This window comes from Bradyrhizobium sp. AS23.2 (assembly GCF_001908185.1).
Taxonomy (GTDB): domain Bacteria; phylum Pseudomonadota; class Alphaproteobacteria; order Rhizobiales; family Xanthobacteraceae; genus Bradyrhizobium.
Genome location: NZ_LGHM01000114.1, coordinates 1 through 47,706 on the forward strand (window position 1 = coordinate 1; position 47,706 = coordinate 47,706).

Annotated in this window: 47 protein-coding genes and 1 pseudogene; 24 read left to right on the forward strand and 24 right to left on the reverse strand. The window is 64.9% G+C overall.

All coding sequences use genetic code 11. The annotated features are described in order from the left end of the window. The 7 genes from mltG to AC630_RS23765 form a co-directional block, all read right to left on the reverse strand. The coding region (mltG, locus tag AC630_RS23735) for an endolytic transglycosylase MltG (protein ID WP_074120865.1) at window positions 1–1,157 on the reverse strand (1,157 nt) is incomplete at its 3' end. 127 nt (window positions 1,158–1,284) lie between these two features. Next, window positions 1,285–2,550, reverse strand: a complete 1,266-nt coding sequence (gene fabF / locus AC630_RS23740; protein WP_074120866.1) for a beta-ketoacyl-ACP synthase II — start codon at window positions 2,548–2,550, stop codon at window positions 1,285–1,287. A 108-nt stretch (window positions 2,551–2,658) separates the two neighbouring features. Continuing rightward, window positions 2,659–2,898, reverse strand: a complete 240-nt coding sequence (locus tag AC630_RS23745) for an acyl carrier protein (protein WP_008130699.1) — start codon at window positions 2,896–2,898, stop codon at window positions 2,659–2,661. Window positions 2,899–3,209: 311 nt separating this feature from the next. Continuing rightward, a complete protein-coding gene (gene fabG / locus AC630_RS23750; protein WP_074120867.1) occupies window positions 3,210–3,947 on the reverse strand; it encodes a 3-oxoacyl-[acyl-carrier-protein] reductase in 738 nt (245 codons plus the stop codon). Window positions 3,948–4,049: 102 nt separating this feature from the next. Then, complete coding sequence (gene fabD / locus AC630_RS23755) at window positions 4,050–5,009, reverse strand: ACP S-malonyltransferase (protein WP_074120868.1); 960 nt, start codon at window positions 5,007–5,009, stop codon at window positions 4,050–4,052. Window positions 5,010–5,183: 174 nt separating this feature from the next. After that, window positions 5,184–6,209, reverse strand: a complete 1,026-nt coding sequence (locus AC630_RS23760) for a fatty acid desaturase family protein (protein ID WP_074120869.1) — start codon at window positions 6,207–6,209, stop codon at window positions 5,184–5,186. Window positions 6,210–6,211: 2 nt separating this feature from the next. Then, window positions 6,212–6,919, reverse strand: a complete 708-nt coding sequence (locus tag AC630_RS23765; protein ID WP_074120870.1) for a TetR/AcrR family transcriptional regulator C-terminal domain-containing protein — start codon at window positions 6,917–6,919, stop codon at window positions 6,212–6,214. A 340-nt stretch (window positions 6,920–7,259) separates the two neighbouring features. On the opposite strand from AC630_RS23765, the gene rpsF reads away from it, so the two are divergent. The 4 genes from rpsF (at window position 7,260) to rplI (ending at window position 9,755) form a co-directional block, all read left to right on the forward strand. Next, entirely contained in the window at window positions 7,260–7,757 is a 498-nt protein-coding gene (gene rpsF / locus AC630_RS23770; protein WP_074120871.1) for a 30S ribosomal protein S6, read from the forward strand. A gap of 5 nt (window positions 7,758–7,762) precedes the next feature. Continuing rightward, window positions 7,763–8,002: a 30S ribosomal protein S18 gene (gene rpsR, locus AC630_RS23775; RefSeq protein WP_007592020.1), complete on the forward strand. Its 240-nt coding sequence runs from the start codon at window positions 7,763–7,765 to the stop codon at window positions 8,000–8,002. 127 nt (window positions 8,003–8,129) lie between these two features. After that, the gene (locus tag AC630_RS23780) at window positions 8,130–9,107 is read left to right on the forward strand and encodes a YybS family protein (RefSeq protein ID WP_074120872.1); all 978 of its coding nucleotides are present in this window, start codon (window positions 8,130–8,132) and stop codon (window positions 9,105–9,107) included. Window positions 9,108–9,155: 48 nt separating this feature from the next. Next, complete coding sequence (gene rplI, locus AC630_RS23785) at window positions 9,156–9,755, forward strand: 50S ribosomal protein L9 (protein WP_074120873.1); 600 nt, start codon at window positions 9,156–9,158, stop codon at window positions 9,753–9,755. 35 nt (window positions 9,756–9,790) lie between these two features. Here the strand turns inward: rplI and AC630_RS23790 are convergent, their stop codons facing one another. The 3 genes from AC630_RS23790 to AC630_RS23800 all read right to left on the reverse strand — a co-directional run bounded on the left by AC630_RS23790 (window position 9,791) and on the right by AC630_RS23800 (window position 12,028). Further along, window positions 9,791–10,258 (reverse strand): PaaI family thioesterase, encoded by a 468-nt coding sequence (locus AC630_RS23790; RefSeq protein ID WP_074120874.1) that lies wholly within the window; start codon window positions 10,256–10,258, stop codon window positions 9,791–9,793. Between the two features lie 11 nt (window positions 10,259–10,269). Beyond that, window positions 10,270–10,866, reverse strand: coding sequence for a TetR/AcrR family transcriptional regulator (locus tag AC630_RS23795; protein WP_074120875.1), 597 nt, complete (start codon window positions 10,864–10,866; stop codon window positions 10,270–10,272). Window positions 10,867–10,978: 112 nt separating this feature from the next. Next, window positions 10,979–12,028, reverse strand: a complete 1,050-nt coding sequence (locus AC630_RS23800; protein ID WP_074120907.1) for a hypothetical protein — start codon at window positions 12,026–12,028, stop codon at window positions 10,979–10,981. A gap of 278 nt (window positions 12,029–12,306) precedes the next feature. Here AC630_RS23800 and AC630_RS23805 point away from each other — a divergent pair, with 278 nt between their 5' ends. Beyond that, the gene (locus AC630_RS23805) at window positions 12,307–13,557 is read left to right on the forward strand and encodes a cyclopropane fatty acid synthase (RefSeq protein WP_074120876.1); all 1,251 of its coding nucleotides are present in this window, start codon (window positions 12,307–12,309) and stop codon (window positions 13,555–13,557) included. A gap of 3 nt (window positions 13,558–13,560) precedes the next feature. On the opposite strand, the gene AC630_RS23810 is transcribed toward AC630_RS23805, so the two are convergent. Further along, on the reverse strand, window positions 13,561–13,767 hold the full coding sequence (locus AC630_RS23810) for a transcriptional regulator (protein WP_074120877.1): 207 nt from the start codon (window positions 13,765–13,767) through the stop codon (window positions 13,561–13,563). A gap of 540 nt (window positions 13,768–14,307) precedes the next feature. Between AC630_RS23810 and AC630_RS23815 the strand changes: the two genes are divergently transcribed. Together AC630_RS23815 and alr are read left to right on the forward strand one after the other, a co-directional pair. After that, window positions 14,308–15,819 carry a replicative DNA helicase gene (locus AC630_RS23815; protein ID WP_074120878.1) on the forward strand — a complete coding sequence of 504 codons (1,512 nt, stop codon included), beginning with the start codon at window positions 14,308–14,310 and terminating at the stop codon, window positions 15,817–15,819. Window positions 15,820–15,865: 46 nt separating this feature from the next. Then, window positions 15,866–17,143 carry an alanine racemase gene (gene alr, locus AC630_RS23820; RefSeq protein WP_074120908.1) on the forward strand — a complete coding sequence of 426 codons (1,278 nt, stop codon included), beginning with the start codon at window positions 15,866–15,868 and terminating at the stop codon, window positions 17,141–17,143. Between the two features lie 194 nt (window positions 17,144–17,337). Here the strand turns inward: alr and AC630_RS23825 are convergent, their stop codons facing one another. After that, window positions 17,338–17,556 carry a cysteine rich repeat-containing protein gene (locus tag AC630_RS23825; RefSeq protein WP_074120879.1) on the reverse strand — a complete coding sequence of 73 codons (219 nt, stop codon included), beginning with the start codon at window positions 17,554–17,556 and terminating at the stop codon, window positions 17,338–17,340. Window positions 17,557–17,596: 40 nt separating this feature from the next. On the opposite strand from AC630_RS23825, the gene AC630_RS23830 reads away from it, so the two are divergent. From AC630_RS23830 to AC630_RS23880, 10 genes and pseudogenes are all read left to right on the forward strand, one after another. Next, window positions 17,597–18,373, forward strand: coding sequence for an exodeoxyribonuclease III (locus tag AC630_RS23830; protein ID WP_074120880.1), 777 nt, complete (start codon window positions 17,597–17,599; stop codon window positions 18,371–18,373). Between the two features lie 375 nt (window positions 18,374–18,748). After that, entirely contained in the window at window positions 18,749–19,489 is a 741-nt protein-coding gene (locus AC630_RS23840) for a FadR/GntR family transcriptional regulator (protein WP_074120882.1), read from the forward strand. A gap of 33 nt (window positions 19,490–19,522) precedes the next feature. Further along, window positions 19,523–20,428: pseudogene (locus AC630_RS23845) on the forward strand (NAD(P)-dependent oxidoreductase); the annotation flags it as partial. A gap of 10 nt (window positions 20,429–20,438) precedes the next feature. Beyond that, window positions 20,439–21,122, forward strand: coding sequence for an amino acid ABC transporter permease (locus tag AC630_RS23850; protein WP_074120884.1), 684 nt, complete (start codon window positions 20,439–20,441; stop codon window positions 21,120–21,122). Between the two features lie 7 nt (window positions 21,123–21,129). Then, entirely contained in the window at window positions 21,130–21,798 is a 669-nt protein-coding gene (locus tag AC630_RS23855; protein ID WP_074120909.1) for an amino acid ABC transporter permease, read from the forward strand. Window position 21,799: 1 nt separating this feature from the next. Next, window positions 21,800–22,558: an amino acid ABC transporter ATP-binding protein gene (locus AC630_RS23860; protein ID WP_074120885.1), complete on the forward strand. Its 759-nt coding sequence runs from the start codon at window positions 21,800–21,802 to the stop codon at window positions 22,556–22,558. 19 nt (window positions 22,559–22,577) lie between these two features. Then, window positions 22,578–23,372 carry a transporter substrate-binding domain-containing protein gene (locus tag AC630_RS23865; RefSeq protein ID WP_074120886.1) on the forward strand — a complete coding sequence of 265 codons (795 nt, stop codon included), beginning with the start codon at window positions 22,578–22,580 and terminating at the stop codon, window positions 23,370–23,372. A gap of 70 nt (window positions 23,373–23,442) precedes the next feature. Further along, window positions 23,443–23,889 (forward strand): ribose 5-phosphate isomerase B, encoded by a 447-nt coding sequence (gene rpiB, locus AC630_RS23870; protein ID WP_074120887.1) that lies wholly within the window; start codon window positions 23,443–23,445, stop codon window positions 23,887–23,889. Window positions 23,890–23,902: 13 nt separating this feature from the next. After that, window positions 23,903–24,817: a ribokinase gene (locus AC630_RS23875; RefSeq protein ID WP_074120888.1), complete on the forward strand. Its 915-nt coding sequence runs from the start codon at window positions 23,903–23,905 to the stop codon at window positions 24,815–24,817. 57 nt (window positions 24,818–24,874) lie between these two features. Next, window positions 24,875–25,600 carry a sulfite exporter TauE/SafE family protein gene (locus AC630_RS23880; protein ID WP_074120889.1) on the forward strand — a complete coding sequence of 242 codons (726 nt, stop codon included), beginning with the start codon at window positions 24,875–24,877 and terminating at the stop codon, window positions 25,598–25,600. 11 nt (window positions 25,601–25,611) lie between these two features. Here AC630_RS23880 and AC630_RS23885 read toward each other — a convergent pair whose 3' ends face one another. Continuing rightward, complete coding sequence (locus tag AC630_RS23885; RefSeq protein ID WP_074120890.1) at window positions 25,612–27,675, reverse strand: putative bifunctional diguanylate cyclase/phosphodiesterase; 2,064 nt, start codon at window positions 27,673–27,675, stop codon at window positions 25,612–25,614. Continuing rightward, complete coding sequence (locus tag AC630_RS23890; RefSeq protein ID WP_074120891.1) at window positions 27,675–28,832, reverse strand: ABC transporter substrate-binding protein; 1,158 nt, start codon at window positions 28,830–28,832, stop codon at window positions 27,675–27,677. The genes AC630_RS23885 and AC630_RS23890 overlap by 1 nt, the downstream gene beginning before the upstream one ends. Before the next feature lie 201 nt (window positions 28,833–29,033). Between AC630_RS23890 and radA the strand changes: the two genes are divergently transcribed. From radA to AC630_RS23920, 6 genes are all read left to right on the forward strand, one after another. Next, window positions 29,034–30,479 carry a DNA repair protein RadA gene (radA, locus tag AC630_RS23895; RefSeq protein ID WP_074120892.1) on the forward strand — a complete coding sequence of 482 codons (1,446 nt, stop codon included), beginning with the start codon at window positions 29,034–29,036 and terminating at the stop codon, window positions 30,477–30,479. Window positions 30,480–30,646: 167 nt separating this feature from the next. After that, window positions 30,647–31,276, forward strand: coding sequence for a CvpA family protein (locus tag AC630_RS23900; protein WP_074120893.1), 630 nt, complete (start codon window positions 30,647–30,649; stop codon window positions 31,274–31,276). A gap of 28 nt (window positions 31,277–31,304) precedes the next feature. After that, on the forward strand, window positions 31,305–32,828 hold the full coding sequence (gene purF / locus AC630_RS23905; protein ID WP_074120894.1) for an amidophosphoribosyltransferase: 1,524 nt from the start codon (window positions 31,305–31,307) through the stop codon (window positions 32,826–32,828). 177 nt (window positions 32,829–33,005) lie between these two features. After that, window positions 33,006–33,746 carry an SDR family NAD(P)-dependent oxidoreductase gene (locus AC630_RS23910; RefSeq protein WP_074120910.1) on the forward strand — a complete coding sequence of 247 codons (741 nt, stop codon included), beginning with the start codon at window positions 33,006–33,008 and terminating at the stop codon, window positions 33,744–33,746. A 75-nt stretch (window positions 33,747–33,821) separates the two neighbouring features. After that, window positions 33,822–34,928: an NHL repeat-containing protein gene (locus tag AC630_RS23915; RefSeq protein ID WP_502691532.1), complete on the forward strand. Its 1,107-nt coding sequence runs from the start codon at window positions 33,822–33,824 to the stop codon at window positions 34,926–34,928. Window positions 34,929–35,026: 98 nt separating this feature from the next. Then, on the forward strand, window positions 35,027–36,253 hold the full coding sequence (locus tag AC630_RS23920) for an ABC transporter substrate-binding protein (protein WP_074120895.1): 1,227 nt from the start codon (window positions 35,027–35,029) through the stop codon (window positions 36,251–36,253). Between the two features lie 98 nt (window positions 36,254–36,351). Here the strand turns inward: AC630_RS23920 and AC630_RS23925 are convergent, their stop codons facing one another. From AC630_RS23925 to AC630_RS23960, 8 genes are all read right to left on the reverse strand, one after another. Then, window positions 36,352–37,608, reverse strand: coding sequence for a TCR/Tet family MFS transporter (locus AC630_RS23925; RefSeq protein ID WP_083636359.1), 1,257 nt, complete (start codon window positions 37,606–37,608; stop codon window positions 36,352–36,354). Beyond that, a complete protein-coding gene (gene der, locus AC630_RS23930; RefSeq protein ID WP_074120897.1) occupies window positions 37,605–38,987 on the reverse strand; it encodes a ribosome biogenesis GTPase Der in 1,383 nt (460 codons plus the stop codon). The genes AC630_RS23925 and der overlap by 4 nt, the downstream gene beginning before the upstream one ends. A 49-nt stretch (window positions 38,988–39,036) precedes the next feature. Next, entirely contained in the window at window positions 39,037–39,600 is a 564-nt protein-coding gene (locus AC630_RS23935; RefSeq protein WP_074120898.1) for a hypothetical protein, read from the reverse strand. Window positions 39,601–39,633: 33 nt separating this feature from the next. After that, complete coding sequence (locus AC630_RS23940) at window positions 39,634–40,287, reverse strand: tetratricopeptide repeat protein (RefSeq protein WP_074120899.1); 654 nt, start codon at window positions 40,285–40,287, stop codon at window positions 39,634–39,636. Window positions 40,288–40,453: 166 nt separating this feature from the next. After that, entirely contained in the window at window positions 40,454–42,046 is a 1,593-nt protein-coding gene (locus AC630_RS23945) for a class I adenylate-forming enzyme family protein (protein WP_074120900.1), read from the reverse strand. A gap of 134 nt (window positions 42,047–42,180) precedes the next feature. Continuing rightward, window positions 42,181–42,765 (reverse strand): NnrU family protein, encoded by a 585-nt coding sequence (locus AC630_RS23950; RefSeq protein ID WP_074120901.1) that lies wholly within the window; start codon window positions 42,763–42,765, stop codon window positions 42,181–42,183. Window positions 42,766–42,839: 74 nt separating this feature from the next. Next, window positions 42,840–43,418, reverse strand: a complete 579-nt coding sequence (locus AC630_RS23955) for a UCP034077 family protein (RefSeq protein WP_074120902.1) — start codon at window positions 43,416–43,418, stop codon at window positions 42,840–42,842. A 219-nt stretch (window positions 43,419–43,637) separates the two neighbouring features. Beyond that, the gene (locus tag AC630_RS23960; RefSeq protein WP_074120903.1) at window positions 43,638–45,257 is read right to left on the reverse strand and encodes a peptide chain release factor 3; all 1,620 of its coding nucleotides are present in this window, start codon (window positions 45,255–45,257) and stop codon (window positions 43,638–43,640) included. A 157-nt stretch (window positions 45,258–45,414) separates the two neighbouring features. Between AC630_RS23960 and sugE the strand changes: the two genes are divergently transcribed. After that, a complete protein-coding gene (gene sugE, locus AC630_RS23965) occupies window positions 45,415–45,729 on the forward strand; it encodes a quaternary ammonium compound efflux SMR transporter SugE (RefSeq protein WP_074120904.1) in 315 nt (104 codons plus the stop codon). Here sugE and AC630_RS23970 read toward each other — a convergent pair. After that, window positions 45,722–46,726, reverse strand: coding sequence for an inorganic phosphate transporter (locus tag AC630_RS23970; RefSeq protein ID WP_074120905.1), 1,005 nt, complete (start codon window positions 46,724–46,726; stop codon window positions 45,722–45,724). The two genes, sugE and AC630_RS23970, sit on opposite strands and share 8 nt — an antisense overlap. Before the next feature lie 96 nt (window positions 46,727–46,822). Then, window positions 46,823–47,467: a DUF47 domain-containing protein gene (locus AC630_RS23975; protein ID WP_074120906.1), complete on the reverse strand. Its 645-nt coding sequence runs from the start codon at window positions 47,465–47,467 to the stop codon at window positions 46,823–46,825. Between the last annotated feature and the right edge of the window lie 239 nt (window positions 47,468–47,706).

The window sequence follows — 47,706 nt, forward strand, 5'->3', positions numbered from 1 at the left end:
GTCGGCGTATCGGCAGCGGCGGGCGCGGCGGAGGCCGGCGGCTGCGCATCCTCGGCCGGCTCGACCGTGTCGTTCTGGATCTGCTTCTCCATCGCACGGAGTTTGGCGACGTTCTTCTGGTGCGCGTCGTAGGTCTCGGTGAAGGCGTGCCCACCGGTGCCGTCGGCGACGAAATAGAGGTCGCGGGTGCGGGCTGGATTGGCCGCGGCCTCGAGCGAGGCGCGGCCCGGATTGGAGATCGGCCCCGGCGGCAGCCCTTCGATCACATAGGTGTTGTAGGGCGACGGCTGCGTGATTTCGCTGCGCTTGATCGGGCGGCCCAGCGTGCCCTTGCCGCCGACGAGGCCATAGATGATCGTCGGATCGGACTGGAGCTTGATCTTCTGCTTAAGGCGGTTGGCGAACACGGCGGCGACACGGCTGCGCTCGTCGGGCTTGCCGGTTTCCTTCTCGACGATCGAGGCCAACGTCACCAGCTGCTCCGGCGTCTTGACCGGGACGTCCTGGCTGCGGCGCTCCCAGATCTCGGCCAGCACGCGCTTGTGCGCCTGCTGCAAGCGCTGGATCACCTGCTCGCGCGTGGTGCCGCGCGGGAACTTGTAGGTCTCGGGCAACAGCGTGCCTTCGCGCGGCAACTCGCGGACGCTGCCGGTGAAGATGTCGTTATCGGAAAGCCGCGCCACGATCTGCTCGGAGGTCAGGCCTTCCGGAATCGTGACGGCGTGCTGCACCACCTTGCCCTCGACGATGGTGGCGATGACGTCGCGCAACGATGCGTTCTTCTGGAACGAATACTCACCAGGCTTGAGGTCCGAGCTCGCCTTCAGCGCAGCCACGGCGGCGATGAACACCCACGGATTGACGTCCGACACGCCTTCCCTGTTCAGGGTCTCGGCGATGTCACGCTTGCCCGCGCGCTGCGGGATGTTGACGATCTTGTCTTCCTTGAGGGGACCGGCGGCCTCAAGCACCTGGCGGCCGTAATAATAGACGGCGCCGGCGCCGATCATGGCGATCAGCAGCAGCGTAATGATGGCGTTGCCGACGATCACGAACGGATTGCGTGCGCGGTCCGATCGTTTCGGCGGCGGCGGCAGCTGCTCGGGCTCGAGCGCAGCGCGCGGACTCCGGGGCGAAATGGGCGGCCTTTCACTCATCGAAGCAAACCTGAATCCTGCCGGTTCAAACGCGGCCCGACAATCGCTTGCCGAGCCAAATGCATGCGCCCACTTCCATGACTATCGCCGAATACCGGCAAAACGGTGGATTCGTCGCAACCACAAATTAATTGACCAGGCGCCGGACGATCACCGACGCATTGGTACCGCCAAAACCAAAAGAATTCGACAACGCGACGTTGACCTCACGCTTCTTCGCAACATGCGGCACGAGATCGATCGCAGTCTCGACCGACGGATTGTCCAGGTTGATGGTCGGCGGCACGACATTATCGCGAATCGCGAGAATGGCGAAGATCGCCTCGATCGCGCCGGCCGCGCCAAGCAGATGGCCGGTCGACGACTTGGTCGAGGACATCGCGACCCTGGAGGCGGCGATGCCGAGCAGGCGCTCCACCGCGCCGAGCTCGATCTCGTCGCCGAGCGGCGTCGAGGTGCCGTGTGCGTTGATGTAGTCGAGATCGGATGCCGTGAGGCCGGCGCGCTTGAGCGCCGCCGACATGCTGCGGAAGCCGCCATCGCCGTCCGGCGACGGCGAGGTGATGTGATAGGCATCGCCGGAAAGACCATAGCCGATCACCTCGGCATAAATCTTCGCGCCGCGGCGCTTGGCATGCTCGAGCTCTTCCAGGACGAGAACGCCCGCGCCCTCGCCCATCACGAAGCCATCGCGATCCTTGTCATAGGGACGCGAGGCCTTCTCGGGCGTCTCGTTGAAACCGGTCGAGAGCGCACGCGCTGCGTTGAAGCCGGCAATGCCGATGCGGCTGATCGGCGATTCCGCGCCGCCGGCGACCATGACGTCGGCGTCGCCGAGCGCGATGAGGCGGGCGGCATCACCGACCGCATGCGCGCCGGTCGAGCAGGCCGTGACCACCGAATGGTTCGGCCCCTTCAGCCCGTGCGCGATCGAGACGTAACCGGAGGCGAGATTGATCAGGCGGCCCGGGATGAAGAACGGCGACACCCGGCGCGGACCGCGCTCCTTCAGGAGGATCGCGGTGTCGGCGATGCCGTTGAGGCCGCCGATGCCGGACCCGATCATGGTGCCGGTCGCGCACTTGTCCTCTTCGGTCTCGGGATGCCAGTTGGCATCGTCGAGGGCCTGGCCGGCCGCGGCCATGCCGAAGATGATGAAGTCGTCGACCTTGCGCTGGTCCTTCGGCTCCATCCATTTGTCGGGATTGAAGGTGTCGTTGGTGCCGTCGCCGCGCACGACCGTGCAGGCGATCTTGGTCTGAAGATCGGAGACATCGAAGCTCTCGATCCTGCGCGCACCGCTTTCACCGTTGAGGATACGTTTCCAGGTCGGCTCGACGCCGCAGCCGAGTGGCGAGACCATGCCAAGACCCGTGACGACAACCCGCCTCATATCCGAAAACTCCCCATCGAAAGATTCACGGCCAATAACAAGAAACCGGCTGACCGCCGGTAGGCGGCCCGTCCGGTTTCAATGTTGTCCCCGCGAAAATGAAGAGCCTTAGCTCTTCGCGTTCTTCTCGAGAAACTTCGTGGCGTCGCCGACGGTGAGAATCGTTTCCGCGGCGTCGTCCGGAATCTCGCAACCGAATTCCTCTTCGAACGCCATCACCAGCTCGACGGTGTCCAGACTGTCGGCGCCGAGGTCGTCGATGAAGCTCGCAGCGTCGACAACCTTCTCGGGCTCAACACCAAGGTGTTCGACCACGATCTTCTTAACCCGCTCGCCAATGTCACTCATTGCTTAACCTCGTGTTGTTCCCTGTAGACCCGACCCCCCGGGACGTACGAGCCGTCGTGGTCGTTTGACTGCCTTCGCTTACGAACTTTGATTTGGCCCCAACCTAACCGGTGCAGGGCCCGGCGAACGACGGCCAAGGCTCCGCATCGCCAATATACAGGGTTTCAAAAACCTGCAATGGCGTTCTTTGCCCATCCGTTGAACGTCCGGTTATCATACTTCAATTGCCTTGACTACAAGCCTCATTTCGCTGTGGAAACGGCCGTTTGCCGCATCCCGCGCCGCCCATGTGGGCAGTGCGACATGAGACGTCAGACCATGGCCATGCCGCCATTGACGTGGATGGTTTGCCCCGTGACGTAGGCCGCTTCGTTCGAACTCAGGTAGACGGCGGCGGCCGCGATGTCCTCCGGCGTCCCCAGGCGGGCCGCCGGAACCTTGGTCAGAATCGTTTCGCGCTGCTTGTCATTGAGCGCATCCGTCATCGGCGTCTTGATAAAGCCGGGCGCGATGCAGTTCGCGGTCACGCCGCGCTTGGCGTATTCCGCCCCGAGCGTCTTGATCATTCCGATCAGGCCGGCCTTCGACGCGGTGTAGTTGCCCTGCCCGGGATTGCCGGTGACACCGACCACCGAGGTGATGGCGATGATACGGCCAAAGCGCTTGCGCATCATCAGTTTGGTCGCGGCGCGCGCCAGGCGGAAGGTCGCGGTCAGGTTGACGTTGATGACCTCCTCCCAGTCCTCGTCGCGGAGCTGGACGAAGAGGTTGTCGCGGGTGATGCCGGCATTGGCGATGAGGATATCGACCTGGCCCATCGCCGCTTCCGCGGCGGGCACCAGCGCCTCGACCTCATCAGCCTTGGAAAGATTGCAGGGTAGCACGTGGACGCGCTCGCCGAGCTTGCCGGCCAGCTCGTCCAGCACTTCCTTCCGCGTTCCCGAAATAGCGACCGTGGCGCCCTGCGCATGCAGCGCCTGCGCGATCGCGCCGCCGATGCCGCCGGTCGCGCCGGTGACGAGCGCCTTTTTGCCAGTCAGATCGAACATCGATAACTCCTTCAAAGCACGATCCGGAAAAGTGTGCAGCGGTTTTCCGGAAAGATCGTGCGCAAACTAAAGAACTAAAGCGCAATGACGAATCATCGCGCTTCAGGCCTGCTTCGCAGCGGCCAATGCATCCTTGGCGGCGGCAATGTCGTTCGGTCCGCCGACCGCAACACCGACGGCGCCGTCCGCGATCCGCTTGACGAGGCCGGTCAGCACTTTGCCGGCACCGATCTCGAAGAAACGGGTGACTCCCTGCCCCGCCATATAGGCGACCGACTCGCGCCAGCGCACCGTCCCGGTGACCTGCTCGACCAGGCGACGGCGGATCTCGTCGGGATCGGTGATCGCGCTCGCGAGCACGTTCGAAACCAGCGGCGCGGCCGGCGCCTTGATCGTGACCTTCGCCAGCGCTTCCGCCATGGCGTCGGCAGCCGGCTGCATCAGCTTGCAATGGAAGGGTGCGGACACCGGCAGCAGCATCGCGCGCTTGGCGCCCTTGCCCTTGGCAATCTCGACGGCGCGATCGACCGCGGCCTTGTCGCCGGAGACGACCACTTGCCCGCCGCCATTGTCATTGGCGGCCTGGCAGACCTGCCCCTGCGCCGCCTCTTTGGCGACTTCCATGGCGGCCTCGTAGTCGAGACCAAGCAGCGCGGCCATCGCACCAGCGCCGACCGGCACGGCCTTTTGCATTGCGAGACCGCGGGTGCGAAGCAGCCGCGCGGTGTCTGAAACCGTCAGGCTGCCGGCCGCCGCCAGCGCCGAATATTCACCGAGGGAATGGCCGGCCACGAAAGCCGCGTCTCGTCCCACGGAAAAACCAGCCTCAGCCTCCAGCACGCGCAGGGTGGCAATGGACACCGCCATCAGCGCCGGCTGGGCGTTCTCGGTGAGCTGCAGGGTTTCGGCCGGACCATCCCAGATGATGGCGGTCAGCTTCTCGCCAAGCGCGGAATCGACCTCGTCGAACACGGCGCGCGCCGCCGGAAAGGCGTCGGCCAGGGCCTTTCCCATGCCGACTGCCTGGGAACCCTGCCCAGGAAATGTGAATGCAGCCGTCATCGGCGCTCCCCTGCTTGTCGAGCGTGATCCCTGCGAGAACCAGCAGCCGATCACGCACGGCCTTAGGCCATGGTTCCGGATCATGCGTCAAAGGGGGCCGTAGACACCGTCCGGGGCTGGAATGTCAAGCCAAGATGGAAACTTCGACTGGCATTCAACCGGGGATGCCGGCCCTCAAAACCCACCGGCGGTCTGATTGGCATCGACCTCCGCCCCTGCCCGCGCGCGGCGCGCGCTGTTCACCAATTGCCCGGGACGGTCCTCCTGGTCGGGCTTTGCTGTCGCGAGCCGTAGCACGGCGGCGTAGCCCGGCTGCACCTCCATGCGGCCGGCATGCCGGCTTTCGCTGAGCAGACGATGCACCTTTGGCAGATTGTAGCAGGGCACGTAGAAAAGCAGATGATGCTCGAGGTGATAGTTCACGTAGTACGGCGCGATGAACAGGCGCTCGAGAAAATTGGCCTGCGTGGTGCGGGTGTTGCGCAGCGGATCATGGCTGTCGGGCACGACGGCATGCTCGGCGATGTTGCGGATGCGGGTGATCACCATCATCCACGTCAAAAGCGGCACCAGCCATAGCAGCGGATAGGCCCACCATACGCCGGCCGCCGCGAGCGCTGCGAACATCGCGGCATTGACGAGGCATTGCGGGCCGAGTTTCTCCCAAAAATGCACGGCGCGCTGGCGCCACGGCCAGTCCTTCGGCCCGAGCGCGTTGAGCAGCTGCGCCTTGCGCTGCTGGTAGCCGGTCTGCCCCGTGATGTCGCGAATGAACTTGCGGCGATAGCTCAGCTTCGTGATCGGAAACGGCGCCGACAGCACAAGATCAGGATCGTCCTCCTGCTGGGTGCGAGCATGGTGCTGAAGGTGATAGCGCCGATAGCTGCGCGTCTCCGCAAAGAGAGGATAGGCACAAAACCACTGGCTCAGGGCCAGATTGGTCTTCTCGTCAGCGGACAGGCAACCATGCGCACCGTCATGCATCAGGATCGAAAGCCCAAGCTGGCGCGAGCCGATGATGGCGACCGCGAGAATGTAGGTGATCGGATTGGGCCACCACGCGACCAACGCGATCGCACCAATGATCAGCGCCCAGGCATGCGCGATCAGCGCGACGCCCTTCCAGGTCACGCGCTGGCGCACGTCGGCAAGTTGGCCGTCGGTCAGGAAATCGCGGGCACGCATGCGAAGCGCGGTCATGGCTAACTCTCCTCATCCGAACTGGTTGATCCGTCGCGCTCGTCGACGAGGCGCAGGCGTGCAGTATCGCCAGTGGATTTCGCCTGCTCGCCGAGTACGCGCAGCATCTCGGCGCATAATTCGCCCGGCGAACGGCCCATGGCATAGCCTTCGAGGATGACGCCGACGGCGACGGCCCAGAACCGCCGCGAGCTTTCGTCGGGCGCGCGCAGGGAGCGCCAGCCGTGCCGCGCGACCTGGCCGGCATAGGCGCGCGCGCCTTCGCTGTGCAGTCGTTCGATGGTGCGCTCGACCAGTGGCGCAAGATCCTGGCGCCGCCGCGTCAGTGTCAGGGCTTCGGCGAAGAAAGCGACCGAATCGCTCGCCGTCACGGTCTCGGCCAGCGCGTGGGTGTACTCCCGCGGCGTGCGCGCCTTCAGCGCCGCCTGCTCCGTCGCCCGCGCCAGGTACAACAGATCGCGGCAGGCACATTCGACGAACAGCGCCTCCTTGGTGCGGAAGTAATAGGTGATCTGGCTCGGGAACGCGTCCGCGGCGGCCGCGATGTCGGTGATCGAGGCGCCCGACAGCCCCCGCTCCCGGAACAACGGGCTTGCCGCATCCAAGAGGAGCGACCGCATTTTGCGGCCGGCAGAGCGTGTCGCCCGGGCGGCGTGCTTGGGATCTCCGACTGTCGCTTCAGATGGCGCATGGGCAGATCTGTCTGCCATTGGATCCTCCCGTGGACTTATTTGTATGCCATACAAACAAATAAATCAAGCTGGTACCATGGGAGGGCCGGTCCTGGCAGTGCCTGCGAGTAGTCCGTGGCCGAAACCTGGCTCCCCAACCTTGCAAAGCCGGCCAAAATCCGTATAAGGCGCGCATCCGCAGACCCCGGCCGGGAGCTGAACGGACGGTCTCAACAAATCATTCGTGATTTTGATGTGGCAGGGCCAGTCGGCCCGTCGTCCCGTGTTTCCGCCTTCTGAGCTTAATCCCAGAGTCCTTTCCGAAGGCCTCTTAAGGGCTTGACGCCGGGCGATGCGCCAACAAGAGGAAAGGACTTCCATGGCTCTCTATGAGCATGTTTTTCTCGCGCGCCAGGACGCGAGCACGCAGCAGGTCGAAGAGCTGACGGCGCAGATGACCGGCATCGTCGAGGGTCTCGGCGGCAAGGTCACCAAGACCGAGAACTGGGGCGTTCGCTCCCTCACCTACCGCATGAACAAGAACCGCAAGGCGCACTTCGTGCTGCTCAACATCGACGCGCCGTCCGCGGCGATCGCCGAGATCGAGCGCCAGGAGCGCATCAGCGAAGACGTGATCCGCTATCTCAGCGTCCGCGTCGAAGAACTCGAGGAAGGCCCGTCCGCGATGATGCGCAAGGCCGACCGCGATCGCGAGCGTGACGACCGTGGCGGCGGCTTCCGCGGCGAGCGTGAAGGCGGCTTCCGTGGCGACCGCGAGGGCGGTTTCCGTGGCGGCGATCGCGACGGCGGCTTCCGCGGTGACCGCGGCCCGCGCCGTCCGCGCGAAGAAGCTGAAACCACGACGGATGGGGAGTAAGAACAATGGCTGAAGCTGGTGCACGCCGTCCGTTTTTCCGTCGTCGCAAGAGCTGCCCGTTCACGGGCGCCAATGCTCCCAAGATCGACTACAAGGACTCCAAGCTGCTGATGCGCTACGTCTCCGAGCGCGGCAAGATCGTGCCGAGCCGCATCACCGCGGTGTCCGCGAAAAAGCAGCGTGAGCTCGCCCGCGCCATCAAGCGCGCGCGGTTCCTGGGCCTCCTGCCCTACGTCATTCGCTAAGACGAATTCGGCCGGCGGCGGTACCGCCGCCGGCCGCACTCTTTAGTTTCATAAGGCTTCCGGGTCGTCCGGTCGCCGATGGTTGGGGCGAGATGCCTCTAACCGCTCAAGGGGAGCGGGACAGCTGATGATGGCCTTTGGACTGATAGCCCTGATCGCCGGCGCTGCGTCGGCCCTGATGTTCGCCTCGATCGTTTCGGGCGCGCTGATCTCGCTCGTCCTGTTCTATCTCGCACCGCTGCCGCTGATGGTCGCCTCGATCGGCTGGGGACCGCTTTGCGCGAGCCTCGGTGGCATCGCCGCCGCGATCGGCCTCGGCGCGCTGTTCGGCCTGCCCTATTGCATCGCCTTTGCCGTGACCGTCGCGCTGCCGGCCTGGTGGCTCGGCCATCTCGTCCTGCTCAGCCGGCGGGTGGGACCTGTCGCGCCGGCCGCTGACGCTGAGCCGACGTCCGAGCCCGAGCTCGAGTGGTATCCGGTTGGCCGCATCCTGCTGTGGATCGCGGGCTTCGCCACGCTGACCACGATAGCCGCCCTGCTCACGCTCGGCACCGACGCCGAGACCATCACCGGCACGCTGCAGCGCGGCCTGATGCGTCTCCTCCGCGCCACCGATCCGCAAACCTCGGGCGAAGCCGGTCAGTTCGTCGACGCACTGGTACGCATCGCGCCTGCCGCCGCCACCATCGTCGCGATGATGACGCTGACGCTCAACCTCTGGCTCAGCGCCAAAGTGACGGCGACGTCGGGCCGGCTGCGTCGTCCCTGGCCGGTTATGAGGACGGCGGAGCTGCCGCCGATGACGCTTGTGGCGCTCTGCATCGCGCTCGCCTTCTGCTTCACCGGCGGGCTGCTCGCGATCGTCGCACAGATCACGACGGCGGCGTTGATGATGGGCTACGCGCTGACCGGCTTCGCCGTGCTGCATACGCTGACGCTCGCGCTGAAGAGCCGCACCTTCTGGCTCGGCTCGACCTACGCCGTTGTCGTCGTATTCGGATGGCCCGTCATCGCGATGGTGATCCTCGGCCTTGCGGACGCCGTGTTCGGCTTCCGCGAGCGCTTCCTGCGGAGCCGCCAGCCACCGCCGCTGCCAACACCTTAGGTTCAACCCGTAAATCCAACTCACTCAACACTTCAAAGGAGAACGAATATGGAAGTCATTTTGCTGGAACGCGTGAACAAGCTCGGCCAGATGGGCGAAGTCGTGAAGGTTCGCGACGGCTATGCCCGCAATTTCCTGCTCAAGCGCGGCAAGGCGTTGCGCGCCACCGCCGACAACCGCGCCAAGTACGACGGCATGAAGGCCGACCTCGAGGCCCGCAACCTTGCGTCGAAGGGCGAGGCGTCCAAGGTCGCCGAGAAGATCGAGGGCAAGAACATCATCGTGATCCGTCAGGCTTCTGAAGCCGGCCAGCTGTTCGGCTCGGTCACGGTACGTGACGTGGTTACCGCCTTCGAGGCCGACGGCGTTTCGCTGGCCCGTCCGCAGGTGCAGCTCGACGCGCCGATCAAGACCATCGGCAAGCACTCGATCACCGTCGCCGTTCACCCCGAGGTCGAGGTCGAGGTCACCGTCACGGTTGCGCGCAGCCAGGACGAGGCCGAGCGCGTCAACCGCGGCGAGGACATCTCGACCCGCAACGAAGACCGCGACGCTGCGGCCGAAGCGATCGCCGCTGCCGGCGAGTTCTTCGATCCGGAAGCCGAGCACGACGAGCCGGCGCCGGCTGCGGAAGAAACCGAGAAGTAAGCTTCGCGTTACGCAGGCTGCGAAGCCCGGTCGCCTCAGGCGGCCGGGCTTTTCGTTTTGGCGGCGACCTCCTCGCTCAGCATCGCGATCGAGGCGAGCGCCGTTGCCGTATGTTTCTCGATACCGTCGCTGACGCAGAACACGTCGGCCGCCACCACCGAGACCTGACGGCCCGGCTTGATCACCCTCGCCCGGCAGATCAGTTTGTCGCCGGCCGCCGGCGACAACAGATTGAGCTTGTATTCCGCCGTCAGCACCGGCTGGCCGCGCGATGTCGCCGCCGCGATCGTCGTGGCGTTGTCGACCAGGAACGCGGTGACGCCACCGTGGAAGAAACCGTGCTGCTGCAACAGCTCCGGCCGACGCTCCACCGCAATCGTGCAGGTGCCGCGCGACAATTCCGAGAGCTCGGCGCCGACCAGATTCATAAAGCCCTGCTGGCCGACATTGGCGTGGATGCGCTCGGCGATCGGCTCAAATTCGGGATCTGCTGCGGCTCGCATGACACCACTCCTTATTGTTTGTTGACGCGTTCAGAACGCCGGAGCGCGCGGATGGCGCAGGCGATCAGCGTATCGGCCTCGCCGCGCGGATCGGCGCGGTCGCGTCCCGACAGGAACGCACGGCAGAAGATCTGCGCCGGGCCGATGAGCTGACTGACGAACATCACTGGCGTCATCGGCAGAAGCTCACCGCTCGCGACCAATGGCGCGCGCCAGCGCTCGATGCCTTCTGCTAGGCGCGCATTCTGCGCGCGCTGGGCGTCGCGGACATCCTCGTCCCATTCGCTGCGCGATATCTCGAAGAGATAGCGCGCCTCGCGCCGGCTCGACACGACCCAGTCAAGGTGAGCCCGGATCAGGCGATCGATGCCCTGCTCCGCATCGGGGACAGGATCGAGCGCGGCCAGCACCGCGGCGTGATAGTGCCGCAGCACGTCCAGGAATAGCGCGCCGGCCAGCTCCTTCTTCGATCCGAAGACATGAAAGAAGCTGCCATTGGACGCGCGCGCGCGGGCGCGGATCGCGGCCACCGTCGCGCCTTCGAAGCCAACGCGGTCGAACACCGCGAGCCCCGCCGCCAACAGGTCGTCACGCACACTCGCCGTCATCCAAACCTCTCTTGGAGCATTACTCTAGAGCAACACTCTAATCGCGGTCAAGACGCTGCGGAGGCCGCGATGATCGCGGCCTCCGCATGTCGGTCAGAAAATCTGGGTTCGCCTATCGCGAGATCGGCGGCACCGGCGGTCCCGAGGACTCGGCCGGCGGCGGGGCCGAAGCGGTCGGTGTCGCCGGCTCTTGTGGCTTGGCCGCCGGTTCTTGCGGCTTGGCTGACGGTTCGGAGCTCGCGGCAGGCGCTGCCGGCTTGGGAGCAGCCTCTTCCGCCGGCTTGTCCACCGACTTGGTGTCCACTGACTTGGCGTCCACTGACTTGGGCGCGGCCGGCTCGTCGGGCTTCGCGGCAGAAGCCGGCGGGGCCGGCGTCACCTGATCCGACCGCGGCGCCGGAGCCTCGCTACCGCGCGGCTCGATCTTTGCGCTTTCCGGCTTAGGCTCAGCGGGTTTCTCTGACGCCTTACCGCTGTCGGGTTTGGCCTCGTCGCGACCGGGCTCGACCTTGGCACTCTCGGGCTTGGGCTCGCTCTTCTTGTCTTCGGCCGCCGGCGCCGCAGCGTCGACCTTCGGCGCCTCCTCGGTTTCCGGCTTGCCGCGCTTGCTCTGGCGCTTGGCCTTGCGGCCTTCGGGCGTGTGTTCGCTGGTGGCCGCCCCCTCGGGCCTCGCGCCTTCCTTCGCACCCTCCTCGGCCGGCCGGGCAGCACGCTTCTGGCGCGCGCTCTCGGGCGCGGGAGCAGCAGGCTCGCCTTCCGGCTTGGCGGCCTCCTGGGCGCGCTGGCGGCGTCCCTGATGTTCGGGCGTCTGGCCTGGAGCGGTGTTGGCTTCCTTATCCCTGGCGCCGTCCTTCTTGTCCTTGCCGTCCTTGGCCTGGTAGCGGGTGTCGGTGGCGCCGTTGGAGACGAGGTAGGAGGCGAGGATGCCCGCCATGTCCGAGCTCGTGGTGTAGTGCTGGCGCAGGAATCCCGGCAGCGAACCCGGCGCCACGGATTTCAGAAGGCCGCGCGGGCTCTTATGGCATGCATTACAGGTCTGCGCGAAAAGCTGGGACGGGCTTTTACCGGCCTCGAGGTTCGTCGCCTGCGCAAGAACGCTGTCGGTTGCACCGAAGCCGATCAGAAGCAATACCGTCGCGAGGCTGAGCGCTCGGCTCGACATTCCCATCATCTCCATTGAATTCCGCGAGTGCAGCCAGCAATCTGGCGCGGCGGCGGTCACCTTTTAGCCGATTGAGCCGTGAATGGAAGCAGGCTCCACGCGCAAGGATGTGATTAAGCGCTTTTGGAATATCGGCATTGAATACAGCGCAATAGCGGGCAGCTACTTTTTTCCTAGATTTACATGCAAACGCATAGGAACCGCTATGGCGCCCTACGCGTCAGTTCTGGAGACCGGGTTAGTCGCATCTTTCGGGGTCGCCCGAAAGGAAGGTGTCGATGGACCGATTGTTGCGTAGATTCCTGTCTCAATTCATCCGCCGCGGGTCGATGACGGTGACCACGGCTAGCGGATCGAGATTCACTGTCGGCGACGGCTCCGCCGAGCCGGTCGAGGTGCGCTTCGTCACTCCGGACGCAGAGCGAAGGGTCCTCATCAATCCCGAACTCGGGCTTGGCGAGGCCTACATGGACGGCGAGTTCGTCGTCGAGCGCGGCACCATAGCTGATGCCCTCGCGATCCTGCTCGATCAACCCGACCTATTGCCGCAGTGGGCAAAGCCCTGGTGGCACCTGCGCTACCTGACGCGGCACTTGAAGCAGTTCAACCCACGCTCGCGCTCGCGCAGCAATGTCGCGCACCACTACGATCTCGACGCAAGGCTCTATTCGCTCTTCCTCGATGCCGACAAGCAATATAGCTGCGCCTATTTCGAGACACCGGAGACGACGCTCGACGATGCGCAGCTTGCCAAGAAGCGGCACGTCGCTGCAAAGCTGCTCGTGAGGCGCGGCCAGCGCGTGCTCGACATCGGCTCGGGCTGGGGCGGGCTCGGACTCTATCTCGCCGAGATCGCCGGCGCCGACGTCACCGGCGTCACGCTGTCGACCGAACAATTGCAGGTCGCCAATACGCGTGCCGCCGAGAAGGGCCTGACCGGATCAGCCAAATTCCTGCTCCAGGACTATCGCGACATCGAGGGCCCATTCGACCGCATCGCCTCGGTTGGCATGTTCGAGCATGTGGGAGCGAGGTTCTACAACGCCTTCTTCCAGCGCTGTGCCGAGCTCCTGAGCGAGGACGGTGTCATGGTGCTGCACTCGATCGGCCGTTCGCAGGGGCCGGACTCCACCAATCCCTGGATCGCGAAATATATCTTCCCCGGCGGGTACATCCCCGCCTTGTCGGAGGTGCTGCCGGCGATCGAGCGCGCCGGTCTCTTGGTATGCGACATCGAGATCCTGCGCCTGCATTATGCCGAGACGCTGAAGGCGTGGCGGGAACGCTTCATGGCGCGACGCGAGGAGGCGGTGCAGCTCTACGACGAGCGCTTCGCCCTGATGTGGGAGTTTTATCTGGCGGCCTGCGAGATGACCTTCCGCAAGCAGGGCATGATGAACTTCCAGATTCAGCTCACCAAGCGCCAGGGCATCGTGCCGATGACCCGCGACTATATCGCGCATGAGGAAACCCGGCTGCGAGCCCGCGAACGCGGCGCCAAGCCCAAGCTGAAGCTGGCTGGTGAATAAGCGCTAGTGATGCAAGGTGGAGATCGGGAGGGTCCGGAAAGAAGCTGTTAGCGCCAGTTTCGCCCGCAGTTCGGCCAGGATTTCCGGCGCAACCGGCTGGCGGCGGATTTCGGGCCGCTCAGCGTGCTCCATGGCGGCGATCAGCCCGGACAGCCAAAGCCGGCTGCCCGCCTCGCTTCGCCAAATCTGCTGCTGCCGTTCTGGCCGCATTGCCTGCCTCGTCTTCCTGATGGCGGGTCCCGGGAGACAATTCCCTGCCCGCTAGCCCGTTCCCGTCCTAACCCCGAAAGAATCCGGAGAGATGTGATCTGCTTCACATTTCTCCGGTCGGCCCTGGCTTAGACCGTCGCCATGAGCAAAGAGACCCAAACCTCATTCGACGTGCAGGACGGCCTCCGCACCGATTGCGCCCTGATCGCGACCGGCGTCGGGGCGGCCCTGGTTGCGCTGGTCTACCTCCTGCTGGTCTGAACCCGAGCCGAAAGCTCCCAGCGCGCGTCATTTCGCGCGCCCTTCGATACGTCTGCGCCCCAATCCAGAAGGTTCACCGCATCCGGATTTTTCCGCGGCGCGATCGCGGTCGCGGCCAGTTCCGCGAAAATCCGTCAAGCGCTGCGCATGCTGCGGCTGCTAACCATCCACCATTTTAACTGAGCGGTTGATAGCGATCAGCTTTCGCTTCCGCTTTGAGCTGAGGCGGCGCTTTATCCCGGCCCCGTATCCGCCCCAGAAAATTGCTATCGCTCGACCATGGCCCTCACTGATTCGAACGTCCTCAAACTCGCGCCCGAAGCCGGAACTCCCGCCTACCGGAGCGCGCCGCACAATATCGAGGCCGAACAGAGCCTTCTGGGCGCGATCCTGGTCAACAACGACGCCTTCTACCGGGTCTCCGACTTCCTGGAGCCGAAGCATTATTTCGAGCCGCTGCATCAGACCATCTTCGAGACTGCCGGCAGCCTGATCCGGATGGGCAAGATTGCCACGCCCGTGACGCTGAAGACGTTCCTCCCCGCTGATACCGATGTCGGCGGCATGACCATCGGGCAATATCTGGCGCGGCTCGCGGCCGAAGCGACCACCATCATCAACGCCCAGGACTATGGCCGCACCATCTATGATCTTGCGTTGCGGCGCGACCTCATCGGCATCGGCGAGGACATGGTCAACGTCGCCTATGACGCCCCGGTCGACTTTGCGCCGCGGGCGCAGATCGAGGACGCCGAGCGCCGCCTCTATGAGCTCGCCGAGTCCGGCCGTTATGACGGCGGCTTCCAGAAATTCTCGCAAGCGTTGGCGGTCGCGGTCGATCTCGCGGCAAAGGCGTTCCAGCGCGACGGAAAGCTGTCCGGCATCTCGACGGGCATGCGCGACCTCGACACCAAGATGGGCGGCCTACAGCATTCCGACCTCATCATCGTCGCGGGACGTCCCGGCATGGGCAAGACGTCGCTGGCGACCAACATCGCCTACAACGTCGCCAAGGCCTATGTCGGCGAGCTCCAGGCCGACGGCACCATGAAGGCCGCCAATGGCGGCGTGATCGGCTTCTTCTCCTGCGAAATGTCGGCCGACCAGCTCGCCACGCGTATCGTGGCCGAGCGCACCGGCATTCCCTCCTCCCACATCCGCCGCGGCGGCATTTCGGAAGCCGATTTCGACAAGATCCGGGAGGTCTCGATCGAGCTGCAGTCGCTGCCCTTCTATGTCGACGCGACCGGCGGCCTGTCGATCGCGCAGCTCATGGCACGCGCGCGCCGGCTGAAGCGACAGAAGGGCCTCGATCTCCTCGTGATCGACTACATCCAGCTGCTCTCCGGCTCGGGCAAGCGCGCCAGCGACAGCCGCGTCCAGGAAATCACGGAGATTACGACCAGCCTGAAGGCGCTCGCCAAGGAGCTCAACGTTCCGGTAATCGCACTGTCCCAGCTCTCACGCCAAGTCGAATCCCGCGACGACAAGCGGCCGCAGCTCTCCGACTTGCGTGAATCCGGATCAATCGAGCAAGACGCCGACGTCGTGCTGTTCGTTTACCGCGAGGAATATTACCTCGCGATGAAGGAGCCGCGCCCGGGCACGCCCGAGCACGAGAAATGGCGCCTGGACATGGACCTTGCGTACGGCAAGGCCGAAGTCATCATCGGCAAGCAGCGCCACGGCCCGACAGGCACCGTCGATTTGGCGTTCGAAGCCTCGGTCACGCGGTTCGGCGACCTCGCGCCTGACAGTCAGCTGCCGGCTCGCAGCGGTAGCGATTACTGAGTTCCTTGAACAGCACCTGCCTCTTGCGTAAAACGACGCCATGAACATGGTGTCCGACCCGAAAATGACCCCGCAATCCGGCCTTCTCTCCGCGGAGGCCAATCAGGCCGCCGCGCTCGCCGCCTATGGCGGCGTACTCACTGTCGACCTCGACGCCATCATCGCCAACTGGCGCAAGCTCGAGAAGACGGCGGTGCCGGCCGAATGCTCGGCCGTGATCAAGGCCGATGCCTATGGCTGCGGCGCGGCGCAGGTCGCGCGCGCCCTGAACAAGGCCGGCTGCAAGACCTTCTTTGTCGCCACGATCGAAGAAGCGCGCGCGGTGCGCGAAGCCGTGCCGGAGCCTGCGATCTACGTGCTCGGGGGCTATTTCCAGAACACCGGCGAACACTACGCCAAGATCAACTGCCGTCCCGTGATCGGCGATCTCAACGAACTCGCCGAATGGGACGTGTTCTGCCGCCGCTCCGGCTGGACCGGGGGCGCCGCGATCCACATCGACACCGGCATGAACCGGCTCGGGCTGACGCTTGCGGAAGCGCAGGCGATCATCCCCCGCATCAATGCCGGCGATCACGGCATCACGCTGGTGATGAGCCACCTGGTCTCGGCCGAGCAGCTCAACAGCTCCGTGAACGCAAAACAGCTCGCGGCCTTCCGCGCCATAGCCAGCGAATTCTCCGGCGTGCCGGCGGCGCTCGCCAATTCGTCGGGCATCTTCCTGGGTGCGCCCTTCCAGTTCGACCTGGTGCGGCCGGGCGCAGCGCTCTACGGCGTCAACCCGACGCCGGAGGCCGACAATCCGATGCAGCCGGTGGTCGACCTCAAGGCGCGTATCGTGCAGACCCGCAACGTCGAGCGCGGCGAGAGCGTCGGCTATGGCGGCACCTGGACCGCGCGGCGGCCGACCAAGCTCGCGATCATCGCGGTCGGCTATGCCGACGGCTATTTCCGCGCCGCCAGCTCCAACGACGGCACCCGTGGCGCCGAGGTCATCGTCGCCGGCAAGCGCTGCCCGGTCGCGGGCCGCGTCTCAATGGACCTGATCGCAATCGACATCACCGATTTGCCGCCCAACGCGGTGCGGCGCGGCCACATGGTGACGCTGCTCGGCGAGGGCATCACCGTCGACGAACTCGCGCATCATTTCGGCACCATCGGCTATGAGGTGCTCACCAGCCTCGGACACCGCTACGCCCGCGTCTACAAGGGCGGCAACGTGGTGGAGCCGCTGGCAAAACCGGCTCCGGTATCGGCGGCCGAACAGCCGCCCTCCCCGCCGCCGCTCGAGCAGCAGGCGAGCCCGCCGCCGCTGCCGAGCTAGGGGACACGCCCGTGCCCCGGACGCAGCGCAGCGCTACTTCAGCGGTGCGCTGCAGAGCCGGGGCCCATCTCTCCGCATTGTACCTTGTCGCCTTCCAGGTCCCGGCTCTGCGCAGCAACGCCATAGGCGCGTTCATCGCGCGTCTTCGACGCGCGATGCGCATTGCAGCGCGTCCGGGACACGAGAGTGAGCGCTTACTTCTTCCGGCTGTCCAGCGCTGTCTTGCAAGCCGCGCTGAGCTGATCGCGCTTGCCATTGAGGCAGGCGATGATCTTGCCGCTACCCGGCGCGATGCCGGCGCAGAATTTGTCATAGTCCGCCTTGCACGCGCCGCGCGGATCGGACGATTGTGCCGAGGCGGTCCCGGAGAACGCAACGGCGACGACGATAGCGGCAAAGCTCAACTTGGACATTGTATCTCCGGTGACGGAAGGCAGGGGCCGGTAGCTCTACATGAAGATTGCGACATTCAACATCAACAACATCAACCGCCGCCTGCCCAATCTGCTGGCATGGATGCGAGCGGCGAAGCCCGATGTCGTCGCGTTGCAAGAATTGAAGGCAAGTGATGGCGAATTTCCGGCATCCGCCATCGAAAAAGCCGGTTACGGCGCGGTGTGGCACGGACAAAAAACCTGGAACGGCGTCGCCATCCTCGCCCGCAACGCAGAGCCCATTCTCACTCGCGACCGCTTGCCGGGAAAGCCTGGGGATCACGAAGCCCGCTACATCGAGGCTGCGGTGCGCGGCGTTATCGTCACCAGCATTTACTTGCCAAACGGCAATCCGCAACCGGGACCGAAGTTCGACTACAAGCTCGACTGGTTCGCGCGGCTCAAGCGTCACGCCAAAACCTTCATCAAGCAGGATTTGCCGGTGGTGCTTGCCGGCGACTACAACGTCGCGCCAACGGAGATCGACATCTATCCGACGCGCTCGTGGGACAAGGACGCCTTGATCCAGCCGAAGAGTCGTGCCGCTTTCGCGTCACTCGTCGCACAAGGCTGGTGCGACGCGATCCGCGAGCTGCATCCGGAGCAGCGCATCTACACCTTCTGGGACTACAAGCGAAACCGCTGGCCGCGCGATGCGGGCCTGCGGCTCGATCATCTGCTGCTCAGCCCTGCCATCGCCTCACGCCTGGCAAAGGCTGGCGTCGACAAGACGGTTCGCGGCGAGGACGGCGCGAGCGATCACGCGCCGGCGTGGGTGGTGCTGAAACAGCGTTGATCTTGCAGGGTGCTAACCCACACTCTCACCTAGAACACCGTCTCACCGCAATGACAGCTTGCCTCGATTGGCATGACCCGCTCTCCGTTTTGTAAGGAGATGGTCGTAGCCGATCGCTGCTGCCAACATGCTGTCAGCAACGCGCCCTCGTCTTGCGGTTCGTAGGCGCGACGGGTCGCGTTTTCCGGACGCTCAAACAAAAAGATGAAAAACAACCCCATGCAAAGTAGCCGACCGTAGTCGATTCAAAGCCTTAGCGTACGCCTCCTGGAAGACGGCTTCGCCCATTTCCCGGCCAGTTTGACCTGAGCCTCTTGACCTCCGCACCTTGGTTATCATACTGGTCTGACCAAGATCAGACCAAGAGAGACGGGGATGGAGCTCAAGCGGGCCGCCGAAGGCGAAAAAGGGTTCGAGAAGGTGTTCGCCTTCTTGCGCGAGCGGCTGCTCGCGGGCTCGCTCAAGCCCGGCGATCGCCTGATTTCCGAACGCGAGCTTGCCACCCAGCTCGGCGTCAGCCGGCCGATCGTTCGCGAGGCGCTACGCGCCCTCACCGTGCTCGGCATTGTCGAGATCCGCGACCGCATCGGCACGGTCGTGACCCGGCCGGACGTTTCTGTTCTGAATGACTTCTTCACCTTCGCGCTGGCCCAGCAGGCGGACATGCTCGACGACGTCATGCAGGCGCGCGTCGCGATCGAATGCCAGGCGATCCGGCTCGCCTGCGAACGCGCCAACATTACCGATTTCGAACGCTTGCAGCGCGCGCTCGCGAAGATCGGGGAGACGATCGACGAGGCAGACGCCGGCGGCATGGCCGACTTCGACTTCCATCGCGCCATCGTCGTGGCATCGCATTCGGAGACGCTGACGGTTCTGCACAGTTCGATGGCGGGCCTGCTGACGCATTCGCATCGCAGCCGCCGCGAGCTGGTGCAGGCGTTCCCGTCAATGAAGACGTATCTGATCGACGATCACCGGCGCATCTTCGAAGCTGTCATCGCGCGCGATCCGGAGCGGGCGGACGCGACGCTGCGCGAGCATTTTGCCATCGGCGACGAATACCGGCGACGTGCCCTCGTCGGCGACATGGACAAAACAAGCGCCTCACGCTGATCGCAGACAGGCCAATCAACCAAGAAACAGGCGAACGACATGGGACGGAACGACAAGTGCAATGTTGGCTTCATCGGCATCGGGACGATGGGCCGCGAGATGGTCCGCAATCTTCTGATGGCCGGGCACTCGGTTCGTGTCTTCGATCTCAACGAGGCCGCACTGGCCGACAGCGTCAAGGAAGGCGCCGTTCGCGCCAAGAATCCTGCCGATGCAGCGCAGGGCGCCGACATCGTCATCACCATGCTGCCCGACACGCCCCATGTCGAGGCGACCATTTATGGCGAGCACGGCCTCCTGAAATCTCCTCCGCCCGGCAAGCTCATCGTCGACATGAGCACGATCTCGCCGGTCGCGGTCCGCCGCATCTACGCCGACCTGCAGACGGCCGGCGTCAGCTTCATCGACGCGCCGGTCTCGGGTGGGCCGGTGGGCGCCAAGAACGCCGCGCTCTCGATCATGGCCGGCGGCGATGCGGCCGCCTTCGCGCAGGCCGAGCCGTTCTTCCGCGCGATGGGCACGACCATCACGCATGTCGGCGCGCCCGGCGCCGGCCAGACCGTGAAACTCTGCAATCAACTCATCTGCGGCATCAACATCCAGGCGATCTGCGAGGCGCTCGCACTGGGCCGCGCCTCGGGTGTCGATCTCAACCTGCTGCGCCGGGTGCTGCTCGGCGGCTCAGCGGCATCGTGGATGCTGGACAAGCTCGGCCCCTCCATGATCGAGGGCGACGTCGACGCCGGCTTCCGCATCGACCTGATGCTGAAGGACCTCCGCCTGGTGCAGGAGCACGCGCAGGCATTGAGCGTGCCGCTGCCCGGCACCGCGCTCGTCACCAGCCAGTATGTCGACGCACGCGCGCACGGCGAAGGAAACAACGGCAACCAGGCGCTGTTCCGCGTCTATGACCGCATGACCAACCAGGTGACCGGCTGACCCGACGGCTATGAGCCTCCAACTCGACTTTCCCGCAGTGCTGGAGCGTTGGCCGAGTTTCTTGGCCGGCGCCGCCCTCACGCTGGAGCTTGCAGCCTTCGCGACGGTGCTCGGCGCCCTCCTCGGCACGCTCGCGGCGGTCGGGCGCGGCACGCACAACGCGCTGATCTCGGGCGCTTGCAAGGTCTATGTCGAGGCCATCCGCAACACGCCGCTGCTGGTGCAGATCTTCCTGGTCTATTTCGGCCTCGCCAGCCTGGGGCTGAAATTGTCCGCCTTCACCGTGGCCGTGGCCGCGCTGACGATCAATGTCGGCGCCTACACCGCCGAGATCATGCGCGCCGGTTTCGAGGCGATCCCGCGCGGACAGATCGAGGCGGCCGAAGGGCTGGCGCTGTCGCGCCTCCAGATCTACTGGCATATCATCCTGCTGCCGGCGATCGAGAAGGTCTATCCGGCGCTGACCAGCCAGTTCGTGCTGCTGATGCTGGCTTCCTCGATCTGCTCGCAGATCTCGGCCGAGGAGCTCACCGCCGTCGCCAATTACATCCAGTCGGACACCTACCGGGCGTTCGAGACCTACATCATCGTCGCCGTGCTCTACGTCATCCTGTCGCTGATAATGCGCGCGGGCTTCTGGGGCCTTGGCCTCGTGCTGTTTCCGCGCCGGCGCCGGCTCGGCACGCCGTTATGAGATGACCATGGGCGGACATCTCAACACCAATCACCTGATGTTCCTCGGCCAGGGCGCGCTGTGGACGATCGGGCTGTCAATGATTGCGCTGATCGGCGGCGGCATCGTCGGCTTCGTGATCGCCCTGGCGCGAATATCGCCGCTCAAATCGGTACGGCTCGCCAGCGCCGTCTATGTTCAGCTCGTTCAGGGCACACCGCTGCTCGTCATCCTGTTTCTCGGCTATTTCGGCCTCGCCGCGATCGGCCTCCAGGTCTCGCCGCTTGCCGCCGCCGGAGCTTCCCTCACGCTCTATGTCGCCGCCTATCTCGGCGAGATCTGGCGCGGCTGCATCGAGTCCGTGCCCAAGCCGCAATGGGAAGCCGCCGAAGGCCTCGCGCTAAGCCGAACCCAGCGCATGATGAAGGTGATCCTGCCGCAGGCGATCCGCATCGCGACGCCGCCCACCGTCGGCTTCATGGTGCAGATCATCAAGAACACCTCGCTCGCCTCCGTCGTCGGCTTCGTCGAGCTGATGCGCTCGGGCCAGATCGTCAACAACTCGCTGTTCGAGCCGTTCGCCATCTACGCCATCATCGCCGTCGTTTATTTCGCCATGTGCTATCCCCTGTCGCTGTTCAGCCAGAGGCTGGAACGGCGGATGGGGCGTGGCAGGTCCAACCTCGCGCCAGCCTGACATGCAGCAGAACCCCTCCCCCTCCGAACCGATCGTGTCGCTCCGCGACGTGCAGAAGAGCTTTGGCCCGCTCCGCGTGCTCGATGGCGTCTCCTTTGCCGTCGAGCGCGGCGAAGTTCTGGCGCTCATCGGCCGCTCCGGCTCCGGCAAGAGCACGGCGCTGCGCTGCATCGACCGCTTCGAGAAGGTCGACGGGGGCGAAATCGTCGTTTGCGGGCATCGGGTCGACCGTCCGGATGTCGATCTGCGCGCGCTCCGCCAGGACGTCGGCATCGTCTTCCAGAGCTACAATCTGTTTCCGCACCTCACGATCGAGCAGAACATCACCCTCGCCCCCTGCGCGGTGAAGGGCATGGCTGCGTCGCAGGCCAGGGACCTCGCGCGCAAGGTGCTGGCGCAGGTCGGGCTCGAGGAGAAGCTGCACGCCTATCCCGAGCAACTCTCGGGCGGTCAGCAGCAGCGGGCGGCGATCGCCCGCTCGCTCGCCATGCAGCCGAAAGTCATGCTGTTCGACGAAGTCACCTCGGCGCTCGATCCCGAGCTCACCGCCGAAGTGCTGAAGGTGATCGAGCAGCTGGCCGCTGACGGCATGACCATGGTGATGGTCACCCACGAGATGGGTTTTGCCAAAGGCATCGCCGACCGGATCGTCTTCATGCATCGCGGCAAGGTCCACGAGACCGGACCCGCCTCGATCCTGACATCGCCAACGACGCCCGAGCTCATGCAGTTCGTCGGCACAGGAAACCTGAAATCATAACAGGAGAGGAGAACCAAGAATGACAAACAAGAAACTGCTGGGAGCGGCAGCCGCGCTGTGCGGCCTCGTGATGATGGCCGCCACGCCGGCATCGGCAGACCTGCTCGACGACGTCATGCAGGCCAAGAAGATCCGCATCTCGACGGACGTCGCCATTCCGCCCTCGGGCATGATGGACAGCAACATGAAGCCGACCGGCTCCGACGTCGAAGTAGCTCAGTTGCTCGCCAAGGATTGGGGGCTCGAGCTCGAATTGATCCAGACCACCGGCGCGACCCGTATCCCCAACGTCCTGACCGGCAAAGCGGACATCATCGTCTCGACCCTGTCGGTGACGCCCGATCGCGCCAAGGTGATCGATTTCACCAAGCGCTACGCGACGCTGCAATCGGACATCGGCTGCCTGAAGTCGTCGACCGTGAAGGATTGGCCCGACCTGAAAGACAAGTCGATCGGCGTCTCGCGCGGCACGACGCAGGATACGGCCTTGTCCAACATGAAGGACAAGGACCTCAAGATCGCCCGCTATGATGACGACGCCACCATGGTGACGGCGGCCGTCTCCGGGCAGGTCGACTGCGTCGGCTCGTCGGCGACGATCATCAACCAGATCGGCGTGAAGAATCCGGCGCGCGTCTTCGAGTCCCGAATTCCGCTGGCGACCTTCGACCTCGCGATCGGCCTGAAGAAGGGCGAGCAGCGCCTGATGGACAAGCTCAACGCCTGGATCGCCGAGAACGTCAAGAACGGCAAGCTCAACGCGATCTACAAGAAGTTCCACGGGGTCGAGCTGCCGCCCGACATGCGTGGCTGAACCATATAGAAACCGTGACAGCCGTTTTCCGGCTGTCACGGTCAATGCAAATTCGAGAGAAGGAAATCATATGCGCCTCGTCATCGGATCGGACCACGCCGGCTGGCCGCTCAAGCAGACCGTCATCGATCACATCCGCAGCCTTGGCCACGACGTCGTCGATGTCGGCTCCTATGACGACAAGCCGGTGGACTTCCCCGATATCGCGCGGGCCGTGGCGCAGAAGGTGACTTCGGGCGAAGCCGCCCGCGGCATCATGGTGTGCGGCACCGGCGTCGGCGCGTCCATCGCAGCCAACAAGATGAAGGGCATCCGCGCCGCGGTCTGCCACGACGTCCATTCCGCCCACCAGTGCGTCGAGCATGACGACGTCAACGTCATGTGCATCGGCGCGCAGATCGTCGGCGCCTGGCTCGCCGTGGATCTGGTCTCATCTTATCTCTCGGCCGAATTCTCGACGGACGAGGATTTCCGCCGCCGCGTGGAGAAGCTGCGCGTCATGGACGAGCAAGGCTGACGGCCCGCCCGCCATGATCCTGGTGTTCGGATCGCTCAACATCGATCTGGTCGCCCTGGTCCCGGTCATTCCCGGCCCCGGACGGACGGTGCTTGCGCCGTCCTACCAGACGCATTTCGGCGGCAAGGGCGCCAACCAGGCCGTGGCCGCCGCGCGGCTGGCAGGATCGGGACTGGTCCGGATGGCGGGCCGCGTCGGCAGGGACGGTTTTGGCGACAGCGCGATCGAGAACCTCCGGGCGAACGACGTCGACACCGATCTTGTCGTCAGGGCGGACGAGCCGACCGGCTGCGCCTTCATCACCGTCGATCACGCCGGCGAGAATGCGATCACGGTCGCCAGCGGCGCCAACATGACAGCGAGCGTCGGTGATCTCCCTGCGCGCTTTAGTCCCGACACGGTGCTGGTGCTGCAGATGGAAGTGCCTTTTGCGGAGGCGCTCGAGGCGGCGCGCCGGACGACATCGGCCTCCGGCACCGTCGTCTGGAACCTTGCGCCCGTCCCGGAGGAGATGACCCGCGATATGGTGACGGAGCTTCTCGCCGTGACCGACTATCTCCTCGTCAACGAACACGAGGCGCTGGACGCCGCGGCAGCCATCGGCCTCGCTCCGTCCGGTTACGAAGCCGCAGCTGCGGAGCTCGCCGAGGCCGGCAACCTCACCTGCATCGTCACCGCCGGTGCGCAAGGCGCGCTGGCCGTGACGGCCAACGGTATCCGCTTGCGCGCGCCAGCCCCGCGCATCACGCCGGCGGACACGACCGGGGCCGGCGACACATTCGTCGGCGCATTCGCGGCCATGCTCAGCGAGGGTGTGTCACTGCAACGTGCCCTCGAGGTGAGCTGCGAGGCCGCCGCATTGAAGTGCCTCAAAGCCGGTGCCCAGACCGGCATGCCGAAGCGGGACGCAATAGGTTCCCTGGCCTGACACGGATCGCCCGCATCGCTGGCCGCGGCTAAACTCTCGCGATTCGCGGAGACCGTTTTGGCCTTTCTCTTCGTCCTCACCGTCGGCCTCATCGCCGGCACCATCTCAGGCATCGTCGGCACCGGATCGTCGATCATACTGATGCCGGTGCTGGTCTGTGCCTATGGGCCGAAGGAAGCCGTGCCGATCATGGCGGTCGCCTCCGTGATGGCGAACTTCTCGCGGATCCTGGCCTGGTGGCGCGAGGTCGACTGGCGCGCCTGCGCGGCCTATTCGGTCACGGGCATTCCGGCCGCAGCGCTCGGCGCGCGCACGCTGCTGGCGCTGCCCGCGCACACCGTCGATCTCGCCATCGGCATCTTCCTGATCGCAATGGTGCCGCTGCGGCATTGGCTGGCGCGGCACGATCTCAAGGCCAATCTCTGGCATCTTGCGATCGGCGGGGCGATCATCGGCTATCTCACCGGCATCGTCGTCTCGACGGGCCCGCTCAGTGTGCCGCTGTTTCTGTTCTACGGCCTCAGCAAAGGTGCCTTCCTCGCAACCGAGGCCGCCTCCTCGCTCGGCCTCTACTTCGCGAAATCCGTGACCTTCGAGCGTTTCGGCGCGCTGACGCGAGACGTCTTCATCAAGGGCCTGATCGCAGGCTCCTCGCTGATGTCAGGCGCCTTCATCGCCAAGCGCTTCGTGCTGCACCTGAGGCCGGACATGTTCCGCCTGGTGATGGACGCGATCATGATCGCAGCCGGCCTCTCCATGCTCTGGAACGCGACGCAGCCGTGATCGCGTAGCGCTCAGGCGGCAAATTCGGGTGCGATCGATGGGCTGTCGGCGAGAACGACACTCGCGGGCGCCGCCTCGAGCCATTGCAGCACCGCCTCGAGCGGCTGCGGATGCTGATACAGGAAGCCCTGTCCGAGCCTCACGCCCATCTCGCGCACGGCCCGTGCCTGCTCGGCGCGCTCAATGCCTTCCGCCACAAGCGTTAGCCCCAAGGTGCCGGCGAGCGATGCGATGACGCCGACGATCGCCTTGTCTTCTGTGCTGTCCGGGATCTCGCTGATGAAGGCCTTGTCGATCTTGACCTTGTCCAGCGGGAAACGCCTGAGATGGGCGAGCGAGCTGTAGCCCGTGCCGAAATCGTCGAGCGCAATGGTTGCGCCGAGACGCCGCAGGCAGTGCAATGTCTCGGACGCGCTGGCGATGTTGTTGATCAGCGATCCCTCGGTGATCTCGAGCTCCAGCGAGGAGGCCGCGACACCGAAGCGCGCGCATGTCGCGCGCAGCTCGGCGGCGAATGAATGGTCCGCTAGCTCGGACGGCGGCAGGTTGATCGCGATCCGGATCTGCGGCTTGCCGGCGGCAGCCAGGCGTTGCAGCGCGCGGCAGGCGTCGGTCAGCACATAGCGGGTCAGCCGCGCGTTGTTGCCGCTGCGCTCGATCAGCGGCAGGAACTCCCCCGGACCGATCACGCCATGCTCGGGATGGCGCCAGCGAATGAGCGCCTCCAGGCCGACGACGCGATGGCTCTCGAGGTCGACCTGGCTTTGGTACCAGACCTCGAACTGCCCTTCGGCGAAGCCGGTGGAAATGGCGAGCTCGAGATCCCGGCGACGGCGGTAGTCGCGCTGGAGCGCTTCGTCCAGCACGGCAACGGTACCGGGCGCCTTGCTCTTGGCATGGTAGAGCGCGATGTCCGCGAGCGCCGGCAGGTGCGACAGCTCGGGATCTCCGGCGCGGCGCACGGCAAGGCCAATGCTGGCGCGCGGCACGACCTGCTTGTCATGCAGCCGGATCGGCTCTGAAATCGCATCCAGCAGCTGGCGCGCGAATGCCTGCGCGGTCGCAGCGTTGCTGACCTCGGGGCGGATGACGACGAATTCATCGCCGCCGAGCCGCGCGACCCAATCTTCCGGCTCAACCGCATCACGCAGACGTTCGGAAATGTGAACCAGGAACTTGTCGCCAGCGTCATGCCCGAAGGTGTCGTTGATGCCCTTGAAGTCGTCGAGATCAATGAAGCAGAAGGCGATCAGGGAGTCCAGCGAGCCGGCATCGCGGCTCAAGGTCACCAGGCGCTCGGACAGCGAGCGGCGATTGGGCAGCCCCGTGAGCGGATCGTGCGAGGCCATGTGCCCGAGCCGGTCCAGCGCGCCCGACGTCGTGTGCTGCATGGCATTGAAGGCATGTGCGAGCTGGCCGAATTCGTTCGACGACCTGATCTCCGCCGGATAGGCGCGGCCATCCTGCTTGCTGCGTTGGATCGCAGACATGATTGCCGCGAGCGGCTTGCCGATGAAGATGTTTGCCGAGATCCTCATCGCGATCACGGTCGCGAGCGTTGCGAGCAGGCCGACGACGAGAAGCAGCAGCAGCCGGCTGCCGGTGTCGGCGTAGATCGTCACATAGGAATAGGCGATCACGATGCGGCCCGCCTCAACGGCGATGTTGCCGTTGCGGTAGTCAATCGGACGAGAAACCTCCGAGACCGCCTGACCCGCGGGACGCGCCACCACGCGGGCCATCGCAACGCCCGTATCGTCATAGACCGCCACCGCAGCGATGGTCTCGTCGTGCAAGATCTCGTTGATCACGCTCGTGACCTGGTCGTAACGCATCTTCCAGAGCGGCTCGGCGATCAGCTCGGCGCGACTCTCGGCGGTGCGGGCGATGCGCGCATCGAGCTGCCGGATCTGCGACCAGAAGCTCGAGACCTCGACGCCGGCGGAGGCGAGCAGCTGCACCACCAGCAACACTGGCACCGTGGCCCAGATCATCGCGCGGACCACCGAGCGCGAGCGTGGGGGCGCCGCCTGCGCGTTGCTGACCGGGTCGGTCATGTCGTTATCGTTTCGCATCAGTCAGCAGCACCTTCCAGGGGCGCCAATGACGAGATGAGCGCATCGATGGAGAAATCGTAGTGACCGCAGCGTCCTGGTTTGGCCCTGAACCCCGCGAAATCGATCCGGTCGAAGGCACGGGTCCTGATGAGATCGCCGACCGAGGCAAGGTTTGTGCGAGTGATCTCAGACGTCTTGACCTCGACATGGGGCGAAGCGGCTGCGAAGTCGCAACCATCGGCATAGTCGCGGAGCAGCACGATCGACCAGCCGCCGAGCAGGAAATGCCCGCCGTCGGTCAAAAGCAGACGGCCCGCCCTGATCGCGCGCAGCGCGTCCTCCGACCAGTTAAGGCCAACCACCTGGATGTTCTGTCCCGGCGCGAGGCCTGCCGCCACGACGGCGTTGATAGCGCCCAGTGCCATCGGATCGTTTCCGGCCCAGATGCCGGCGGGCCGAATCCCCTTGCGCGAGGCCCAGCTCAGATAATTCGCCGCGACCTGCTCCGCCTCCGACTGCGTCCAATTGGCGAACAGCATCCGATCTACCACGACATCGGGCGCGGCCTGCACCGCAAGCTTGAGGCCCGCGTTGCGGGCGATCGAGGCCGGCGTGATCTCGTCGCCGCCAATGCCGAGAAGGTGGATCTTGCCGTCCGGGCTCTGCCACTTCCCGGCACGCGCGGCGTCGATCAGGGCGTTGGCCATCCGCGCGCCCGCCGTCTGAAGATCGGTCGTAACATCGCCGAGCCATGTCTTGAGCGTCCGACGCGGCGGTCCGAGACGCGCCGCATCCGCGCCGATCAGCGTATTCGACAACAGGAGCGTCTTGACCCCCGCGGCCTCGGCCGCCTCCAGCACCGGCGCGGCCGCGGATTCCTCGTTCGAGAGAATGAGGAAGTCGGGCTTGTCGGCACGGGCCAGCACGCCGAGCCCGAGCTCCTGCATGGTGCGGTAATTGCGCTCGCTGGTCAGCACTTCGACATGCGCGTCGAGCTTGCGGCCAGCGGCCTGCATGGTCTGCGCGACCATGTCCCAGTAGACTTCGCCAGTCTTGCCGGGGCTGACGAAAACGATGTTGAGACGCTTCGCGTCGGCCGCAACCGCACCGCCAAGCGGCACGAGAACGCCGCAGGCCATGCCCACAACGAGCAGTATGCGCAAAAGTCCCGTCATTTGTTTCGCCACCCCGTATTGGCTCCGAAACTGGACCCGCGTCCGCTAACATTTGGCAAAGTCTGGCGCGATGCTGCGGCTTAGCGCTAACAAAGGGTGTATCGGCTACGGCGAATTGCGCTAATTGAGGCGCTTGCGTCGCCCTCGCAGCCCGCCATTCCGTGCTATCAGCAAACCTGAGAACTCCGACTCGCGGTCCCCATGGCCAAGAACACGCTTTCCTTCGTCTGCCAGAACTGCGGCGCGGCCTATAACCGCTGGCAGGGCAAGTGCGAGTCCTGCGGCGAGTGGAATACGCTCGCGGAGGAGGACACGGCCGGTAGCGTGCCGGTGTCGATCCGCTCCAAGCGTAAGGGCCGGACGTTCGCGCTGGAGAGCCTTGCTGGAAAGAGCCCTGATGCGCCGCGCCTGTCGTCAGGCATGACCGAGCTCGACCGTGTCACCGGTGGCGGCTTCGTTCGCGGCTCGGTGCTGCTGGTCGGCGGAGATCCCGGCATCGGCAAGTCGACGCTGCTAACGCAGGCAACCAGCATGATGGCACGCGCCGGACACCGCATCGTCTACATCTCCGGCGAAGAGGCGGTCGCGCAGGTGCGGCTGCGCGCCGAGCGGCTCGGGCTATCGGATGCGCCGGTGCAGCTTGCCGCCGAGACCTCGGTTGAGGACATCGTCTCGACGCTTTCGGAGGGCGCGGTCCCGCGGCTGATCGTGATCGACTCGATCCAGACCATGTGGACGGACACGGTGGAATCCGCGCCCGGCACGGTGACCCAGGTACGGGCCTCGGCCCAGGCCCTGATCCGCTTTGCCAAGAAGACCGGCGCCGCCATCATCCTGGTCGGCCACGTCACCAAGGATGGCCAGATCGCCGGCCCCCGCGTGGTCGAGCACATGGTCGATGCTGTGCTGTCCTTCGAGGGCGAAGGCTCGCAGCAATTCCGCATCCTGCGCGCCGTGAAGAACCGCTTCGGCCCGACCGACGAGATCGGCGTGTTCGAGATGACGGGCCTTGGTCTGCGCGAGGTCACCAATCCCTCCGAGCTGTTCCTGTCGGAGCGCGATCTCGGCACGCCCGGTACTGCGGTGTTCGCTGGTATCGAAGGCACCCGGCCGGTCCTGGTCGAATTGCAGGCGCTGGTCGCCCCAACCTCGCTCGGCACCCCGCGCAGGGCCGTGGTCGGCTGGGATCAGAGCAGGCTCTCCATGGTGCTGGCGGTGCTGGAGGCCCATTGCGGGGTCAAGTTGTCCGGCCACGACGTCTATCTGAACGTCGCGGGCGGCCTGCGTATCAACGAGCCGGCGGCCGACATGGCCGCAGCGGCCGCGCTGGTGTCGTCCCTGGTTAATGCGCAGTTACCCACCGATGCGGTGTATTTCGGCGAGATTTCGCTCTCTGGCGTCATCCGGCCGGTGGCGCAGACGCCGGCCCGGCTCAAGGAAGCCGTGAAACTGGGCTTCAAACGGGCAGTGCTGCCCGAATCGGCACGCGGCGAAGCCAGCGGCGACGCCGGGCTCACGCTCGACGCGGTCGGCAGCCTGACGACGCTGGTCGCAGAGATCGCGGCCCGAGGCTCTCGCCGGGGCGAACAGAACGCGCCGGCGGAGAAAAATGCCACACCGGCAAGATTCCGCCGCGGAGAGGGTTAGCTGGAGGTGACGTCCCCGGCCCCTACCGCTATACAGCCGTCACAAAAGCAGCATGGGATTGCGTGGTTGCGGCCTTGCCGGGAACGCCGTCTGCCCCTCAGTTAGGGCGGCGGCCAAACACCGATTCGCTGAGCACCTTTGAGAGTACGAGCGGACCAGACCAGCCGATGCCAGTAACACTCCTCGACCTGATCCTGCTCGGTGTGATGCTGATCTCGGGCCTGCTCGCCATGGTCCGCGGTTTCATGCGCGAAATCCTGTCGATCGCGGCCTGGGGCGCCGCGGCGATCGTGACGCTGTACTCGTTCTCAAAGCTGCTGCCGACGGCAAAGACCTATTTCAACAACGACACTGTCGCGAGCGTGGTCGTGGTCGCCGGCGTATTCGTCGGTACCCTGGTCGTGGTTTCCGTGATCACGGTCCGGATTTCCGACATGATCCTCGACTCGCGGATCGGCGCGCTGGATCGAACCCTCGGCTTCCTGTTCGGCCTGGCTCGCGGGCTTTTGATCGTCGTGGTCGCCTTCCTGTTCTTCACCTGGCTGGTTCCGGACAAGCAGCGCCCCGACTGGGTCACTGGGGCCAAATCCCGCGTCGTTCTCCAGGGAACCGGGGATTGGCTGATGTCCCTCTTGCCGGATGACCCCGAGAACACCATCTTGAAGAGATTCAAGAAAAACAAACCAGATGATGATCAAGCTGATTCCGAGCAGCAGCCTTCGGGCAGTGGCGACGGATACAGTAAACCTGCTCGTGACAGCTTGAAAAAGCTGATCGAGAAACCTGCGGCGCGTTGATTGAGCCCTAGAGAGAGGCGCGGACGAGATGCGAAACCCTGACCAGGACGCCCAACTTGATCTCGACGCAAGGGCCGGTTTGGGCCCAGCCGCGCTAGAGCTTCAGGACGACTTGGAGGGAGATACGCTGCGAGAGGAATGCGGCGTATTCGGCATCTACGGACACCCCGACGCCGCAGCGATCACCGCGCTCGGGCTCCACGCCCTCCAGCACCGCGGCCAGGAAGCCGCCGGCATCGTCTCCTACGACGGCAGCCGATTTCATTCCGAACGCCGCCTTGGCCTTGTCGGTGACACCTTCTCCCGCCGCGAGGTGATCGACCGCCTGCCCGGCAATATGGCCGTCGGCCATGTCCGCTATTCCACGACCGGCGCCACCATCCTGCGCAACGTGCAGCCGCTGTTCGCCGAGCTCAATGCCGGCGGCCTTGCGGTCGCCCACAACGGCAACCTCACCAATGGCCTGACGCTGCGCCGCGAGCTCGTGAAGAACGGCGCGATGATGCAGTCGACCACCGACACCGAGGTGATCCTGCACCTGGTCGCGCGCTCCAGGCGCAGCCGCTTCATCGAGCGTTATATCGACGCGCTGCGCGAGATCGAAGGCGCCTATGCGCTGGTCTCGCTGACCAACAAGAAGCTGGTCGGCGCGCGCGATCCGCGCGGCATCCGCCCGCTGGTGCTCGGCGAACTCGATGGCTGCCCGATCCTGACGTCCGAGACCTGCGCGCTCGACATCATTGGCGCGCGCTTCATCCGCGATATCGAACCGGGTGAAGTCATCGTGTTCGACGAGAACGGCCAGGACATCCACAAGCCGTTCCCGCCGATGGCGCCCCGCCCCTGCATCTTCGAATACATCTACTTCGCCCGTCCGGACTCCATCGTCCACGGCCGCTCGGTCTACGAGGTGCGCAAGGCCTTTGGTGCGCAGCTCGCGCGCGAAAGCCATGTGCCGATCGACGTCGTCGTGCCGGTGCCGGATTCCGGCGTGCCCGCCGCGGTCGGCTACAGCCAGCATTCCGGCGTTCCGTTCGAGCTCGGCATCATCCGTAACCATTATGTCGGCCGCACCTTCATCCAGCCCACGCAGGCGATCCGCGAATCCGGCGTGCGCATGAAGCATTCGGCGAACCGCGCCGCGATCGAAGGCAAGCGCATCATCCTGATCGACGACTCGCTGGTGCGCGGCACCACCTCGAAGAAGATCGTGCGCATGATGCGCGATGCCGGCGCGAAGGAGGTGCATTTCCGGCTCGCCTCGCCCCCGATCCTCTACCCCGACTATTACGGCATCGACCTGCCCGACCGCGGTGGCCTCCTGGCCGCGACGCATTCGCTGGAGGAGATGCGCGAGATCATCGGCGCCGACTCGCTCGCCTTCCTGTCGATCGACGGCATGTACCGCGCCATGGGCGAGCCCGGCCGCGACCCCGCCAATCCGAAATTCTCGGATCATTGCTTCACCGGGGCCTATCCGACCCACCTCACCGACCAGACCCAGACCGAGCAGCAGCCGCGGCAATTGTCGCTGCTGGCGGAAGCGAGCTGACGGCGCAGCCGTCATCCCGGGGCGGTCCACAGGACCGAACCGCAATGCGCAATTGCGCATTGGGGGATCTCGAAGTTGCATCGTAACCTCTGGATTCCCGGTTCGATGCTTCGCATCGCCCCGGAATGACGATGCCGCGGGCTTGTGCGGGCCGCCCGCCTCTGCAATACCGCCTGCATGACAAAACCCCTCGCCAACCGCATCGCTCTCGTCACCGGCGCCTCGCGCGGCATCGGTTTTGCTACCGCCATGGCGCTGGCCAAAGCCGGCGCGCACATCGTCGCGGTCGCGCGTACGCAGGGCGGGCTGGAAGAGCTCGACGACGAGATCCGGAAGGACGGCGGCAGCGCCACGCTGGTGCCGCTCAATCTGACCGATTCCGACGGCATCGCGCGACTCGGCGCCGGCTTGCACGAGCGCTACGGCAAGCTCGACATCCTCGTCGGCAATGCCGGCGTGCTCGGCCCCTCCTCGCCGGTCGGCCATATCGAGCTGAAGACCTTCAACGATGTGATGGCGGTCAACGTCTCCGCGAACTTCCAGCTGATCCGCTGCATGGAGCCGCTGCTCAAGCAGTCCGATGCGGGCCGCGCCGTGTTCATCACCTCGGGCGCTGCCAACAAGGCCACCGCCTATGTCAGCCCCTACGCCGCCTCCAAGGCCGCGCTGGAAACGCTGGCCCGCGCCTGGGCGCAGGAAACGGCCAATACGAAGCTCCGCGTCAACCTGTTCAACCCGGGTCCGGTCCGCACCCGCATGCGCGCCACGCTGATGCCAGGCGAAGACCCGGCGACACTCGATGTGCCCGAGCAGGTCGCCGAATTCATCGTGCCGATGTGCGCGCCCGACTGGACCGAGACCGGCAAGTTCTACGACTACAAGACCCGCAGCCTGATGAGCTTCCGCTCGCCGGCCTGATTGACTCGGGTGCCTCTCCGCGATTGACTGCCGCCGCTCAAGCGACAGCAAGCCGCAAGCCAAAGGGAGGTTGCCATGGCGCCATGGCATGACCGCGGAGGCCTTGATCGTGCAGGCCTTGATCGTGCAAGCCTTGATCGTGCACGCCTCGGCCGTGCGCTTGCACGTGTGTTTCACGCCTTCTCTATCCTGATCGCAGCCATCGCACTCACGCTTCCGCATGCGGCGACCGCCGGCGACGTTCCGACTTTCGCGGTCGATCCCTCCTGGCCCAAACAGCTGCCCAACAACTGGATCCTCGGCCAGGTCGGCGGCATCACCGTCGACTGGCAGGGCCACATCTGGGTGATCCATCGCCCGCGCTCCCTGACCGATGACGAGAAAGGCGCAAGCCTCAACCCGCCACGCTCGAAATGCTGCGTGTCGGCACCGCCTGTCCTCGAATTCGACGCTGAGGGCAATTTGCTGCGGTCCTGGGGCGGTCCGGGCCAGGGATATGAATGGGTGGGCCGCGAGCATGGTATCGAGGTCGACGAGCGCGGCTTCGTCTGGGTCGGTGGCAATGCCGACAATGACAACGCGTTCCTGAAGTTCACGCTCGATGGCAAGTTCGTCGCCCAGATCGGAAAAATAGCGCCGAGCCTCGGCAGCAACGACACGACGCAGCTGGGCAAGCCGGCCGAGACTGCGATCGACAAGGAAGCGAATGAGATCTACGTCGCCGACGGCTATGGTAACCGCCGCGTCATCGTGTTCGATGCGAGCACGCTCGCCTACAAACGGCACTGGGGCGCCTATGGCAACAAGCCGAACGACGACAAGCAGCCAGCCTATGATCCCAAGGCTCCGGTCTCCCAGCAATTCGGCAATCCCGTCCACTGCGTGAAGCTCGCAAATGACGGACTGGTCTATGTCTGCGACCGCATCAACAACCGTATCCAGGTGTTCAGGAAGGACGGCACCTTCGTGAAGGAGTTCTTCTTCGAGAAGAACACGCTCGGTAACGGCGCGGTGTGGGACATCGCGATCTGGCCCGATCCTAAGCAGACCTGGCTGCTTCGATACCGGAAAGCGCATCCAGAAATTCAAGCTGACGTCGGACGCACTGAAATAGGGCCGCAGCGCCTCTGCCCAAAAGTTAACCGACATATGACGCTACGACGCAGCGTCATCCGGCTTTAGGCGCATTGCCGCAAACCGCGGGACACGGTAGAGCCAACAGTCGGAACAAGGCTCCGCAAGAGAGCCGTCCGCATATTTGACAATGGAGGAGACCTATTATGACGACGACGTTCGCGCGCCGCTCGGCGGCCCTTCTGGCCTGCGCCGCTTTCGGTTTTGCCACATCTGCCTACGCCCAAGACAAGACTGTAAGGATCGGCGTACTGAACGACATGTCGAGCCTCTATGCCGACATCGGCGGCCCGAACTCCGTGGTCGCGATCAAAATGGCGGTCGAGGATTCCGGCCTGCTGAAGAAGGGCTGGAAGATCGACGTGCTGAGCGGCGATCACCAGAACAAGCCCGACGTCGGCGTCAATATCGCTCGGCAGTGGATCGACAACGAGAAGGTCGATGCGATTGCGGATACGCCGAATTCCGGTGTCGCGCTGGCGGTCAACAACCTCGTCAAGGAAAAGAATTCGGTGCTGCTGAATTCCGGCGCCGCGTCCGCCGACCTGACCGGCAAGGCCTGCACACCGAACACGGTCTCCTATACCTACGACACCTACATGCTGGCCAACGGCACCGGCAAGGCGCTGACCAAAGCCGGTGGCGACACCTGGTTCTTCCTGACCGCGGACTATGCCTTCGGCCATGCGCTGGAGCGCGACACCACGGCCGTCGTGACGGCGAATGGCGGCAAGGTGCTTGGCAGCGTCAAGCATCCGATCAACACCTCGGACTTCTCGTCGTTCCTGCTGCAGGCGCAATCGTCCAAAGCCAAGGTAGTCGGCCTCGCCAATGCCGGCGGCGACACCACGAACTCGATCAAGCAGGCGGCCGAATTCGGCATCGTCTCCGGCGGCCAGAAGCTGGCGGCGCTGCTGCTGTTCATCAACGACGTGCATTCGCTGGGGCTCAAGACGGCGCAGGGCCTGACTTTCACCGAGTCCTTCTACTGGGACATGAACGACCAGACCCGCGCCTGGTCGAAGCGCTTCGCCGCGCTGGCTAGCAAGAACGCGATGCCATCGATGACTCAGGCCGGCAACTACGCGATGGTGCTGCACTATCTCAAGGCGATGGAAGCGCTCGGCGGCAATCCGCATGACGGCGCCAAGGTCGTCGCCAAGATGAAGGAGCTTCCGACCGACGATCCGCTGTTCGGCAAGGGTCCGCTCCGCGCCGATGGCCGCCGCCTCATCCCCGCCTATCTGTTCGAGGTCAAGAAGCCGGAGGAGTCGAAGGGACCGTGGGACTATTACAAGCTGGTCGCGACCATCTCGGCGGAAGATGCGGCCAAGCCGCTCAAGGATAGCGAGTGCCCGCTGGTGAAGAAATAAGTTGACGCTGCTGTAGGGTGGGCAAAGGCGCTAAGCGCCGTGCCCACCTTCTCTTCTTCGCTTGAAGAAGCGGTGGGGCACGCTTCGCTTTGCCCACCCTACGAGACCGTCCTTGTCGCAGCCAGCAACCGCATCGCGATCGCCACGCAGACCACCATCAACACCGCCGCGAGCAGGAACGGCGCACCGGGCAGATGCAGCGGCGCGCTGGCGCCGATGAAGTAGGAAAACGTCAGCGTGAACAGGAACGGGCCGACGAGCTGCGACACGCTCTGCACGCTCGCGGTCGCGCCCTGCAACTGCCCCTGCTGATCCGGCGCGACCAGCCGCGTCATCAGCGATTGCATGGCGGCACCCGAGATGCCCCACAGCGAAATCACGGGAATGCCGAGCCAGAACAGCGGTCCGGTCGGCGCAGCGCCGAAGATCACGAAACCGATCGCGCCACAGCACAGGCCCATCAGCAGCGCGCTCCGCTCACCGAGCACGCGCACGATCGGGCCGATGGCGAGCCCCTGCACCGCCATGGTGCAGACGCCGACCATCGCGAGCGTCAGTCCCACGGTCTTGGAATCCCAGCCGTAGCGATAGGTTGCATAGAGCACGAAGGTCGACGGCAGCACGACGTGCGCGACCTGCGCGATGAAATTGACAACTGACAACGCGGCCAGCGCCGCGTTGGAACGCAGCAGGTGCAGCGCTCCGATCGGATTGGCGCGCGTCCAGCGGAACGGCGCGCGTTTCTCCCGCGCCAGCGATTCCGGCAGGACGAAGAGCCCATAGAGCGCATTGGCAAAGCTCAGGGCAGCCGACGCCCAGAACGGCAGGCGCGGATCGATATCGCCGAGCAGGCCGCCGAGCGCCGGCCCCAGAATGAAGCCGGCGCCGAACGCCGCGCCGATCCTGCCGAAGATCGCCGCGCGCCGCTCCGGCGGCGTAATGTCGGCGATATAGGCAAACGCCGTCGAGATGCTCGCCGAAGTGATGCCTGAGATGACGCGCCCGATGAACAGCCAGGTCAGCGACGGCGCCAGCGCCATCAGCACGTAGTCGGCCGCGAGGCCGAAATTCGACAGCAGCACCACCGGCCGCCGTCCGAAGCGATCCGACAGCGCGCCAAGCACCGGCGAGAACACGAACTGCATCAGCGCCCAGGCGGTGCCGAACAGGCCGAAGATGCGTGCCGCATGCGCCGTGTCGTTGTTGACGAAGCTCTCGATGAGCTTTGGCAGGATGGGCATGATCACGCCGAGCGCGAGCATGTCGAGCAGGATGGTGACGAAGATGAAGGCGACCGCACCGCGCCGGACCGGCGCAGCGCCCTGCGCCATCGCCTCGCCAGCCTCTCCGCTCACGATGGCCGCTTGCGCTTGTGAGCGAACGGGTTGGCCTTCTCGCGCAAGGTGATGCGCACGGGCGTACCCGGCAGCTCAAAAGTCTCGCGCATGGAATTGGTGAGGTAACGCAAATAGGACTGCGGCACCGCGTCCGCGCGCGAGCAGAACAGCACGAAGCTCGGCGGGCGCGCCTTGTTCTGCGTGATATAGTTCAGCTTCAACCTGCGGCCGGACACCGCCGGCGGCGGATTGGCCTGGATCGCCTGCTCGAACCAGCGATTGAGCGCAGAGGTGGGCACGCGCCTGTTCCAGACCGCATAGGCGTCCTGGATCGCCTGCATCAGGCGATCGATACCCTCGCCCATCAGGCCTGATACGGCGACGATCGGCACGCCCTTGACCTGCGGCAGCCAGTGGTCGGCGTCGCGGCGCAGACCCGAAATCGCACCGCCGCCCTTGGTCTCCATCAGGTCCCATTTGTTGACGGCGAGCACGACCGCCCGGCCCTCGCGCTCGATCAGGTCGGCGATGCGCAGATCCTGCTCCTCGAACCGGTTCTGCGTGTCCATCATCAGCACGACGACCTCGGCAAAGCGCACCGCACGCAGCGCGTCGGCGACCGAGAGCTTTTCCAGCTTCTCCTCGATGCGCGAGCGCCGGCGCAAACCGGCGGTATCGAACACGCGAAAATCGCGGCCCTTCCAGTTGATCTCGACCGCGATGGAATCGCGCGTGGTGCCGGCGTCCGGGCTCGTCAGCAGGCGCTCCTCGCCGAGCAGATGGTTGATCAGCGTCGACTTGCCGGCATTGGGCCGGCCAACGATGGCGACCCGGATCGGGCGCGTCGCGGCCTCTTCCTCGGAGAGCGGCTCGTCGTCCTCGTCCTCATCTTCGTCGACGGGCTCCGGCATCAGCTTGCTGAGCGCATCGTAGAGCTCGCCCATGCCCTCGCCGTGTTCGGCCGAGATCTGGATGGGATCGCCGAGACCGAGCGCGAACGCCTCCATCGCGCCGGCATCGCCATGCTTGCCTTCGCTCTTGTTGGCGATCAGCAGCACCGGCTTGTTGGCCTTGCGGGCGAAATCGGCGAAGGCGCGATCGGTGGGCGTGAGGCCGATCCGGGCATCGATCACGAAGAACAGCGCGTCAGCTTGCGCGATCGCGGTCTCCGTCTGCTCCTGCATCCGTGCAGTCAACGAGCCCTTGGCGCCCTCGTCGAGGCCGGCGGTATCGATGATGGTGAACTGGAGATCGCCGAGCCTGGCCTCACCCTCGCGACGGTCGCGGGTGACGCCGGGCAGGTCATCGACGAGCGCGAGCTTCTGTCCGACCAGGCGGTTGAACAACGTTGATTTGCCGACATTGGGCCGGCCGATGATGGCGATCGTAAAAGACATCGGTCATTCGTGCGCTGCGAGAGCTGCGCCTTTCAATGCAATGAAACAATCAGCGCGAGAAGCTGCCGCTCGGCAACGGCGCCGGGAAAGCGCCCTGTGACTGCTGTTGCTGCGTGGTCTGGGTCGGTTGCGCCGGCTGCTGGGCGGTCTGATCCGGCGGCGGCGCGGTGGTGCGCTTGCGCACGATCTTGTGCTTGGGCGGCGGAGCGGCCGTGGCTGGCGCAGCCTCGGGCTGGGCCTCGCCGTCGACTTCGCCTGCAGGCGCCTCGGCGGGTGCGGCTGCGGTGGCAGCCGGCTGCCTGGTCTTCTTTGCCTTGGCACCCTTCGCCGGTTTGGCTGGCTCGGGCGGCGGCTCCGTGGGCAGAGCCGCGACGGCAGGCGCATTCGGATCCGGTTGCTGCTGTGCGCCCTTGTACATATCCCGCGGCACGCCCTGCTCGAGGCCGGGCACGCCCTCCGGGAAGACCGGCTTGCGGTCGCCCGGCAGCTTCTTCTTGGTGTCGAGGAAGTCGAGCATGTCGCTCGGATCGAATCCGCCGCTGGAGCAGCCGCCCAGGAGGCCTGTGAAGGCGATCAGGACGGCGGCTGCGATCAAACGTGGCATGCGGCGCATCTTGGTGTCTCGTTTAACGTCAGAGGACCGTCATCAGCTTTTGGCGACGGGCGGCAGCAAGGCCTGGAGCGCCTCGGCGCGCGAGCGCAGGCCGGGCGGCGTTTCGCCGTCCTCGGCAATCGTGTCGAGCCATTTGCGGGCCGCGGTCATGTCGTTGTTGCGCCAGGCCGACAGCGCCAGCATCTCGCGGGCACTGTAGCGGAAAGTCGATTTGGGCGCGGCGGAGGGCTCCAGCCGCTGCTGCATGTCGGCATAGCCAGCGCTGTCGAGCAGCAAGCCGGCCGCGCGGATCTTCGCCAGATCCTGCCACTCGCTGCCGACGCTACGGTCGGTCGCGATGTCGTCATACATCTTCGCTGCGGCCTTGGGATCGCGGGCCGCAGCCGCGGCCGCAGCACGCAGCCGCGCCAGGGTGCGATAGCCCGATGGAGCCTTGGCGGCGAGCTCGGTGAAGGCGGCCTCGGCTTCCGCATGCTTGTCCTGCTCGGACAGTTCGACAGCCTTTTCGAAGGCAGCGCCGGCCTCGGCGGCCTTCTTGGCCTCCAGATGCTGGTAGCCGCGCCAGCCACCGACAGCGGCCACGATCAGCACCATCAGGGCGATGAAGTAGATCGAATACTTATCCCACAGCTTCTTGAGCTGTTCGCGACGTACTTCCTCGTCGACTTCGTCAAATAATTCAGACACTTATGCTAATCCCATGCCCGTCCGGGTGCGCGCGCCAAAGCATTCGCGTCAGGAATCCCGTCCCCCACGTGCCGGCGAAGTACCCTAACGATATGGCGGTGGCAAGGCAAAGCGAGCCCGATCAAGGCGTTAACCACCCGGATGGCCGGATACCCGCCAGCCCGGCTCAGGTTCCCAAGAGCTCCCGCAGCTGCCGCTTCAGCACCTTGCCATTGGCATTGCGCGGCAGCGGCTCGGCGGTGATCGCCATCGTTTCAGGGACCTTGTAGTCGGACAGCCGCTCGGCGCACCAGGTCCGCAAGACGTCGCCGGCGACCGGCGCGCGTGTCACCACCACGGCGTGGACGCGCTCGCCCAGCACCGGGCACGCCTTGGCAATGATCGCGCTCTCGACCACGGCGGGGTGGCCGGCCAGCACGGATTCAACTTCGGCCGAATAGATCTTCAGACCACCGCGATTGATCATGTCCTTCTGCCGGTCGAACACGCGGACAAACCCCTCCGCATCGACCGAGCCCAGATCGCCCGAGTGCCAGAAACCGCCGGTGAAGCTCTCGGCCGTGGCTTTCGGGTTGTTCCAGTAGCCCTTGATGACGGAGGCGCTCTGGATCCAGAGCTCGCCGATCTCGCCGTGGGGCAGCTCGCGCCCATCAGCTCCCATCGCGACGATGCGCGCGCCGGGACACGGCAGGCCCACGCTGTCGATATGACTTTCCGTCAGCTCTCCCGGCATGATCGTCGACGGCGATGTCGTCTCGGTCGAGCCATAGCAATTCGCCAGCTTGAGGCCGGGAATCGTCGCCTTGAGCTTCTCGATGGTGGCGACCGGCATTGGCGCGCCGCCGAAGCCGCCGATGCGCCAGCTCGACAGGTCGTAGCTGTCGAAATCGGGCTGGAGCAGGCAGAGATTGTACATCGCCGGCACCATCACTGTGTAGGTGACGCGCTCGCGCGCGGCGAGCTTGAGGTAGTCGGCCGCCTTGAACTCCGGCATGATGATCAGCGCGCCACCGCAGCGGATCATGGTCGTGATGTTGGCGACGACGCCGGTGACGTGGCCGAGCGGCACCGCCGCGATCGAACGGTCGGCTTGCGTCAAATGCAGGCAGGACACGAAGACCATCGAGGAATGGACGATGTTGCAATGGGCCAGCATCGCGCCCTTCGGCTTGCCGGTCGTGCCCGAGGTATAGAGGATCATCGCGGTGTCCTCCTCGCTGGTCTCGACTGGCGCCGAAGCCGGCTCGTTGTCAGCGAGCAACGCGAAGCGGGACAGGGCCGGATCGTGGTCGATGGCGATGCGGTGGATCACATCGGGCACATCCTGCGCATCGGGCAGCCGCGCGGCGAGCCCGGCTTCGTGGATCAGAATCTTCGCACCGCAATCGGTGAGCACATAGGCGATTTCCGGCTTCTGCTGGCGCGTGCTGAGCAGAACCGTAACGAGCCCCTCATGCGCGGCGGCAAAAAGCAGCAGCGGAAATTCGATGCGGTTGCCGAGCAGAATCGCGACGCGGTCGCCGCGCCGCAATCCGAGCTTGCGAAAGCCCGCCGCGATCCGTGCGGCCCGCTCCACCGCCTGTCGCCAGCTCATCCGGACATTGCCGCAGATCAGCGCTTCGCCATCGGCGTTGCGCGCGCAGGCCTCCGCGATCATCGCCCACAGGCTCGAAGGCCGATCGCAGAATGCCGGCACCACCCGATCGCCAAAACGCGCCTCGAACCGCATCGGCGGAATCTGAGATTGCGACCAGTCCATCAAAGGGCCCTCGGCTTGTTGCTTTTGTCACCTTCCGCGCATGGGGCACGGAACTGTCTTGCGCTGATCGGCTGCCCATATTGTCGGCGCATGATCTTATCGGAAAACCGCTGCACACTTTTCCGGATCATGCGCTATCCGCCCATCACGGGAACACCGATCACCACAGGGTGGAACGCAAAGGCGAGCGCCAGGTAGGCAACGATACCAACCACGACCGCTATCAGATCATTGGTGGCACCGCCCACAGGAATCGGCGGGGCGCCGGCATCCTTGCGATGCTTCAGCGAAATGCGGTCATACACGGCCCAGCCGAGGAACGAGCCGAACAGGATGATGGAGCCGAGGTCGCCATTGGCCAACAGATGCGCCGCCGCCCACAGCTTGATGCCGGCCAGCATCGGATGCTTCAGCGTCGCATAAATGCGGCCGCGCAAGTAGGACGCGACCACCAGGATGACGGCCGGCAGCATCAGCGCGACCGTGATGTGCTTCATCGCCTTCGGCGGATACCAGACATCGATCCAGCCGGTCGCGCGATAATGCGCAAAACCCCAGATGATCAGCGCCAGCCCCGCGAGCGAGACCAGCGAATAGAGGATCTTGTAGGTCCCCTCGCCCAGCTTCGCGACCGCCTGCTCGCGCGCCTCGCGTTTCGTCGTGAAAACGTGGGCGGCGAAAAACAGCACCAGCCCCAGGATCATGACAAGCAGACCCACGACATCCTCCCCTCAACCAGCGCCCCCCCGCCTCTGAGGTATCATCGATTGGCCGCCGGTCGCAACCTGATACGCTACTTGCCAAGCTCCCGATTATCGACATAGCGGATCGCGATCGGCCGCCCGGCCAAAGCGCCGCCGAGGCCGCTGGTGAATTTCAGCGGCAGGCAGGCGTTCAGGGATGCATTGATCGCTTTCAGATAGGTGGTCCGGGTATCGGCCGGAACGCCTGCGGTTGCAAAGGTCAATCGCGGCGGACCGATCAGGCTGCCCGCCTTGTTGAAGCTGAAGCGCACCGACATCTGCATGCCCTCACGCGCATTGTCTGATGGCGGCGACCAACAGGTGCGCAGCTCGGCGAAGAGATCACCGATCGTATCGAGATCGTGATCGGGCCTTTGATATTTGGTGCGGTCGGCCTCGGACGGCACGCTCTCGATCGTGAGCTGGAGATCCTGCCCGTAAGGATAGAAGATCTCGGGAATGCACGGGCCGTGCTCCAGCACGCTGCAAAAGGACGGCGTGCACGGCCGGTGACCGAGCACGCTACACGGTTCATGCGAAAACGGGATCGGGTTGATCTGGCGCCGTCGCGCGTCGGCGGCGACCGCCGATACCGCCAGCAGGACAAGAACGAGGATACCGCGCCACATGCTTTGAGCTCGCGATGTCACGTGGATGAAACGTGGCACCGTCCCTGAAAGCGTCAAGTCCGCGCGCGTTCACATGCTCGCGTTTAACCTCGGTGTCGTCGTCCGGCTTGACCGGACGACCCAGTATTCCAGAGGCAGTGGTTGTTGAGCCGAGAGGCCGCGGCGTACTGGATGCCCCGCCCTCGCGGGGCATGACAGCGGAGGGTGTGGCCGCGCGCCCTACCCCTTCTTTTTGACGTCCTTGACGTTGGTGAATTCGATCCCCTCGGCGCGCTCCTTGGTATAGCCGAGATAGAACTCGTTCCGCGCCAGATACACGGGATCGCCGTCGACATCGTCGGCGATGCTGGAGGTGTTGGCAGCGATGAAGGTGTCGAGCTTCTTGCGGTCATCCGAGGAGACCCAGCGCGCAAGCTGGAACTCACTCACCTCGAACTCCACCGGCAGCGCATATTCGGCCTCGAGCCGCGCTTTCAGCACGTCGAGCTGGAGCGCTCCGACCACGCCGACGAGCGCCGGTGCGCCGTCGCGCGGACGGAACACCTGCACTACGCCCTCTTCCGACATCTGCTGAAGCGCTTCCTTCAGCTTCTTCGCCTTCATCGCGTCGGTGAGACGCACGCGGCGGACGATTTCCGGCGCAAAGCTCGGCACGCCGACAAAGGTGAAATCCTCGCCCTCGGTCAGCGTATCGCCGATGCGCAGCGTGCCGTGGTTGGGAATGCCGACGACGTCGCCGGCGAAGGCCTCGTCCGCGACCGAGCGGTCCTGCGCGAAGAAGAATTGCGGGCTCGACAGCGGCATGCTCTTGCCGGTGCGCACCAGCTTGGCCTTCATGCCGCGGCTGAGCTTGCCGGAGCACAGGCGCGCGAAGGCGATGCGGTCGCGATGGTTCGGATCCATGTTCGCCTGGATCTTGAACACGAAGGCGCTCATACGCGGATCGGTCGCCTCGACCTTGCGCTGGTCGCTCTCCTGCGCGCGCGGTTCGGGCGCGAACTTGCCGAGGCCTTCCAGGAGGTCGCCGACGCCGAAATTGCGCAGCGCGCTGCCGAAATAGACCGGCGTCAGATGGCCCTCGCGAAACGCGCCGAGCTCGAACGGCTTGGAAGCCTCGGTGACGAGCTCGAGTTCGTCCTTCACCGTTGAGACGTCGAGATTGGCATTGAGCTTGGCCAATTCGGCGATATCGATCTGCTGCGCCGCGCCGGTCTTGGCACCGCCGCCTTCGAGCAGGCGCACGCCGCCGTTGACGACGTCATAGGTGCCGAGGAAGTCGCGGCCGCGGCCGACCGGCCAGGTCATCGGCGTGGTGTCGAGCGCCAGTGTTTTCTCGATCTCGTCGAGGAGCTCGAAAACGTCGCGGCTCTCGCGGTCCATCTTGTTGATGAAAGTGATGATCGGGATGTCGCGAAGGCGGCAGACCTCGAACAGCTTTCGCGTTCGCGCCTCGATGCCCTTGGCTGCGTCGATCACCATCACGGCGGAATCGACCGCGGTCAGCGTGCGATAGGTGTCTTCCGAAAAGTCTTCGTGGCCCGGCGTGTCCAGAAGATTGAACACGAGGCCCTCGAACTCGAAGGTCATCACCGAGGTCACGACCGAGATGCCGCGCTCGCGCTCGATCTTCATCCAGTCCGAACGCGTGTTGCGCCGCTCGCCCTTGGCCTTGACCTGACCGGCGAGATTGATGGCGCCGCCGAACAGCAGCAGCTTTTCGGTCAGCGTGGTCTTGCCCGCGTCCGGGTGGGAGATGATCGCGAAGGTGCGCCGCCGCGCCACTTCGGTGGCAAGCGAGGAACGGGCCGGCGAGTCGGCTGATATGGCGATGTCGGACATGGCGGGAGCGTTTGGCAGGGAATATGGGCCTGATCAAGCCTCATTTGGTGATTGCGAAGCCCCTCGGCCAGCCCCATATCGGCCTTGGGAAGGACGACCTTCCTGCCCATCAGCACACCAGCCGCGGGGACGACCCTGCCTTGAACGGAGGGTCGTCATGGCCTGGAGCATCTTGTTTGTTGCCGGACTTCTCGAAATCGCCTGGGCGATCGGCCTCAAATACACCGAGGGCTTTACCAGGCTCGTTCCGTCCGTCCTGACGCTCGCGGCCATGGCCGGCAGCGTCATCCTGCTCGGCCTCGCCCTCAAATCGCTGCCGATTGGAACCGCCTACGCCGTCTGGACCGGGATTGGCGCGGTCGGCACGGCGGCGCTCGGCATCATCCTGTTCGGCGAGCCGGCCGCCGCGTTTCGCCTCGCCAGCATCGGCCTGATCGTCGCCGGGATCATCGGCCTGAAGCTCGTTACTTGAAGATCTGGACCGCCCACCAGGACAGCGCCGCTACGATGGCTGAAGCCGGGATCGTGATCACCCAGGCATAGACGATCGAGCTCGCGACGTTCCAGCGCACCGCCGAGACGCGGCGGGCGGCGCCAACGCCGACGATGGCGCCGGTGATGGTGTGGGTGGTCGAGACGGGAACGCCCAGGAAGGTCGCCATGAACAGGGTCGCGGCGCCGCCTGTCTCCGCGCAGAACCCCTGCATCGGCGTCAGCTTGGTGATGCGCAGGCCCATGGTCCGGACGATCCGCCAGCCGCCCATCAGCGTGCCCAGCGCCATCGCCGCCTGGCACGACAGCACCACCCAGAACGGAACCGAGAACTCGCTGCCGAGATGGCCTTGCGAATAGAGCAGCACGGCAATGATGCCCATCGTCTTCTGCGCGTCGTTGCCGCCATGGCCGAGCGAATAGAGCGAGGCGGAAGCAAATTGCAGGATGCGGAAGGCGCGGTCGACGGCAAAGGGCGTGGAGCGCATCGAGGCCCAGGACACGATCGCGACCAGCATCATTGCGAGCAGGAAGCCGACCAGCGGCGACAGCACGATCGCCAGTACGGCCTTGGACAGTCCGCTCCACACCGCCGCCGATATCCCGGCCTTGGCCATGCCGCCGCCGACGAGCCCGCCGATCAGCGCATGCGACGACGAGGACGGGATGCCGAGCGCCCAGGTCACGAGGTTCCAGACGATGGCACCGACGAGCGCCGCGAAGATCACCTGGGCATCGACGATCGAGGGATCGATGATGCCCGTGCCGATGGTCTGGGCGACGTGCAGCCCGAACACCATGAAGGCGACGAAATTGAAGAACGCGGCCCAGATCACCGCGAATTGCGGCCGCAGCACGCGGGTCGAGACGATGGTCGCGATCGAATTGGCCGCATCGTGCAGGCCGTTCAGGAAATCGAACAGCAGCGCAACGGCGATCAGTCCGACGACGACGGGAAGACCCAACGCAGCATCCACGGCGCGGCCCCTTTAAAGATTGCGCATGATCTCCGCGCAAACGCGTTCCGCGTTTGTCGCGGCGGAAAACCGCTGCACACTTTTCCGGATCATGCGCTAGACCTGCTCGATGACGATGCTGTTGATCTCGTTCGCGACGTCGTCGAAGCGATCGGCCACTTTTTCAAGATGGTCGTAGATCTCGACGCCGACGATGAAATCCATCGCGTTACCCTCGCGATGCTTGAGGAACAATTCTTTCAAGCCAATGTCGTGGAGATCGTCGACGCGGCCTTCGAGCTTAGTCAGCTCCTCTGTGATCGCGGTCAGCATCGCGACGTTGGGGCCGATCGATTGCAGCAACGGCAGCGCGCGGCCGACCAGATTGGCGCATTCGATGAGAAGCGCACCGATCTCCCGCATCGGCGGCTCGAAGGTGCGGACCTCGAACAGCATCACGGCCTTTGCCGTCTGCTGCATCTGGTCGATGGCATCATCCATCGAGGTGATGAGGTTCTTGATGTCGCCGCGGTCGAACGGCGTGATGAAGGTGCGGCGCACCGCCGTCAGCACCTCACGGGTGATGTTGTCGGCGTCGTTCTCAAACTGGTTCACGCGCTGGCAATAGACCGGCGTCTCCTCGCCGCCCTTCAGCACGCCCTGCAGCGCGATCGCGCCCTGGATCACGGTCTGGGCATGGCGGTCGAACAGGTCGAAGAACCGTTCTTCCTTTGGGAGGAAGGCGCGAAACCATCGCATCATGGGGATAGGCTACCGGTTGGAAATGGCCCGGCCCGAGCGGGCCGTCACAGAACTGTCATAGACCATTTCCGATCCGCGCGCGTGCCATCTCGCGCCCGCGGAGCCGCATCATCCACCGCTTTCGCACAATAGGTAAATTGACGTTAAATCAATCACTTAGAGCGATCGCCGGAAGTAATGCGCGATTTCACCGATAACGCCGCGGCGGAAGGTGAGCACGCAGATCACGAAGATCGAGC

Bases quoted from the DNA above. Each gene is read 5' to 3' on its own strand.
- fabF (WP_074120866.1), bottom strand. From the start codon at position 2,550: ATGAGGCGGGTTGTCGTCACGGGTCTTGGCATGGTCTCGCCACTCGGC.
- AC630_RS23745 (WP_008130699.1), bottom strand. From the start codon at position 2,898: ATGAGTGACATTGGCGAGCGGGTTAAGAAGATCGTGGTCGAACACCTT.
- fabG (WP_074120867.1), bottom strand. From the start codon at position 3,947: ATGTTCGATCTGACTGGCAAAAAGGCGCTCGTCACCGGCGCGACCGGC.
- fabD (WP_074120868.1), bottom strand. From the start codon at position 5,009: ATGACGGCTGCATTCACATTTCCTGGGCAGGGTTCCCAGGCAGTCGGC.
- AC630_RS23760 (WP_074120869.1), bottom strand. From the start codon at position 6,209: ATGACCGCGCTTCGCATGCGTGCCCGCGATTTCCTGACCGACGGCCAA.
- AC630_RS23765 (WP_074120870.1), bottom strand. From the start codon at position 6,919: ATGGCAGACAGATCTGCCCATGCGCCATCTGAAGCGACAGTCGGAGAT.
- rpsF (WP_074120871.1), top strand. From the start codon at position 7,260: ATGGCTCTCTATGAGCATGTTTTTCTCGCGCGCCAGGACGCGAGCACG.
- rpsR (WP_007592020.1), top strand. From the start codon at position 7,763: ATGGCTGAAGCTGGTGCACGCCGTCCGTTTTTCCGTCGTCGCAAGAGC.
- AC630_RS23780 (WP_074120872.1), top strand. From the start codon at position 8,130: ATGATGGCCTTTGGACTGATAGCCCTGATCGCCGGCGCTGCGTCGGCC.
- rplI (WP_074120873.1), top strand. From the start codon at position 9,156: ATGGAAGTCATTTTGCTGGAACGCGTGAACAAGCTCGGCCAGATGGGC.
- AC630_RS23790 (WP_074120874.1), bottom strand. From the start codon at position 10,258: ATGCGAGCCGCAGCAGATCCCGAATTTGAGCCGATCGCCGAGCGCATC.
- AC630_RS23795 (WP_074120875.1), bottom strand. From the start codon at position 10,866: ATGACGGCGAGTGTGCGTGACGACCTGTTGGCGGCGGGGCTCGCGGTG.
- AC630_RS23800 (WP_074120907.1), bottom strand. From the start codon at position 12,028: ATGTCGAGCCGAGCGCTCAGCCTCGCGACGGTATTGCTTCTGATCGGC.
- AC630_RS23805 (WP_074120876.1), top strand. From the start codon at position 12,307: ATGGACCGATTGTTGCGTAGATTCCTGTCTCAATTCATCCGCCGCGGG.
- AC630_RS23810 (WP_074120877.1), bottom strand. From the start codon at position 13,767: ATGCGGCCAGAACGGCAGCAGCAGATTTGGCGAAGCGAGGCGGGCAGC.
- AC630_RS23815 (WP_074120878.1), top strand. From the start codon at position 14,308: ATGGCCCTCACTGATTCGAACGTCCTCAAACTCGCGCCCGAAGCCGGA.
- alr (WP_074120908.1), top strand. From the start codon at position 15,866: ATGGTGTCCGACCCGAAAATGACCCCGCAATCCGGCCTTCTCTCCGCG.
- AC630_RS23825 (WP_074120879.1), bottom strand. From the start codon at position 17,556: ATGTCCAAGTTGAGCTTTGCCGCTATCGTCGTCGCCGTTGCGTTCTCC.
- AC630_RS23830 (WP_074120880.1), top strand. From the start codon at position 17,597: ATGAAGATTGCGACATTCAACATCAACAACATCAACCGCCGCCTGCCC.
- AC630_RS23840 (WP_074120882.1), top strand. From the start codon at position 18,749: ATGGAGCTCAAGCGGGCCGCCGAAGGCGAAAAAGGGTTCGAGAAGGTG.
- AC630_RS23850 (WP_074120884.1), top strand. From the start codon at position 20,439: ATGAGCCTCCAACTCGACTTTCCCGCAGTGCTGGAGCGTTGGCCGAGT.
- AC630_RS23855 (WP_074120909.1), top strand. From the start codon at position 21,130: ATGGGCGGACATCTCAACACCAATCACCTGATGTTCCTCGGCCAGGGC.
- AC630_RS23860 (WP_074120885.1), top strand. From the start codon at position 21,800: ATGCAGCAGAACCCCTCCCCCTCCGAACCGATCGTGTCGCTCCGCGAC.
- AC630_RS23865 (WP_074120886.1), top strand. From the start codon at position 22,578: ATGACAAACAAGAAACTGCTGGGAGCGGCAGCCGCGCTGTGCGGCCTC.
- rpiB (WP_074120887.1), top strand. From the start codon at position 23,443: ATGCGCCTCGTCATCGGATCGGACCACGCCGGCTGGCCGCTCAAGCAG.
- AC630_RS23875 (WP_074120888.1), top strand. From the start codon at position 23,903: ATGATCCTGGTGTTCGGATCGCTCAACATCGATCTGGTCGCCCTGGTC.
- AC630_RS23885 (WP_074120890.1), bottom strand. From the start codon at position 27,675: ATGCGAAACGATAACGACATGACCGACCCGGTCAGCAACGCGCAGGCG.
- AC630_RS23890 (WP_074120891.1), bottom strand. From the start codon at position 28,832: ATGACGGGACTTTTGCGCATACTGCTCGTTGTGGGCATGGCCTGCGGC.
- radA (WP_074120892.1), top strand. From the start codon at position 29,034: ATGGCCAAGAACACGCTTTCCTTCGTCTGCCAGAACTGCGGCGCGGCC.
- AC630_RS23900 (WP_074120893.1), top strand. From the start codon at position 30,647: ATGCCAGTAACACTCCTCGACCTGATCCTGCTCGGTGTGATGCTGATC.
- purF (WP_074120894.1), top strand. From the start codon at position 31,305: ATGCGAAACCCTGACCAGGACGCCCAACTTGATCTCGACGCAAGGGCC.
- AC630_RS23910 (WP_074120910.1), top strand. From the start codon at position 33,006: ATGACAAAACCCCTCGCCAACCGCATCGCTCTCGTCACCGGCGCCTCG.
- AC630_RS23915 (WP_502691532.1), top strand. From the start codon at position 33,822: ATGGCGCCATGGCATGACCGCGGAGGCCTTGATCGTGCAGGCCTTGAT.
- AC630_RS23920 (WP_074120895.1), top strand. From the start codon at position 35,027: ATGACGACGACGTTCGCGCGCCGCTCGGCGGCCCTTCTGGCCTGCGCC.
- der (WP_074120897.1), bottom strand. From the start codon at position 38,987: ATGTCTTTTACGATCGCCATCATCGGCCGGCCCAATGTCGGCAAATCA.
- AC630_RS23935 (WP_074120898.1), bottom strand. From the start codon at position 39,600: ATGCGCCGCATGCCACGTTTGATCGCAGCCGCCGTCCTGATCGCCTTC.
- AC630_RS23945 (WP_074120900.1), bottom strand. From the start codon at position 42,046: ATGGACTGGTCGCAATCTCAGATTCCGCCGATGCGGTTCGAGGCGCGT.
- AC630_RS23955 (WP_074120902.1), bottom strand. From the start codon at position 43,418: ATGTGGCGCGGTATCCTCGTTCTTGTCCTGCTGGCGGTATCGGCGGTC.
- AC630_RS23960 (WP_074120903.1), bottom strand. From the start codon at position 45,257: ATGTCCGACATCGCCATATCAGCCGACTCGCCGGCCCGTTCCTCGCTT.
- sugE (WP_074120904.1), top strand. From the start codon at position 45,415: ATGGCCTGGAGCATCTTGTTTGTTGCCGGACTTCTCGAAATCGCCTGG.
- AC630_RS23975 (WP_074120906.1), bottom strand. From the start codon at position 47,467: ATGATGCGATGGTTTCGCGCCTTCCTCCCAAAGGAAGAACGGTTCTTC.